This is a genomic window from Streptomyces sp. NPDC001858, from assembly GCF_053594615.1.
On record NZ_JBSFEV010000004.1, the window covers coordinates 1 to 56857 of the forward strand.

Sequence of the window (56857 nt, forward strand, 5' to 3'; positions counted from 1 at the left end):
TGCCCCAGCTCTTCGAGTCGGGCGTAAATGCCGCCGGGACCGGGGTTGGGTTCGGCGATCTGCGTACCGCGGGCGATGTCGAGCGGCAGGTAGGACGTGGCGAACTCGACCGGACGCCCGTCGAGGAGATAGCGGCGCCGACGTGCCAGGACCCGCCGCACGGACCCGAGGCGGGTGGAGATGTCCTGACTGGCTTTCTCCTCCTTGACCTCGAGGCTGTCGACCTTGGGGTGGCTGCCGACGGCATCGGCTTCGACGATGAACGCGGACTTCCCCTGCTCTCGGTGCCGCCGGGCGAACCGGTCCGACGCGAGCCGTCGCACGGGCGGGCGCGGTCGGACGAAGACGCCCTTGCCGTGCTCGGCGTGCACCAGGCCCTCGCCCTGGAGGATGGAGAAGGAGTTCCTGACCGTCATGCGGGAGACCCCGTAGTGGTCGACGAGCTCGGCCTCAGAGGGGAGCTTCTCCCCCTCCCGGAATCGCCCACGGTCGATGGCCTCACGCAGCTGGTCGGCGATCTGGCGAAAGACCGCACGATCGCTCGTGGGGTCGAGATCACCGAGCAGGCCCGAAGACAGAGGGCTCACGTGTACTCCTTTAGGTATCTAGACGAGTGGGCGAGTGTTGTTGCTACGGTGGAGAGCCTAGCCATCCGAGAGGGCCGAGGAACGTGAGCACAGAACGCCCGCACTCCGTGAGCGTGGCCGGGGTCGTCGTCGACGACCAGGGCCGGGCCCTCCTGATCCAGCGCCGCGACAACGGTCACTGGGAACCGCCGGGCGGAATCCTCGAACGTGAGGAGTCCATCCCCGAAGCCCTTCAGCGCGAGGTCCTCGAAGAGACCGGCGTCAAGATCACACTTCCCGCGACCCTCACGGGCGTCTACAAGAACATGACGGGCCTGATCGTCTCGCTGGTCTTCCGGTGCGAAGCGGCCGACGGCACGCCGACGACCGGCGACGAGACCCGCGCCCTGCGGTGGGTCACCCGTGAAGAAGTCTCCGAACTCGCCGACGAGGCGTACGCGATCCGCGTCATCGACGCATTGGACGCGGCATCCCCGCCGGCCATTCGCGCCCACGACGGCGTGAAACTCGTCTAGTCCGAACCCGCTGCACATGGCGGCCTACCAGCATGAAGGAACTTGTATGCACGAGTATACGAGTACTGCCCGGGTCTGGGGACTGTCTTGCCCAGGTTTCCCGGAAGAGGTCAGCCGGGCCCGGCGCTGGACGCGCGACATCCTGCGCGGCTCCCCTTTTGCCGAAGACGCCGAACTGATCGTGAGCGAGCTGAGCGCGAACGCGATCCTCCATACGGCCAGCGGCCTGGAGTCCGGAAGCTTCCACCTGGCCGTAGCCGTCTCGGCGCAGGTGGTCGCGGTCTCGGTGACGGACGACGGAGGCACCGGCACGGCACCCAAGGCCGAGCACCAGGACCAGGACGCCGAACACGGCCGGGGCCTCGGCATGGTCAGCGCGATCGCCCATCGGGTCGTGATCCACGACAGCGACGGCGGTCACACGGTCACCGCGGAGCTCTTCACGGACGTACGCCGAGGAGGCCACCCATGCTGAGGACGACGACCAGGAACGGGTTCTGGTGCGAGTGCTGGACGGAGAAGCTCGGCGGGCAGCATCCGCCGGCACTCTTCGGATCCTTCGACGCCTACTCGGCGGTCGAGGCGAACAACTGGGTGGCGACGATCCTGCGCACCATCTCACCGGCCCTCGACACGGCAGCCTCCCAAGAAGCGTGGACGCGGCTCCACGACGACCGCATCGACACGAGACGAGCCCTCTTGCGCCGGGAGCCCTGGACGGTATCCATCACCCACGTCAGCACCCGCATCACATGGACGGTCCGACCAGCGCTCTTCCTGCCGATGGCACACCGTCAGGGCAGGCAACTTCCGCCGTGCGCTCACGACTTCAAGCCTCACAGGCCCCGCGCGACCGTGTCTAGTCCCAGGTGATGGCTGACGTTTTGGTCCCAGGTGATGCTTGACGGTGGGCCTAGACAACATCGGAAACCTTGTAGGGCTTGTTCGCCTTCACGTGGCGGACGGGGATGTCGGTGGTGCGCCGGATAACCCGGACCTGGCCGTCCAGCTCGACGGTGATGGTCGTCTCAGACACGTGCACGGTCACCGTCTGGCCTGCATAGGGGCGGCCAAGGGAGACGCTCTGGCGGCAGACCATGATCGTGCCCACAGCGCTGACCCGCCGCTGCACCCGCACCGGCTCCACGCTCGGCCTGGGCGGCGGGCCTGCGGGCCGCAGACCGCGCAGACGCTGGATCGCGTCGGAGCTGAGCGGGTTGGGCCGCACCCGCAGCAGCTCCCGCGAGGACAGGTCGAAAAACGACAGCGTCTCACCCTCGATCCGGACGCCCACCTGGCGGCCGCCGAGAATCTCCGCCGCCAGCACCTGGTGCCCGCCCAGGCCCACCAGCCCGCTGTTGTTCACCACCCGGTCCACCTCGAACGCCGCCCCGTCACCGACAGGCAGCGGGGCCGGCCCCGCCGCACGTCCTCCCCGGGCCGCCAGCACCGCCAGATCAGAGACGGACAGGTGCGAGCGCACGGTCTTGATCCGCGTCCCCGCGACCAGCACATGGATCACCGCGGTGTCGGCCCAGAACGTAACCGTCAGCCCCGAGCGGGCCGGCCCGAGCCAGAACTGCTTGCCCGCAACCTGCAGATTCCCACTCGCCGGCACCACCCGCTCGAACTCCACCGACCCGCCCTCCTCCACCTGCGCCACCTCGGGCAGAGGGGCAGGCGCCGCATCGGCCGGATCCGGCACCGCGGCAGGAGCCGCCCGCTGCTGCGGCACCAGCGCAAGCACCCCAGGCACTCGCAGCCCCAGCACATCCCGCTCCGACTCAGGAACCGGGGCGAACCGGTCCGCGGGGGACTGCATGTCCAGCGCCTGATGCGGACGCACGGAGTTGTATTCCTGAACCCACGCGTCCAGCGCCGTCCGAGCCGCCTGGATGCTCTCGAACGCGCCGCAGTCGTCGAGGAGTTCACGCCGCAGCGTCTGATGGAACCGCTCCACCTTGCCCGTCGTGGTCGGCGACGCCGGCTGCGTCAGCCGGTGCGCGATCCCGTTCTCCCGGCAGATCCGGTCGAACAACACCTCACCACCGTGCCCGAACCGGTCGGTGAACTGCTTGCCGTTGTCGGTCAGCACCTCCTCCGGCACCCCGAACGCCTGCAAAGCCCCAGCGAACGCCGCACACACCGCCCGCCCGGTCGCCCGCTCGACCACCGACGCGATCACGCAGTACCGGGAATGATCATCCACACCCGTCACGACCTTGACCTCGGACAACTCACCCGTCACCGGGTCGACAAGCATCACCCCACCGACGATGTCCATCTGCCACAGCTGCATCGGCCTGTCCCGCTGCCAGCGCTTGTAATCCGACCGCTTCCGGCGCCGAACCCCCGACTCCACCAGCCCGTGACGGACCAAGATCCGATACACCGTCATCCGAGACGGCACCGGCGCCACCGCCCCGGAACGCTCCAGCACATGAGCGATCCGCCGCGGGCCCCACCGTGGATGCTCACGCCGCAGCTCACACACCGCCGCCTCCACCTCGGCAGAAGCCTGATGCGGACACGAAACCGGCCTGCGCGACCGGTCAGCCAGGCCGGCCAGACCCGAGACGGCATACCGCGACTTCCACCCACTGACCGTCTGCCGCGACACACCGAGCCGGGCGGCGACCTCCGTCACCGTCGCCCCCGCCAGGACCGCAAGCACAGCCCGGTATCTCTGCTCGACAACCGACAACTCCACCAGAGCCAATCCCGGCCTCCTGCCACACGCCGCAACGACGTGCACAGCAAAGCCGATCACGGCCACCGTCAACCATCAGCTGGGATCGAAGTGTCAAGCATCTCCCGGGACCGGACAGGCCCCGCGCGACCGACTGAGTTACAACTTTCTCTACTGGTTCAAGGCGGCTCGCTCCGCTCCCCGCGCGCGGCCCGACCCCCGGCCGGGCCTGCGCTCCTGTCTGCGCCCCGCTCCAGCCCTGCCGGCGCCCGTGCCGCGCACACAGCAAACAGCCAGCCTGACGTCAGAGAAACGGTATGTCACAACTGGGGCGGTCTCGTATGCTAGCGGTGCCATTGAGAGGCAAACTGGAGGGGCGCGAGTGAAAAGCGAAATCCGCAACAGTGACATTATGGCACTCTTCTCGCGAGTAAACAAGCGAGCATACGACAAATACCTCCGGCGTGTTCGCCTCGTGAAGCTCCGCGGATTCGAAAATCGCGAAATTAATTTCGACTTTCCGGTAACAGCTCTTGTGGGGCCAAATGGCTCCGGAAAGACCACAATTCTGGGGGCGGCAGCCTTGATTCATCAAGGCGTAGTCCCACGACGTTTCTTTGCCAAGAGTGGTAAGTACGACGAGAGCATGAAGAACTGGAAGGTTGAATACGAAATCCTTGACAAGCGCGAAATGAGCAGCACCACCATCAGTCGGACTGCAAGCTACCTCAAGGCGAAATGGAATCGCGATGCAGTCGATCGTGATGTTTTGATTTTCGGCGTAAGCAGGACCCTACCGGCTAGCGAACGAAAGGAACTTTCCCGATTCATCGGATCTGGCTTCCAGGGATTCTCCGAAGACCAACTGACAGCCCCGGTGATTCAGGCGGTGGAAGCAATCCTCGGCAAGGACGCCGCCGCGTATCTCCGCGTAAATTCAGGCGAAGGGGGTCTCTCCATCTTCGCCTCCCAGGCCACTGACGAAACCGCCGGATACTCCGAATTCCACTTCGGCGCGGGCGAGGCCAGCGTAATTCGAATCGTGTCCCAGATCGAAGCGGCACAGAATCACGCATTGATCCTCGTGGAAGAGATTGAAAACGGACTCCACCCTGTCGCGACGCGTCGACTTGTCGAATACTTTATTGGGGTCGCCAAGCGGAAGTCTATCCAGGTAATTTTTACTACCCATTCCAACGATGCTCTTATGCCTCTTCCAAACGAGGCCGTATGGGTCGCGTACAAAGGGGAAGTGAAGCAGGGAAAGCTGGACATTGCCTCGTTGCGGGCATTGACGGGGCAAATCAACGCCCGAGTTGCAGTATTCACCGAAGATCGATTCGACGAAATTGTCGCCGACATTACCTTGCGCGCTTACTGCCAGAAGCATGGCCTTGATCGCTCTGGGATTGAGATCCACAAGCTCGGTGGCGCTGCGCCTGCGAGAGATCACACCCGATTCCATAACGCTAGCCCGGCACGCAGGTTCTTTGCAGTTGCCCTACTGGACGGAGACAAGAGGAAAGAGGACGGATTCGCGCCGAAGCGAGTAACAATCTCTGCGCCAGAAAATGAACCCCAATTTTTTTCGGACTTGTCTTTCATTCCTGGGGAAAGTGACCCAGAAGAGCTGATTATCGATCGCATCTTGACGGGCCTAAAGGAGATTCCAACCCTTTTGGGCAAACTGACGATCTCATTGCATTTGGATAGCTTCATGCAAGAACAAGTGCGACAGTCGGTAGTGCAGAGGTCATACACTAACGGCGACCGTCACAATATTTTTCGCCAAATCGGAGAAGATTTGGACTTTCTAAGTGAAGAGCTGGTCCAGCGAGCATTCATCACAACGTGGGCCTATGCGTATGCCGACGATGTCAATGAAATGTGGGATCCGATCCGCCCGCTCCTGGCAAAACGGATTTAACCTGTCTCACTGATCGCAGCATTCTGCGGACCCTCCATCGTCGTCACGGGCCAGCCGCCACTACTTCCTCTGGTCGACGGCACAAGCCGGTAGCGTGGCCGAGGCCAGTGGGGGTGCAGCGAGGCATACGCGTGCGTGATTGGTCGACGCACCCGCCGTCGTAGCTGACTGTCGTCGGCCGAGGTTCGGCCACCGCCATGCCAGATGGGGGGCAGCCATGGTTAACGGGGTGTCGCGCGGTCGAGTTCTCGGCAGTCTGACCAGGTATCGAAGCTTCAGGTCAACGCCCGCACTCTCCAACCTCTCTCCTTAACGGGTGTGCAGTAACCCAGCCGTAAGTACATCTCGGTACACCCAGAAAGCTTTGCCCTCGGCGAGGGAGGCCCGCATTTCATTCCGGTTCCAACCAGGACTCACGGAGCTGTACCGCGGGTAGCCAGCCCGTCTTCATCCGTCTTCATGGCTTAGGTGAATCAGTCATTATTTGTGTCGGAGTCGCGGTTTCGCTAACGGAAGGTTCTGGCTGAGGCTGCCGAACCAAAGGACGGTTCGCTATGTAAAGCAATAGCACTGTCCCCCACAGCACAGCCAAGAGCACCGCAATCCAACAGCGCAACCGTCTCATGAGGGTAGCGCCTAGCTGTGACGACTCCTTAACCAGCAACAGGGACCCGGCAAATGTGGTTGGAAGCAACAAGAGCGAAAGATTGCCGGCCGTAAGCCAGTGGATCCAGTTAAATCCATATGCGACCACAGTCATCCAGGTGGCAAGGATGGAACCTAGAACTATCCGCTGAAGCAGGCGCACCAGATGAGTAGGGCGGAGCTTGACGCGGACCCGGATTCGCCTATCCCTCTTCGGATCAGCAGAGGCAAGTACCAACAATTCCTCACTCTTGAACAACTCTTCTGGGTAAGAGCTCAGCCTGCGGGAACCGTCTTCGCTCAAGAGGGCGAAGGACCGTTTATTAAATTCCACATTTTCGGTGGTGATTCGGCAGCTGATTTGGTTGACCTGCGCATCCTTGTACACAACCGGCTCATTAAGTATATTCCTCTTGCCGGATTCCACTTCTCGCTTTTCTTGCACCCTGATAGTGAATGGTTCCCCCAAGGGCACCCGGCAGTCACTCATGACAACCCAAAAATCACCATACTGAGCGTAGCGAAGCAGTATCTTGTAAGCCAATATTGATGTCTCCGGAGGCGCATGGACCGCCAGCCTTGAAACCTCTCCCAGGTAGTTTTTAAGTTTTCTCAAGTAGCCGAGAGCGATATCATTGAATTCTGTTACTTCATCGAGGTCGAAGTCGTGAATTTCCTTAAGGAGCGGTAGAGCGATCAATGGATTCTGGGACGGGTTATGCTTGTTGAAAGTGATGCCGACTAGTTGATTGAGCAGGCCCCTGATTGGCGAGTCCCGTCGCTCCCAGATCTCAGCCGTCGCAGGGATCCAACCGCCAACAATTCCAGCGGCCCGGAAGTAGTTCTTCAATACATCATGTTTGAAGAAGGAGTTGGCTTGGTACCACTGCTCGCGATCGACGGCAAATATGGCCATGAAGAATCGAACTAGCCTCCTGTCGACCAATAGGGCCGAGGCATTCATCGGGACTTTCTGAGCTAGGCCTTGCTGCAGTAGAAGTACCGTTAGGTGCGCCAAGTAGCGGGCTTGCAAATCAGAGCTCTTGTGTCGATGCACGCGATATGCGGGCTTATCCGCTATGGATAGTTCAAATCCGAGCGGCGGCCTGCGGGGCACGCTCCCGACTGGGAGTCGCAGCCACGCTTCAGCTTTGTGGTCGGCCCAGTGCACATTAAGTGCTGGATCGAAACGTAGGGCATTGCCTAGCGAGCTTACATGGATTGTTCGTGTCCGCTCAGAAAATAGGGTGCTCGGAAAGTCGATTTCCTCGACAGCTCGCAAGCGCCAGCGCGTCGGCTCATCCATCAAGCGGAACGTTATCTGCGTCGAAGTTCCAGACTCGAGTATTTCGTCCAGTTCGGGCATAATTCCTATTGATGGGCTCCGGACGCACTATCGCAAACGGTGGAAGCTGTTGGAGTGACAGCGGCCAACAGATGACAATCCAAGCCCGCTACGGTATAATGCTTGACTTTGCTCAGGCTGGGGCGTATCCTCCGGTTGCATGGTGAGGGATTACAGGCCAAAATGGCTGAGATGGGAAGGTCTCTTCAGCACCCGCCATCGGCTTTTCCACAGACTTGAACCGGCGGCGACCATGGCTACGACACACGCAAGTTCCCCTGAGGAAGTCTCCAAAATCCTCGAGGCAAACGAAAAATTGGCCGGCCTTCCGAGCGGCTACGCTCAGAGCGATTCAGCCCCCATTCCAGTTTTTTCTGAGTTCACAGAGAAAAAAGCTTGGGAGATCGCCACGCACAGCTACAAGGACAAGTTTTAATCACTTTGCACCATCTTGTCCTCCCGCCAGAAGACCACGGCCATGGCGGCGGATCTCGTCCCATTCAGGCCCGTCCTGACAGAGGTCACGAGGCTTCCTCACCGCCACCGCCGAGTCGATGCTCAGCATGGGCAGGATCTTGGAATACCGCCCCTCGCCGTCGCCCTTGACGGCACGCAATTAGACACTCACCGCTGGTCCCTGACATCCGGGGACCCGCAGGGCCGACAACCCCTTCGCCGTGAACGTCCCTTGGCGGAGCTGGGCCCGGGAGCGTCTGAGCCTCAACCGACGACAGTCAGCCACGATGGCGGATCAGCCGACCGTGCAGGCGCGCGTGTGCCTCGCTGTACCCCCGCCAGCCCGAGCCACGCTGTCCGGCCGTCGACCAGAGCAAGTCCCGCCGGAGGAAGCGCATGCGTGGCACCTTGCGCGATGGCCTCTTCGTCCCGTAGGAACTTGGGCGGAGACTCGCCCGCCGCTGTTCGTCGGCGTTGTGCCGTGCCATTCGCGTGCCACATCCTGCGGGGAACCACGGGGAACAGCGGGACCTTGCCCCGAATGCGACCAAGACTCCCACATCGCTCCGCCGCAGGTCACCGCTGCAACCGCGGCCAAGAGACCCGAGCTTCCCAAGCTGAGGGCTCATGCATCGTCGTCACGGATCGGTCGACGCGGCTTGCGCTGGTCGACGCATGGCAGCGTGGCTGAGGCCGGTGGGGGTGCATCGAGGCATACGCGTGCGTGGTCGGTCGGCGCACCCGCCGTCGTGGCTGACTGTCGTCGGCTGAGGTTCAGACGGGGTGTATCGGGGGTGCCGGCCGTCAGTCGAGTGGGGCGAAGCTGGGCCGTCCCTGGGCCGTCCGAGGTTGCTCGACAGCGCCCAAGGATAACCAATGACGACCACCAGGCGCGCGAGTCCACCGCCCCTGACCAGCAAAAACCCAGCTCACCAAGATCTCCGGCAAGACCCAGGGCAAGAAGAAGTAACGCGACGCTGATAAGCCCCCGACCTGCGGTTTCTTGGCAGGTCGGGGGCTTTTTGGTGGGGCTGGGTCGTCAGGTGTTGTTGGTTCGGCGCCACTCGTAGGCGCCGGGTGACGTTTCCACGACTTCGCGGGGGTAGACCTCCAACACCCGCGTGAGCAGGTCGCGCTGCTTGCCGACCCAGTCCGTCGGAAGTGCGAACAGCGGGACGGTGACAGTGACTCCTGAGGCGGGTCCGTCGTGGGCCGACACCGACATCCGGTCGTGGCCGTCGGGCTTGAACTTCAACGACGGTGTCCGCCCCGAATCGAGCCATATGGCGGATCGCCGGGTCTCCAGGGTCGCCAAGACCTCCGCCCAGTCCTCCAGATCTTCCGGGAGGAGGGTCACTGAGAACATGGCGTTGAGGGACTCCGCCGCGATGACGATCTCGCATTCGAGGAAGTCGTGGGCGAACAGGTTGCCGGGCTGGGAGCGTCCCAGAACGCGCACGGAGACGCTGTGCCCGCTGGTGCCCGGCCGGTCGGCCAGGTGGATCAAGTCGATGGCGTCGCCCGTCGAGTCCATGGGTTCCCTCCCCGATGACAAGTCCGTCCAGCACTGTGACGTGGAGGGACTCCCCAGTAGTTTCCGGAGGAAAGGTAGCTTGCCCACGTGCCGGAAGCCGTTGATCCTAGGAGGCCCACCCGTGGCGCAGAGCTTTGCAGGTCCGCCGGTCGATCTGGACGACCTGATACCCGAGCTTGCGGCTCTGGGACGACGGACGACGCTGCTGTTGCCGAAGAGCGGCTCTCCCGGTGTCCGGGAGAGTTCCCTGGGCGGCCCCATGCTCTGGCCCGCCGGCGAGCCCTGGCCCTACTGCGGGCAACCAGGGCACTGGGCCTGGCCCAACGAGAAGCGTCCGGCCGGGACGGCCCCGATGGTGCCGGTCGTCCAGCTGTTCGCGCGCGATGTGCCCCAGCTGCAGTTCCCACCGGGCACGGACGTGCTCCAGCTGGTGTGGTGTGCGTTGATCCACCCCCAGGACCCGGCGTGCGCCGCGTTGCCGCGGCTCTACTGGCGCAGCGAGGAGGTGGTTCTCGCCGGCGGAGTGCTGCGGGACATCCCCGCTCCGCGGCAGGGCGAGTACGACGAGGACTTCCTGCCCCACCCGTGCACCGTGTCCCCGACTCAGGTGGTGGAGTACCCGAACTGGGACTTCCCGGAGGAACTCCGGCAGGCATCGCGGCCTCGCATCGAGGAACTCGAAGAGCGCTTCGGGCTGGAGTACACACAGTGGGCATGCGCGCTGCAGAACAAGGTCGGTGGATACCCGGCCTGGAACCAGCCGCCCGACTGGCCGGTCTGCGGGCGCGGTCACCGCATGGAACACCTCCTCAGCATCACCGGAGAAGCAGACCTGGACATGGCCATGGGCGACCTGGGCGGCATCTACCTCTTCCTCTGCCGCCGGTGCCCCGAACTGCCCTACGCGCACCGCTATGACTGCTAGGTCACGGCCGAAGCGCAGTCTTCGGCGGGGACCACGTGGTCATGTAGTCGGAGACGGCACTCGTTGTGGCGGTGAGGGGGAAGCGGGACGCCAGGTGGCCGTCTGGGCGGAGGATGTAGCCGGTGGGGCCCTCGGGGCGGTAGAGGCGGGCGAATTCGGCTGCGGTGTCTCGGTAGGCGGGGACCGGCAGGGTGTCCGGGGCGGCGAGTGTCGGGGTGGATTCCCGGGCCAGGATGACGATCGTCTGCATACCGGGTGCCTGTGCCTGTGCCTGTGTTGCGGCCTTCGCCGCCTCCGTGGGGTCGGTCGCGTAGAGGAGGAGTACGTGGTCCGGGCGGTTGCGCAGGATGTCCAGCAGGCGCCAGGGGTACGCGGCCGCGGGGGTGGTCAGACCGGGGCAGTCGGGGGCGCGGTCGCCGGGTTGGGGGGCGTCGGGCGGGCCGTGCGGGGCGGTGGCCAGGGGGCCGTTCCGGTAGTCGATGAGGAGTTGGGCCTCGCGGAGCAGCAGGGTGCGCGGGTTGTCGGGGTCGGCTTCGATGCCCTGGGTGGCGTGCCGGACGGTACGGCCGACGACCTCCTCGCCGACCGGACGGCGCTCCGCGTCGTAGGTGGCGAGGAGAGCGGGCCCGGCCTCCCCCTTGACGACCAGCGCGAGCTTCCAGGCCAGGTTGCACGCGTCCTGGATCCCGGTGTTCATGCCCTGGGCGCCGGTGGGCGGATGGATGTGGGCGGCGTCGCCCGCGACGAAGACCCGTCCGTCGGAGTAGCGGTCCACGATGCGGTGGCTGATGCGGAAGACGGAGGACCAGCGGAGACGGGAGAGCAGCGCGGGCTTGGGGGCCAGGCGGTCCACGACCGTCTGGAGATGGTGGAGTTCCGGGGCGCGGTCGCCCTCCAGGCCGTGGGCCACGCCGTCGCCGTCACCGTCACCGTTGCCATCCCCCGCCCCCGCCCTCGCCCCCCTCGCCCTCGCTGTCGAGAGTTCCGGCGGGACCAGCATCGACATGCGGTAGCGGCCCGCGCCGGGCAGGGGGATGCAGACCAGGATGTCGTCGGTGGCGCCGTCGGCCGTGCGGTGCAGGGAGCGCAGGCCGTAGCCGTGGGGCAGGTCCCAGTCCGCCTCGACGTCGCCCAGCATGTACTCCTCGGCGAAGGCCGCCCCCTCGTAACTGAGGCCCAGCCCCTTGCGCACGGTGCTGTGCGCTCCGTCGCAGCCGATCAGATAGCCGGTCCGGAACTCCTCCTCCGCGCCGGAGGAGGTGCGCAGGCGCGCGGTGACGCCGTCGTCGTCCTGGGTGAACCCCAGGAGCTCGGTGCCGCGTTCGATGAAGGTGCCGAAGCCGGCGACGTACTCCTCCAGCAGGCGCTCGGTCTCGTACTGCGGCAGCGCGGCGAACTCGTAGGGCACCTCGGGCGGCAAGGTGAGATCGATGCGCGCCTGCTCCCGGCCGTTGACGTAGATCAGCTGGCCGCGCAGGACCGAGGCCGCCTCCAGGACCGACCGGGCCAGACCCATCCGGTCCCAGATCTCCAGCGTGCGCGGCTGGATGCCGACCGCCTTCGCGTACGGAAGCCGGGCCGGCAGGCGGTCGACGAGCCGGCAGCGCACCCCGTGCCGACGCAGCTCCGCTGCCGCACTCAGTCCGACCGGACCGGCCCCCACGATCAGTACGTCGGTCGCGCCTGTCACGTCGGTGCTCCGGTGTGCGCCACGGATGCCTCCCGATGCCGATGCCGGTGCTGATGGTGTGCCGATGGTGGTGCCGGTGCGCGTAGCCCGACGTCCATGGTCACCCTGCCCGGCACCTGCTGCGACCGGGGCGGCGGCGCCGCACGACGAAGGCCCCGGCGCCGTGACCGGCACCGGGGCCCTTCAGCCTCGTACGTTCGCTTCGCGCGGCCTCAGCCGCACTGGCAGGGACCGCCCGACTGACATCCGCAGCCGCACCCGGATCCGCAGCCGCACGCGGCGATCAGGGTCAGGCTCCTGATCTCGGCGGGCTGCTCGGTCGGGCGTTCCTGCGTGGGGTCGGGGGTGGGAGCGATGGGGGACTCGGCCATGGGTTCCTCCCGGAGGCGTAGGGCCTGTGCCCATTCCATGCCCGTTCCGCTGGGCGCATCAACGGCGCACAGTGGCTCGCGCACGCCCCCGGGAGACGGTTCGAGCCCTTTTCAGGCCCCCTCGGCCGCCGTCCCCGTCCCCGCCGACGTCTGGATGTCCGGCTGGATGTCGGGCTGGAGCTCGTCCGCGTGCTCGCCCGTGACCAGGAAGACCACGCGCTTGGCGACGGCCACCGCGTGGTCGGCGAACCGCTCGTAGTAGCGGCCCAGCAGGGTGACGTCGACGGCCGTCTCGATGCCGTGCTTCCAGCGGTCGTCGATCAGGTGCTGGAAGAGCGTGCGGTGCAGCAGGTCCATGGCGTCGTCGTCGGACTCCAGCTGGAGCGCCAGGTCGACGTCCTTGGTGATGATGCACTCCGCGGACTTCGCCATCAGGCGCTGCGCGAGCTGGCCCATCTCCAGGACCGTGGCGTGCAGGTCGTGCGGGACCGCGCGGTTCGGGAAGCGCAGCCGCGCCAGCTTCGCCACGTGCTGGGCGAGGTCGCCCGAGCGCTCCAGGTCGGCCGACATTCGCAGCGATGTGACGACTATCCGCAGGTCGGTCGCGACCGGCTGCTGCCGCGCGAGCAGCGCTATCGCCCGCGCCTCCAGGTCGTGCTGCAGCTCGTCGACCTTCTTGTCGGCCTCGATGACGCTCTCGGCCAGCTTCAGGTCGGCGTCGAGAATGGCCGTCGTGGCGCGTCCGATGGCCGACCCGACCAACCGGGCCATCTCCACCAGGCTGTCGCCGATCGAGTCCAGTTCCTCGTGGTACGCGTCCCGCATCAGGGTTCCCTCTCGTACGTCGTTCTTGGGGTCCGGCTATCGGCTTCGGGTTCGGCTTCTGGTTCGGGTTCGGGTTCGCTTCCGATGGCCGGAAACCGGCCATCGGAACCAGTCGGAACCAGGTCGGAACCAGGTCGAAAACAGGTCGGAACCGGCCGCCGGACCGGTGCTGACCGGCCTTGTCACCGGTGCTGCGAACCCCACAGTCCCACGCTCCGCCCCGTACGCGTCGATTTCCGTCACCTCAAATGAACCACCACTGGCTCCAAGGTGAACTCTGGGCGACGAGTGTTCGAGCTCGCACCTCGATGGCTGTGGCCAAGACGGATGCCATGCCTAACCTGGGTGCATGGACGTGAACGCGGCGGTCGCCGCAGCGGCAGCGATCGCCGGGGTGCTCACCGGCGTCATCGCCATGCTGGCGTTCCGCTGGAGCGAGCGGGAGCAGAAGCGCCCCACGCGCACCTCCCTGCACACGGACCCGGTGCTTCCGCCGGGTGTGGACACCGTCCTGTCCGTGCTTCGCTCCTCCGCCGTCGTGCTCGACGAGGTGGACGCCGTCGTCAAGGCAAGCTCCGCCGCGTACGCCCTCGGGCTGGTGCGCGGCGGCCGGCTCAGCGTCGAGCCCATGCTGAAGATGGCCCGGGACACCAGGCGCGACGGCGAGATACGCCAGGTCGAGCTGGATCTGCCCCGGCGCGGAACCGGGCGCGGCGAGGCCCTCGCCGTGTCCGCCAGAGTGGCCCCGCTGGGCTCCCGGCTCGTGCTGCTGCTCGTCGAGGACCTCACCGAGGCCCGACGGATCGAGGCGGTCCGGCGGGACTTCGTGGCGAACGTCAGCCATGAGCTGAAGACGCCGGTCGGCGCGCTCTCCCTCCTCTCCGAGGCCGTCATGGACGCCTCGGACGATCCGGAGGCGGTGGAGCGGTTCGCCGGCCGTATGCAGATCGAGGCCACCCGGCTGACCAGCCTGGTCCAGGAGCTCATCGACCTGTCGAGGGTCCAGAACGACGATCCCCTCGAGGACGCCGAACCGGTCGGCATCGACGAACTCGTCGCCGAGGCCGTCGACCGCTGCCGGCACCAGGCGGGGGCCAAGCAGATCACCATGGCCGCCGCCGGCACCGCCGACCTGCGGGTCTTCGGCAACCGGGGCCAGCTGGCCGCGGCCCTCGGCAACCTGGTCGAGAACGCCGTCAACTACTCGCCCGCCCGCACCCGCGTCGGGATAGCCGCCCGCCGGGTCACCGCGCCGGGCGGGGACCTGATCGAGATCGCCGTGACCGACCAGGGCATCGGCATCTCCGACAAGGACAAGGAGCGCATCTTCGAGCGCTTCTACCGCGTCGACCCGGCCCGCTCCCGGGCCACCGGAGGCACCGGCCTCGGGCTGGCGATCGTCAAGCACGTGGCCGCCTCGCACGGCGGGGAGGTCACGGTGTGGAGCGCCGAGAACCAGGGCTCCACGTTCACCCTGCGGCTGCCGGAGGCGGCCCCGGCCCGCGACCGCGCGCAGCAGCATCCGGACCCGGACGAGGTCGACGTCGAGGACGCCGACGACATCGACGAGGTCACCCACTCCTCTCCTCATCCCTCACCCCAGGCACCACCCCGCGCCTCTTCCCCCGATCCGACCGCGTACCAGACGCTTTCCGCCCCGGAGGTCCATCCGTGACCCGAGTGCTCGTCGTCGAGGACGAGGAGTCCTTCTCCGACGCCCTGTCCTACATGCTCCGCAAGGAGGGCTTCGAGGTCGCCGTCGCGACCACAGGGCCCGACGGACTGGACGAGTTCGAGCGCAACGGCGCCGATCTCGTCCTCCTCGACCTGATGCTGCCGGGTCTGCCCGGCACGGAGGTGTGCCGCCAGCTGCGCGGCCGCTCCAACGTTCCCGTGATCATGGTGACCGCCAAGGACAGCGAGATCGACAAGGTCGTCGGGCTGGAGATAGGAGCCGACGACTACGTCACCAAGCCCTTCTCCTCCCGCGAGCTGGTCGCCCGCATCCGGGCCGTCCTGCGCCGCCGCGGCGAGCCGGAGGAGGTGACTCCGGCCGCCCTGGAGGCGGGCCCGGTCCGCATGGACGTCGACCGGCACGTCGTCACCGTCTCCGGCTCCAAGGTCGACCTCCCCCTCAAGGAGTTCGACCTCCTGGAGATGCTGCTGCGCAACGCGGGCCGCGTGCTGACCCGGATGCAGCTCATCGACCGGGTCTGGGGCGCCGACTACGTGGGCGACACCAAGACCCTGGACGTCCACGTGAAGCGCCTCCGCGCCAAGATCGAGCCCGACCCGGGAGCCCCCCGCTACCTGGTCACGGTCCGCGGCTTGGGTTACAAGTTCGAGCCGTAGAAGTGGGGCGTGCTCGGGTCGGCGGACGGGGTCCGGCGCAGCACCCTGCGGCCCGCGTAGCGGTGCGAGGGGTGCGTCGGGGATGGGGCTCGAGCCCGACCCGGGAGCCCCGCGCTACCTGGTCACGGTCCGCGGCCTGGGCTACAAGTTCGAGCCGTAAGCCGTAAGCCGTAAGCCGTAAGCCGCAAAGCGTGGCTGTAGGCCGTAGCCGGAGCGGTTGGAGATGTGTGTGAGGGGCGGCACCCTGTGCAGGGTGCCGCCCCTCACACATACGGTCCTGCGGGCCTACGGCTCAGTGGCCGGCCGCCGCTGTGTCCGAGGAGGTCGGCGAGGCCGTGTCGGAGGGGGCGCCGCCCTCGGCGGCAGCGGTGTCGGAGGGCGAGGCCTCCCCGGACGGCGACTCCGAGGAGCCCGCGGCGCTCTCCGGCGCGCTCGGGCCCCACGACGAGAAGTAGCTCTCGGCGGGGACGACGAAGGCGCGCAGGTCGACCTCGCCGGTCTCGCTGAAGGTGAAGGTGACCTTCTGCGCGTCGCCGTTCTGAACGGCCTCGCTGCTGCTCTCCAGGACCGCGGACGCGTTGTTCGCGCCGCCGATGACGACCGAGCCGCCGGCCGGCACGGTCAGCTTGCCGCTGCCCGAGGCGGGCTTGAGCTCGGCGGGCTGGTCGATGCCGTCGACGGTGATGGAGTCCAGCGTCTGGGCGTGGTCGCCGCTGTTGAAGACGGTCGCCGAGATGACGGCGGGCCCGGTCGACTCCATGTCCGGCTGGGTGATGACGAGGACGTTCTGCAGCTTGATGTCGCCGACGCTGGTGGCGGCGTTGTCCGGCTTGATCTCCAGGGTCTGGGAGTCGTTGCCGGCCCCGCAGGCGGCGAGCGAGGCGATCGAGAACGCGATGGCGGAAGCGGCGAGGGCGCCGCGTCGAAGGCTGCTGCTCACGGCGGCGGCAACTCCTTGAACGCACGGGGCGGCTTTTCTCTGGATAAAGCCGCTCTAAGGGTCTGTCAGCGGCCTTAGGTTACCGAGCCGTTCCCGCGCCGCCGCACCCGACCCGCCTCTAGAGGGAACCGGGGCCCCGACGGACGCGTCGGCCGCTCTTCCGCGGCACCCGCCCCGACCACCGCAACCGACCCACGAGTCACTTTCGCTTCACCTGTCGTCTTCCCGCCGGTACGCCATTCACATAAGCGCGCTCGACGTCCGCTCAGGGTCAGCTCAGGGATTTTCGTGAAGGAATAAGAGATCGCCCGCGGAATTGATCACGGGCCTGGTCGAACAGTCGATGATCAATTCCGGAAACGACTCGTATCCGGCCACGCGCACCGAACGGAGTAGCGGAAGTCGCACGCGTGGAAGCGGACATATGTGGACGTTCGGCCGATCGGGCGGGGCTCCGGATGTGTGTAACGTACGCGTTTCACCCCCCTCGAAGAGCCGCTCCGACCTGCGAATACCTGCTTCCGCGGCCCCTGCGCAGCACGTTCCTGTTAGAGTTGTCAAGCCCCGAGATATGCCCTGACCTGCGAAAACGCCATTCAGAACCCGCAGTTTCCGTGTTACCCTGGATAGCCACGGAAGGGGTACCTGTCACATGACGTTCAAGGTTGGCGACACCGTGGTCTATCCCCATCACGGGGCCGCGCTGATCGAGGCCATCGAAACTCGCCAGATCAAAGGCGTGGACAAGACCTACTTGGTGCTGAAGGTCGCCCAGGGCGACCTGACGGTACGTGTGCCAGCGGACAATGCGGAGTTCGTCGGCGTGCGTGATGTGGTCGGTCAGGACGGGCTGGACCGGGTCTTCGAGGTGCTGCGCGCGCCGTACGCCGAGGAGCCCACGAACTGGTCGCGTCGTTACAAGGCAAATCTGGAGAAGCTCGCCTCCGGCGATGTCATCAAGGTCGCGGAAGTCGTGCGTGACCTGTGGCGTCGTGAGCGCGAGCGCGGACTCTCCGCCGGTGAGAAGCGCATGCTCGCCAAGGCCCGCCAGATCCTGGTGAGCGAGCTCGCTCTCGCGGAGAACACCAACGAGGACAAGGCAGAAGCCCTGCTCGACGAGGTTCTCGCGTCCTGAAGTCGGCCCTCTGCCCGAGACCGGCCTCAGCACACTGAGGAACGAAGAACACTGAAATGCCGCGGTGCCCGATGACGTATTTCCCGTCGCCGGGCGCTGCGGCATATTCATGCTCGCTGACCGCCGTGCGCCCTGCTGCGGCGAAGGGCGAAGGTGGCTCCCCCGATCGATACCGGTGATCCCGATACTGGCGATACTGGTCCCCGTACTGCTGTGCCGGGCCCGGCTGCTGCCTCGACCGGTGCGTCACGGAAGGGTCCGGTCAAGGCGTCGCGCCCGGCACTTCCCAGGCCATACCCACGTAGGCCGAGCACACAAACCTGACAGGAACCGATGTCTGACGATTCACGTCCTTCCCCGGCGTCCGCCCGCACGGCCGCGGTGATTCCGGCCGCCGGCCGGGGTGTCCGCCTCGGTCCGGGCGCCCCCAAAGCGCTCCGCGCGCTGAGCGGAACGCCCATGCTGATCCACGCGGTGCGCGCCCTCGCCGCCTCCCGCGCCGTATCCCTGGTGGTCGTCGTGGCCCCGCCGGACGGCACGGCCGAGGTGAAGTCGCTGCTGGACGCGCACGCGCTGCCCGACCGCACCGACTTCCTGGTCGTCCCCGGCGGCGACACCCGCCAGGAGTCCGTGAAGCTGGGCCTGGACGCGCTGCCGTCCGGCCACGACATCGTGCTGGTGCACGACGCCGCCCGGCCGCTCGTCCCGGTGGACACGGTGGACGCCGTCATCGAGGCCGTCCGCGACGGCGCCCCGGCCGTCGTCCCGGCGCTGCCGCTCGCGGACACCGTCAAGGAGGTCGAACCGGCCGCGACCGCCGGCGACCCCGAGCCGGTCGTGGCCACTCCCGAGCGGGCCCGGCTGCGGGCCGTGCAGACCCCGCAGGGCTTCGACCGGGCCACGCTGATCCGCGCCCACGAGACGGTCACGGACAACGTCACCGACGACGCCAGCATGGTGGAGCAGCTCGGTCTGACGGTCGTCGTCGTCCCCGGTCACGAGGAGGCCTTCAAGGTCACCCGCCCGCTGGACCTGGTCCTTGCGGAGGCGGTCCTGGCCCGCAGGAGGCTCAACGATGGCTTCTGAGCCGTACCCGCTGCCCCAGGTCGGCATCGGCACCGACATCCACGCCTTCGAGGAGGGCCGCGAGCTGTGGTGCGCGGGCCTGAAGTGGGAAGGGCAGGGCCCCGGCCTGGCCGGGCACTCCGACGCGGACGTCGTCGCGCACGCCGCCTGCAACGCGCTGTTCTCCGCCGCCGGACTCGGTGACCTGGGGCAGCACTTCGGCACCGGGCGCCCCGAGTGGTCCGGCGCGTCGGGCGTCACGCTGCTCACGGAGGCGGCCCGGATCGTGCGCGCGGCCGGCTTCGTCATCGGCAACATCGCCGTGCAGGTCGTCGGCCCCCGCCCCAAGATCGGCAAGCGCCGCGACGAGGCGCAGCAGATCCTGTCGGCGGCGGCGGGCGCCCCGGTGTCGGTCTCGGGCGCGACCACGGACGGGCTCGGCTTCCCGGGCCGGGACGAGGGACTGATGGCGATCGCCACGGCGTTGGTGGCCCGCACCGGCTGAGCACCCCTGTCCGGCGCGTCCGGCGCGTCCGGCGGCGCGTCCGTCCGGTCCGCGCGGGGGGCATGTCACGAATGTGTGGCCGTGGGGGGAAGGGGCTCGGGGCACTGTCCGACGCCCACTACCCTGGAGTGGTGACTATTCGCCTGTACGACACCAGTGCCCGGCAGATCCGTGACTTCGCCCCGCTTCTGCCGGGTTGTGTCTCGATCTACCTCTGTGGCGCCACCGTGCAGGCGGCCCCGCACATCGGGCACATCCGGTCGGGCCTGAACTTCGACATCATGCGCCGCTGGTTCGCCTACCGCGGCTACGACGTCACGTTCATCCGCAACGTCACCGACATCGACGACAAGATCATCACCAAGTCGCACGACCAGGGCCGCCCCTGGTGGTCCATCGGCTACGACAACGAGCGCGCGTTCAACGACGGCTACCAGGCCCTCGGTTGCCTCCCGCCGACCTACGAGCCGCGCGCCACCGGGCACGTCCCCGAGATGATCGAGATGATGCGCGGCCTGATCGAGCGCGGACACGCCTACGAGGCCGACGGCAGCGTCTACTTCGACGTGCGCTCCTTCCCGGGCTATCTCGAACTGTCCAACCAGGACCTGGACGACCTGCGCCAGCCGCCCGAGGAGGGCATCACCGGCAAGCGCGACCCGCGTGACTTCGCGATGTGGAAGGCGACCAAGCCGGGCGAGCCCGACTGGGAGACGCCGTGGGGCCGGGGGCGTCCGGGCTGGCACCTGGAGTGCTCGGCGATGGCGCACAAGTACCTGGGCTCCGTCTTCGACATCCACGGCGGCGGCCTCGACCTGATCTTCCCGCACCACGAGAACGAGATCGCCCAGGCCAAGGCCTACGGCGACGAGTTCGCGCGGTACTGGGTGCACAACGCCTGGGTCACCATGAGCGGCGAGAAGATGTCGAAGTCCCTCGGGAACTCGGTGCTGGTCTCCGAGATGGTCAAGCAGTGGCGCCCGATCGTGCTCCGCTACTACCTGGGCACCCCGCACTACCGCTCGATGATCGAGTACAGCGAGGAGTCGCTGCGCGAGGCCGAGTCGGCGTTCGCGCGGATCGAGGGCTTCGTGCAGCGCGTCGTCGAGAAGGCCGGGGGAGTCGTGGAGCCGGCCGCCGAGGTGCCGCCGGCCTTCGCCGAGGCGATGGACGACGACCTGGGCGTCCCGCAGGCCCTGGCCATCGTGCACACCACGGTCCGGCAGGGGAACTCGGCCCTCGCCGCCGACGACAAGGAAGCCGCCGTGGCCCGGCTCGCCGAGGTCCGCGCGATGCTCGGCGTCCTCGGTCTGGACCCGCTCGACGCGCACTGGGCCGGCGAGGAGAGCCGGGGCGAGGACCTGCACGGCGTGGTCGACAGCCTCGTCCGGCTCGTGCTCGACCAGCGCGAGTCGGCCCGCGGGCGCAAGGACTGGGCGACCGCGGACGCCATCCGCGACCAGCTCACCCAGTCCGGCCTGACCATCGAGGACGGCCCGCAGGGCCCGCGCTGGACGCTGGGTCCGCGGTAGTCCCGTCCTTGATCGACTGTGCCGCCCGGCCGTCCGGGCGGCACACTGCATAAGACGACAGCAGACGACAGCAGACGTCCGCACCACACACGTACGTACGCAGCTCACGGAGACGAGTCACTCATGGCAGCCAACAACCGCCGCATGTCCGGCAAGAAGGGCGCGCAGGTCGGCAGTGGCGGCCAGCGGCGCCGAGGCCTGGAGGGCAAGGGCCCGACCCCGCCCGCCGAGATGCGCAAGGGGCACAAGAAGAACCGCATCGCCGGCGCCAAGGCGAAGCAGGCCGTGCGCCGGCCCGTGCAGCGCGGGCGGGGCGGCAAGGGCACGTCCGAGATGGTCGTCGGCCGCAACCCGGTCGTCGAGGCGCTGCGCGGCGGCGTCCCCGCGACGATGCTCTACGTCCAGCAGTTCATCGACAACGACGAGCGGGTGCGCGAGGCGCTCCAGCTCGCCGGCGAGCGCGGCGGCATCCACCTCATGGAGGCCCCGCGTCCCGAGCTGGACCGGATGACCAACGGCCTCAACCACCAGGGCCTGGTCCTCCAGGTCCCGCCGTACGAGTACGCGCACCCCGAGGACCTGGCGGCGGCGGCCTACGACAACGGCGAGGACCCGCTGATCGTGGCCCTCGACGGGGTGACCGACCCGCGCAACCTGGGCGCCGTCGTCCGCTCCGTCTCCGCGTTCGGCGGCCACGGCGTCGTCGTCCCCGAGCGTCGTGCGGCCGGTATGACGGCCGGCGCGTGGAAGACGTCCGCCGGTACGGCCGCCCGTACCCCGGTCGCCCGCGCGACCAACCTGACCCGCGCCCTGGAGGCCTACAAGAAGGCCGGCATCGTGGTCGTCGGCCTGGCCGCCGACGGCGAGTCCGAGGTCGGCGAACTCGCGGCGCTGGACGGCCCGGTGGTCATCGTCGTGGGCAGCGAGGGCAAGGGCCTGTCCCGGCTGGTCGGCGAGACCTGCGACCACCGGGTGCGGATCCCGATGCCGGGTGGCGCGGAATCGCTCAACGCCGGTGTGGCGGCGGGGATCGTGCTCTACGAGGCGGCTCGACGGCGGGTCTGAGGGGCGGGGCGGGGCGGGGCGGCCACGGCGGGGGCGGGTGCTGCCGGCGGCTCCGCTCACGGTCTGAACGGGCATGCGGAAGTTAACCCGAATGGGTTAATCCGGGCGGGTAGTGCAACCTTGACGGAGTCCGGACAGATCTGGCGGGTCAAAGCAGTGTCCTAAACACACGTCACTCGGTTAGATGAGTGTGGACACCAGAACACCCCGCACACCCACGGGGGGCCGCTCGTCGGGATTCGATGCCGGATCCGGATTCGATGACGCTCCCGCGCTGAGCATGGTGAAGGTGCCGAGCGATCCGGCGCAGATCATCGTCAGTCACGCGAGCTTCCGCGTGCAGTTGAACGCGTCGGCGCGGCGTAACCAATCCCCGCGGATCGCCCGGCACGTGAGCGCCATCGAGGACACCGCGCGCATCCCCGTCGTCGGGGCGGCGGGCAGAGCGGGCGCGGCGGGCGCCGCATCGGGGGGCCGTCGGCGGGCCGTCGTCTGGAGCGGCAAGTCCGCCCCGGACGACACCGGCGCCCACCGGCTGCTCCAGGCCGTGCGGGCAGGCAGCGTCGGCCACGGCGAACCGCCCGCGGCCGACGCCGGAGCCACCCAGGTCATCCCCCGCGTCGGCGTCGGCGACCGGGGCTACGACGGCGACCTCGCCGCGCAGACCCTCGAAACCCCCATCGTCGGCGCACAGCGCGCCCCCGCCGCCGGCGAGAACCGCCTGCTGCCGCACATGCGCACCGTCGGCAGCGCCTACGACGAACCCGCCTACGACGACGCCCGGTTCGAGGACTTCGACGAGGCGGACGGCGGTGCGCACGACGGGGCGCACGACGGGGCGGACGGCACCCGGCGCAGCCGCCGGGCCGAGGACCCCGCCCGGCACGCCTACTATCCGGGCCGCCGGATGAACCTCGGCGTGGTCCTGCTCCCGCTGCGCATCTTCCTCGGCTTCATCTCCATCTACGCCGGCATGGGCAAGCTGTGCGACCCCGTCTACTTCGACGGCGGCAAGCGCGGCTCCATGGTGAAGTGGCTGAACACCCTGCACCCGTGGGAAGTCGCCGAGCCGCTGCGCCAGTTCGCGCTGCACCACCCGGTCGGCTCCGGCCTCGTCATCGCCTTCCTCCAGGTCGTCGTCGGCGTGCTCACGGTCCTGGGCTGCTGGCAGCGGGTCGCCGCGGTGGTCGGCGCCGGGCTCTCGGCCGCGCTCATCGTCACCGTCAGCTGGAAGACCGTCCCGGTCTACGACACCCCCGACATCATCTACCTCGCCGCCTGGTCGCCGCTGATCATCGCCGGCGCCCCCGTCTACTCGGTCGACGGCCGGCTCGCCGCCGGCGCCTGGCGCCGCCTCGGACCGCGCTCCGACCTGTGGGAGCTGCGCCGTTACGTGCTGCGCCGCGGCGCGCTCGTCACCGCGATCGTCGTCGGTCTGACGCTGCTGGTCGGCTCGCTGCTCGGCGGCGCCGTGCGCGACGCGGACCGGGTGGTCGTGCCCGGCCCGGGCGAGCCCCCGCGCAACGAACTGCCCGGCTCGCCGCTCCCGGAGAAGTCCGGCACGCACACGGCGTCCCGCAAGCCCGACGCCGTCACCTCGCCGACCCAGGGCGCCACCTCGGCGGCCCCGACGGCCGGCACGGACAGCGAGCCCGCCGAGGAGCGGGACTCCTCCGAGGACGCGGAGGGCGCCGGCGCGCCCAGCCAGACCCAGGGCACCGCGGGCGAGGCCCCGCCCGAGCAGTCCGCTCCGGTGGAGGAGGCCCCGGCGACCAGCTCCGGCCCCGCGTCGGGCGGTTCGTCGAGCAGCTCCGGTGGGGGCGGCTCGACCAGCGGTTCGGACGGCGGCGGATCGTCGTCGTCGTCGGGCCAGCCGGGACTGGTGGGCGGGTTGCTCGGGTAGGGCGTTCGGTCACCGACCCCGAGCACACGTCTCATGGGGGGCGCCGCGCGGATCAGCGCGCGGCGCCCCCATGTCGTGCCCCCTGGTCGTGCCCCATGGTCGTGTCGGTCAGCGGCCGAGGGCCGCCAGCTCCTTCGCGGCCTCGGTGAGGTCCTTCGCGGTGTCGATGGCGCGCCAGTACGCCCCCTGCGGGAGCGGATAGCCGGCCAGCCGCAGCTCACGGGCCAGCTGCGGGAACGTCGTCCGCTCGTGGTCGCCGCGGGCGGGCAGCAGCCCGGCGAACTGCGGCGAGAAGACGTACACGCCCGCGTTGATCTCGTAGGTGGTGGGCGGGGCCTCGATGAAGTCCGTGATGTGACCGAACCCGTCGGTCTGCACGGCCCCCCACGGGATGCGCGGACGCGCCAGCGCGAGCGTCGCTATGGCGTCGCGCTCGGTGTGGAAGTCGGCCATCTCGCGCAGCGAGAAGCGGGTCCAGATGTCGCCGTTGGTGGCGTACCAGGGCCGGTCGGGGTGGGGCAGATGGGCGGCCGCGTACTTCAGGCCGCCGCCGCGGCCCAGGGGCTCGCTCTCCACGACGGTGGTGACCTTGACCGGCAGCTCGGCCGACTTCAGCCAGTCCTGCAGCACCTCGGCGAGATGACCGCAGGAGACGACGACGTCGGTGACGCCCTCCTCGGCGAGCCAGCCGAGCTGATGGCCGATGATCGGCGTCCCCGTGCCGGGGATCTCGACCATCGGCTTGGGCCGGTCGTCGGTGTACGGACGCAGCCGTGATCCCTGGCCACCGGCCAGGATGACGGCTTGAGTGGGGCGGGACGCGGCGCGCGGATCGGTCATGCCCGCACTGTACGTGGCACGGGTTCCGAGCCGCGCGGGTCCCCCGACGCGGGGATCCCGGACGGGCCGACCGCCCGACGGCCGGCCCGTCCCGACGGTCGGCTGCCCTGGCGGTCGGCCCGTCCCGCTGCGCGGTGGCCCCGATGGGAGCTTCCGATGAGCGGCCCCCGGGGAAGGGGCCGCTCAGGGCAGTGTGGGCCTTTCAGGCCCGTTCTCGGGCTTGTGGGTCGTGGGGGACCGGGGTGGGTCAGCCCTGGGCGGCCAGGACGCCGGAGGCGAAGGCCGTGTCGCAGACCGGGCGGGAGTAGGACTGCGCGCGAGTGGGGCCGTACGCGCGGACCGCCGCGCGGCCGAGGGCGCGGGCGATGGAGGAACAGTGCCTGGCCAGCGACGGCTTGCCGTTGACCGCGGCCTGGAGGTGGGTCAGGGCGACGCCCGGGTCCTTCTCCTGGAGCTCGGTCAGCAGCTGGTCGCGCAGGACGTCCTGCGGGGCCTTGGCGGCGTTGTGCGAGGACTGGTGCGCGGCGGAGACGTCGGAGGCGGTGAGCACCGAATCCGAGGGGTCCCCCGACCAGTTGACCCGGGTGACCGCGAGGGTCCCGGAGAGCACCATGACGACGGGCAGGACGAGGGCGAGCGAGCGGCCGATCCGGCGGGCTGGGCCGCCCTGGCCGCGGCGCGTGCGCTGGGTGGTGGAGTGGTTCGCGGAGTGCTTCACGCGTGAGAGGGTAGCGCGCAGTAATGATTTGGCGACATTTAGTCACCCGGACGGGGGATGAAGGCGTGCTCCTTTTTGGGTAAGGGGTTGACGAGCGCCTGGCGAAATGTCCGCTGTGCGGGGATTCTGTGGGCATGGAAAAGGGCCTCGCATCAGGCTGCGGGGCCCTTTTCGTCAACCTGGGTGAATTACCCGGGTTTAATCCTTCGCTGCTGACCTCGTGGCTGACGTCGTCAGTCGGAGAGGCGCTCGCCCGTCGACGTCGAGAACACGTGGGTCTCGCCCGCGCGCGGGACGACGTGCAGCGTGCTGCCCTTCTCCGGGACGTCACGGCCGCCGACGCGGACCACGAGGTCCTTCGTCTCGCTGCCGACCTGGGCGGTGCCGTAGACGAAGGCGTCGGAGCCGAGCTCCTCGACGACGTTCACGACGACCGCGAGGCCCTTCTCCTCCTCGGTGGCCACGTCGAAGTGCTCGGGGCGGACGCCGACGGTGACCGTCTTGTCGCTGGCGGCGGAGAGCGCGTCACGCTGCACCGGCACCACCGCGTTGCCGAACTTCACGCCGCCGTCGGCGATCGGGACCTCGACGAGGTTCATCGCCGGGGAGCCGATGAAGCCGGCCACGAAGAGGTTGGCGGGCCGGTCGTACATGTTGCGCGGGGTGTCGACCTGCTGGAGCAGACCGTCCTTGAGGACCGCCACCCGGTCGCCCATGGTCAGGGCCTCGACCTGGTCGTGGGTCACGTACACGGTGGTGATGCCGAGACGGCGCTGCAGCGAGGCGATCTGCGTACGGGTCGACACACGGAGCTTGGCGTCCAGGTTGGACAGCGGCTCGTCCATGAGGAAGACCTGCGGCTCACGCACGATGGCGCGGCCCATCGCGACACGCTGGCGCTGACCGCCGGAGAGGGCCTTCGGCTTGCGGTCGAGGTACTCGGTGAGGTCGAGGATCTTCGCGGCCTCTTCGACCTTCTGCCGGATCTCCGCCTTGTTGACGCCGGCGATCTTGAGCGCGAAGCCCATGTTGTCGGCGACCGTCATGTGCGGGTAGAGCGCGTAGTTCTGGAACACCATGGCGATGTCCCGGTCCTTGGGCGGCAGGTGCGTGACGTCGCGGTCGCCGATGCGGATCGCACCGCCGTTGACGTCCTCGAGCCCCGCGAGCATCCGGAGCGAGGTGGACTTGCCGCAGCCGGACGGACCGACCAGGACGAGGAACTCGCCGTCCGCGATCTCGATGTCGAGTGCGTCGACGGCGGGCTTGGTGGAGCCCGGGTAGACCCGGGTCGCCTTGTCGAAAGTGACAGTGGCCATGGCTCGAAGGCCCCCTTCTACCGGCAGGAACGTGCCGGACGATCCGTTGTAGGAAGGTGGTGGTGTAGTCCACACGAGTGAACTGGCTCAGGACGCTACCTCGCGTTGGCCGGATCTGTCAGTACCTGGAGGCATGTGAACTTCGCGGAAATTTTCGCCGGGCCGTCCCGGTGACCTGGGTACACTGCACGGGCACGCACATGAAACACGCGCGCGCATGCCTCCTTAGCTCAGCTGGTAGAGCACCGCTCTTGTAAAGCGAAGGTCGTCGGTTCGAATCCGACAGGGGGCCCTGTGATCCACCAGCGTCAGCGCCCCCACGGTCTTGGACCGTGGGGGCGCTGACGGTAGTTCTGGACGGCAGTCCCGCTCGCCGGCCCCTCGCGGTCGTGTGCCCCACCCCGTTCGCTCGTCTGTGCGATGGGTGGGGCTGGGGCCGGGCAGGTGTTCGTCGGGGGTCGCCCGGAAGGTGGGTTTGTCGGGTGTGTCCCTGCTCTGGCGGGGTGAATGCCTTTGGCATACGTAAATCTCTCGTGCGCCATCCTCCCCTTTTGACCTGGAGCACCCGTATGTCCGACGGCATCTCCACCCGTTCCACCCGTTCCACCCGTTCCGCCCCGAAACAGATTTTCACCGACCTGTCCGCCGTCCTCACCGGCTTCGACCGGGTCGAGCTGGCCGGCACCGGCATGATCGACACGTACTACGACACGCTGCTGGGGATCATCGGCGAGCGCGAGGCGGGGCAGCTGTTCCGGTACGCGGCCGAGGCCCTCGCGGAGGACGAGAAGCACGGCGACCACGCCGCCGTCGAGGCGAAGGTGATCGAGAACAAGCGCTTCGCGCCGGTCGTCGTCAGTCTGATCAAGCTCTGGTACCTGGGCAGTTGGTACCCGCTCTCCGGCAGCTACCGGGACGAGAACGGCTCGACCGCGGACGACGTCGAGCACGTCGTCTCCGCCCAGGGCTACCGCGAGGGACTGGTCTGGGCCGCCGCCGGGACCCATCCGATGGGCGCCAAGGCGCCGGGCTTCGGCTCCTGGGCCGAGCCCCCGACCCTGATTTCCTGAGCCGAGGAAGACGTCATGACCGACGCAGACACCGACGCAGACACCGACACCACCGCAGCAGCCGGGAAGCCCGACTACGACCTCGTGCTCGTCGGCGGCGGCATCTCCGCGGCGACCGTCGCCAAGACGGTCATCGAACAGGCCGCGGCCCAGCAGCCGCCCAGGCATCCCCGCATCCTCATCCTGGAGGCCGGCCGGGCCACGGCGATGAGCGCCGACAAGTACGACACCTATGTGGAGGCGTTCCACGAGGCGCTGATCAAGGTCCCCAACGCCCCCTATCCCGCGAGCGGTTCGGCTCCGCAGCCGGACGTGCTGGACATCGCCCGCACGCCCGGCGACAAGGGGTGGTTCGTCCAGCAGGGCCCGCTGCCCTTCGGCAGCGACTACGCCCGCTCGCTCGGCGGCACCACCCTGCACTGGCTCGGCACCTGCCTGCGGATGCTCCCCAACGACTTCAGGCTGCGCTCGAAGTACGGCCGCGCGGTCGACTGGCCGATGTCGTACGAGGAACTGAAGCCGTACTACGAGCGGGCCGAGTGGAACATCATCGGCGTCTCGGCGAACGTCAAGGACCAGCACTACCCCGGGATCGGCGGCAAGCCCGAGGAGTACTTCAAGAGCAAGAACACCGCGAAGTTCCCGGGCGGCGCCTACCACTTCCCGATGGAGCGGATCCCGTCCAGCTATCTCGACGACTACCTGGCCAAGATGTGCGCCGGGCTGACGGTCGAGCTGAGCGACGACAGCGGCACGCTCCACCCCTTCCCGGTCAGGATCAGCAACACCCCCGCGGGCCGCAACTCCACCCCCGCGAAGCCGAAGGCCGGCACGGCGTACCAGGTCGTCGGCGCCGTCGGGAACGTCGACCGGGGCACCCGGTGCGAGGGCAACTCCAGCTGCATCCCGATCTGCCCGGCCCAGGCCAAGTACAACGCGCTCAAGACCCTGTACGACCTCATCGTCAACTACCCCGACCGGCCCGCGGAGAGCGGGAAGCCGGCCAGGGCGCGGGTCGCCGTGCGCAGCCAGTCCGTCGTCGTGCGCGTCGAGCACGACCAGGCGAAGGGCGGACGGGGGACGGTCACCGGCCTCACCTACAAGACGTACTTCGAGGACGGCAGCCCGCCGGTCGAGAAGACCGTGACCGCCGACTTCTACGTCCTGGCCGCCAACGCCATCGAGAACGCCACCCTGCTGCTCGGCTCCCAGGCCGCCAACAACAGCGGCCAGGGCGGCCGGAACCTGATGGACCATCCGCTGCTGCTCACCTGGGGCCTGCTCAAGGACGACGTCGGCGCCTACCGCGGCCCCGGCTCCACCTCCGGCATCCCCGCCTTCCGGGACGGAGACTTCCGCAAGGAGCGCAGCGCCTTCGTGGTCGAGATCGGCAACTGGGGCTGGAACTTCCCGGAGAACGCCCCGTACGACACCGTCCACGACCTGGTCGGCGGCGGCAAGGACGGCAAGGTGCTGCTCTACGGGAGCAGACTGCGCGAGCGGCTCGGCGAGATCCTGCCCCGCCAGTTCCGGATCGCCTGGGAGCTGGAGCAGGACCCCGAGGCGACCAACCGCGTCACCGTGGACGAGCGCTACAAGGGCCCGCTCGGCCAGTACCGTCCGGTCATCCACTACGACCTCTCCGAGTATGTGCGGGCCGCGCTGCCCTGGGCGGCGGAGGCGAGCAGGCAGCTGTTCGCGCACCTGGACATCGCCAACCCGGTCAGCCGTCCCGACTACGAGCCCGGCGACTACACCCACTACGACCCGAACGACGCCATGGCGGTCGAGTACGCCGGCGAAACCTACTGGGTGCGCGGCGCCGGGCATGTCGTGGGCACCCACCGGATGGGCCTCGACCCGGCGAAGTCCGTCGTCGACCCCGACCAGCGCAGCCACGACCTGTCGAACCTCTACATCGTCGGCTGCGGCAGCATGCCGACGCTCGGCACGTCCAACCCGACGCTCACCATGACCGCGCTGGCCATCCGCACGGGCGACCGGATCGCCGAGGAGCTGAAGAAGGTGAAGCACAAGTGAGCGAACCGAATGCGATCCAACCGAAAGCGATCGACAATCTTGACGACCTGAAGGCCGCCCTGCAGTTGGCCATCGGCGTGGAGCTCAGCACCATCCCCGTCTATCTCACCGCGCTCTACTCCATCAAGGAGGGCGCCAACGCCGACGCGGCGCAGACGATCCGCAGCGTGGTCATGGAGGAGATGCTCCACATGACCCTCGCGGCCAACGTCCTCAACGCCATCGGGGAGAAGCCGAGCGCCGAGCCCGTCACCTTCCAGCAGCGCGGGAACCTCGGTCCGATCCCGAGTTACCCGTTCCTGAGTCCGCTGATCTCCGGGATCGGGACGCTGAACCTGCTCCCGCTCACCCCGGAGGCCGTCGCGAGCTTCGTCAGGATCGAGCATCCGCTGCACGGCGCGGCCGGCCTGCGGACGATCGACGTCGGCGCGTGCAGCTACCGGACCATCGGCGAATTCTACGAAGCGATCGAGAATGCGCTCGAAGACCCGAGGATCTGCAAGGACGACAAGGCCTTCCGGCACGGCGGCCAGGTGCCGGGCGACCAGTACTACGGGGGCGCCGGCTCGGTCGTCGAGGTGACGGACCGGGCGTCCGCGCTGGCGGCGATCCGGAAGATCGTCGACGAGGGCGAGGGGCTGCCCGAGAAGCGGCTGGGGGAGAAGGCCAAGACGGTCACCGACAAGGACAAGCTCATCAACGGCTGGGAGATGTACTCCCACTACGCCCGCTTCCGTGAGCTCCAGACCGGGCGCCGCTTCCGCAGCACCCAGAAGGCCGCCGCCGAGCCCGAGGGCGCGTTGCTGCTCGTCGACTACGACTCCGTCCACCCGGCGCTGCACGTGCCGCGCAACGGCGACAGCGCGGGCGACGCCGAGGACATGGCGCTGATCGAGTTCGACCTGGCGTACTCGGCGCTGGTCGACGATCTCTACCTCGCGTTCTCGGGCGAGCCGAAGCAGGTCCGTGGCGGGCTCGGCGACGGCGTCGAGTCGTCCAGGCCCGCGCTGCCGCTGGCCGTGCACACCATGTTCGAGCTGAAGCGGAGCGCCGTCGCCCTGATGCGGACCCCGAACCCGGCCAAGCGGGGGTACACGCTGTGCCCCCGCTTCTCCTATGTGCCGGTCGACGAACGGCAGAAGCTGAGCGAGCACGCCCGGGAACTGAAGGAGCGCAGCCGGTGATCTCCCTCGCCTCGATCGACTCGAACGACTCGAACGACTCGATCGACCGGTCGGCGGAGCATCTCGACGCCCCGGACGATACTGGGCTGCGTGAAACGGCTCAGGGGTGTTTCCGGGGTCCGGCAGGTCCGGCGGGCGGTTTGGGCGTACGTCCGCAGCGCGCCCGGCACCTATGTGTGGCTGACGATCCTGTTCTTCACCACGGTCGCCCTGCACCACATGTCACCGGAGTTCGAACAGGAGTTCCTGCGGCAGCGGTCCACCAACATCCATGAGCTGTCCCGGCATCCGGTGCGGGTGCTGGTCGCGAGCGCGATGTGGATCGACGGCGGTCACTGGCTGCCGTACGTGGCGCTGTACTCCGTCTTCCACGCCCAGGTCGAGCGCTGGCTGGGGACCGCGCGCTGGCTGGCCGTGTGCGCCGCCGCGCATGTGCTGGCGACGCTGATCAGCGAGGGCGCGCTGGCGCGGGCGATCCACGAGGGACTCGCGCCGAAGTCCTCGGTCAACACCCTGGACGTGGGCGTGAGTTACGCGCTGGCCGGGGCGGTCGCGGTGCTCGTCCACCGCATCCGGCCGCCCTGGCGGTACGCGTATCTCGGGGTCGTCCTCGCCGTCTACACCGTCCCGCTGGCCATCGGGCCGACCCTCGCCGACTTCGGCCACTTCGTCGCCGTCCTCGTCGGGCTGGGCTGCTATCCCCTGGTCAGGGAGCGGGCTACCGTCCGTCCATGAACGGTTTCGTGAACGGCGGGGTCTCCTTCTGGTACGCCGACGACGGGCTGCCCGCGGTGCGGGAGCCGCTCGGCGGCGACGCCTCCGCCGACGTGGTGATCGTCGGCGGCGGGTACACGGGGCTGTGGACGGCGTACTACCTGAGGCGGGCGGATCCCGCGCTGCGGATCGTCGTCCTGGAGCAGCGGTTCTGCGGCTACGGCGCCTCCGGGCGCAACGGGGGCTGGCTCTACAACGGCATCGCGGGCCGCGACCGGTACGCGAGGCTGCACGGGCGGGAGGCCGCCGTACGGCTGCAGAAGGCCATGAACGAGACGGTGGACGAGGTCGTCCGGGCGGTGGCGGCGGAGGGCGTCGACGCGGACGTCCACCGGGGCGGGGTGCTGGAGGTCGCCCGGACGCCCGCGCAGCTGGCCCGGCTGAAGGACTTCCACGCGCACGAGCTGTCGTACGGGGAGGACGACCGCGAGCTGTACGGCGCCCGGGAGACCGCCGAGCGGGTGCGGATCGCGGGGGCCGTCGGGTCGAGCTGGACCCCGCACGGCGCGCGGGTGCATCCGGGGAAGCTGGTGAAGGGGCTGGCGGCGGCGGTCGAGGCGCTGGGGGTCGAGGTGTACGAGTCGACGCCGGTGACCGAGCTCCTCCCGGGGCGCGCCGTGACGCCGTACGGGACCGTGCGGGCGCGCTACCTGCTGCGCTGCACGGAGGGGTTCACGGCCGCACTGAAGGGCGAGAAGCGGACCTGGCTGCCCATGAACTCCTCGATGATCGCCACCGAGCCGCTGACCGAGGAGCAGTGGGCGGCCGTGGGGTGGACGGGGCGCGAGGCGCTCGGCGACATGGCGCACGCCTATATGTACGCGCAGCGCACGGCCGACGGCCGGATCGCGCTCGGCGGCCGCGGGGTGCCGTACCGCTTCGGCTCGCGCACCGACAACGACGGGCGGACGCAGCCGGCGACCGTGCGCGCGCTGCGCGAGATCCTGGTCGGCTTCTTCCCGGCGCTGGCCGGCGTGCGGATCGAACACGCCTGGTCGGGTGTGCTGGGCGTGCCCCGCGACTGGTGCGCGACCGTCACGCTGGACCGGGCCACCGGACTCGGCTGGGCGGGCGGTTACGTCGGCTCGGGGGTGGCCACGGCGAACCTCGCGGCGCGGACCCTGCGGGACCTGGTCCGGCAGGACGCCGGTGAGGGCGGGCGGACCGAACTGACCGAACTGCCGTGGGTCGGGCACCAGGTGCGGCGCTGGGAACCGGAGCCGTTCCGCTGGCTCGGCGTGCAGGGCATGTACGCGACCTACCGCGCGGCGGACCGACGCGAGACGGAACGGCATGCGACGGGCTCGTCGCGACTGGCGCGGATCGCGGACCGGGTGGCGGGACGGCACTGAGACGCCCGCTGAGGTACAGAGTCCCTGAGACGCTGGCGGTCCTCTGAGCGGCCCTGTTTCGCTGCTCGGCGCCCGGCCCGTGCCCGGCCCGTGCCCGGCCCGTGCCGGCCCGTGCCCGGCCCTGGAAACCCGTGGGTCCTGTGTCGTACCTGTGTGCGACCATCGGCTCGACGAGCGTTGACCCAGGGGGGATTCACATGACCGACGCGGACTCCTGTCCGCCTGCGAGACGGCGGCTGCGGGCAGCGGCGCTGCTCGCCGCCGTGCCGCTGCTCGCCTCGCTGCTGAGCCTCACGGCGGCGGGCACGGCGCAGGCCGACGACCCGGCGGACCCGGCGTGCGCGCCGCTCGCGACCGCTCCCTTCGGCGACCCGGGGGACGCCGTGGGGAAGGCGACCGTCGCGGGTTACGCGAACACCTGCTACACCGTCACGGCCGACGCGCCGGGCCTCTACCAGCTGTCGCTGAACAAGAGCAGCTACCTGGGCTACACGGAGCTCCACGCCGCCGACGGCACCCCGGTGGACTGCGACGGCGACCTCTGGACCACGTACGACATGTGCTCGGTCCCCGCGGCGGGCACCTACACGCTGCGCGTCCACAACGACGACTGGCAGCCCCGCGACACCGCCGTCACCTTCGTGTCGCTCGCCTCCGCCGAGGGCTGCGCGGACCCGGTGGGCACCCGCTGGGACCTGCCCGACCTCGCCCGTACGACGGTCAGCCCCGTGGAGGTCGACTGCCAGCCCTTCGAGGCGCGGCCCGGCGAGCGGATCAGGCTCACCGACGGTTCCAAGGTGTCCGGCGTGTCCATCGCGTGGATCACCGACGAGTCCGGCGCCCGGATCTGCCCGCACTTCCCGGAGAACGACGAGAACAGCTGCGCGCTGCCCGGCGACGGCCCCTACCGGGTCGTCTCGCGCGTCTCCTACACGGAGAACGGCTTCCCCGCCGAGTACGGCGTGAAGGTCCGTCGGCTCGACGACCCGCAGGGCTGCACCCCCGCGCCGGTCCGCCCCTTCGGGCCGCTCGCCGCCCAGGAGGGCACCGCCAACCCCTGCTTCGTCTTCACCGCCGAGCGGGCGGGCCCGCACTCCGTCGACTACCTGGACGAGTACCAGTACACCGGCCCGGTCCGCGTGTACGACTCCGCCGGGCTGACGGTGTGCCGGGCCAGCATCGAGACCTGTGTCCTCCCCGCCCCGGGCGCCTACGCGGCCGTGCTCGACGGCGAGTACCCCTTCCGTGACTTCCGGAGCGGCCTCGTCGTCCTCGACCACGGCTCGGACGCCGGTTGCGTGGCCCCGTCGACGGGCGTGTACCGGGGCGAGCTCACCACGGCGGGGCAGTACGACTGTCTGACGCTGCCGTATCCGCAGGGCGCGCGGATCGCCGCCCTCACCGCGCTCTCCGCGCCCGGCGTGGATGCCGAGCTGGAGGTCGTCGACCGCGACGGCGACTGGCAGTGCGGCTCGGACCGGCTCGCCGGCGGCGACTGCGCGCTCACCGGCACCGCCCCCTTCCGGGTGCTGGCGCACACCGAGGACGGCCTGGACGAGGCGACGGGCCGGTACGCCGTGGCCTTCCACCGCACCGACCTCCCCGACGACTGCCCCGTGCTGCCCGCCGGCAGCTTCGCCGCCGACGGCGCGAAGGCCACGTTCGGCACCGGCGCCGGCGTCTTCTCGCAGTGCCTGGTCATCCCGGCGGACGCCCACTCGGCCGCCGAGGCCGTCCAGCTGGTCGCCGCCTCCGGGACCGCGAGCGCCACGCTCTCGGTGCTGGACGCCACCGGCAAGAAGGTCTGCCGCATCGCCGCCACCACCAACGGCTGGGCGGTCTGCCCGCTGACCCCGGGCCAGGCCCACACCGTGCTGGTGACCGGCCGCGACCAGCCGGGCACGTACACCCTCGCCCGGCGCGACGTCACCGCCACCGCCTCCTCGGCGGGCTGCGCGAGGACTGCGGCGACCGAGGTCGGCGGCGCGTCCGTCAAGGGCGTCGCGGGCGTTCCGGGCACCCTGACCTGCCATCAGGTCACGACCGCCGCGGCCACCGACGTCCTGCACGTCAACGTGCGCGACGCGCTGGGCACCGCCAACTCCGCCGTCGTCGACGCCGACGGAGCCGCGGAGTGCGCCTGGCGCAACGTCTCCTGCGCGGTCACCGGCTCCACCAGCCACCAGGTGATCGTGCAGACCCCGGTCACGCTGAAGGCCGCGCCCGAGTACCGGCTGGACGCGCTGCGGGTGGCGACCGCGGACGGTCCGTCGCCCGAGTGCACCCGGGTCCCGTCGGTCTCCTACGGCTACGGCCCGATCACCGGCGCCCTCGACGAGACGCACAGCGCGGTGTGCGCGGTGCTGCCCACGGCCGGGTACGACCGCTTCGACGTGGCGGTCACGGACACCACCGGCGCGACGACCACGGCGGTGCCCGCGCTCTACAACGCCAAGTGGAGCAACGGCTGTCAGCTGTCCGCCTCCGGCGCCCAGTGCGCGGCGGGCGGCGCCACCAGCGGCTCCGCGCCCTCGCTGTTCCTGCTCGGCCTGCCCGAGAAGGCGTCCGGCACCTCCTACAGCGCCAAGCTGAGCTGTTCCTCGGCCCTCTGCGGCCCGGACAAGGTGACCGTCGCCTCGGTGAGCCCCCGGACCGGGGTCGGCGGCGGCAAGGTCACGCTCACGGTGACCGGCACCGCGCTGCCCGCGAACGCGACGGTACGGCTGAGCCAGGCCGGCCGGACCCTCACCGCCCCGGCGGACTCGGTCTCGGCCGACCACCGGACCCTCACCGCGACCCTGGATCTCACGGGCGAGCCGGCCGGCGTCTGGAACGTCAGCGTCGTCACGAAGTGCTGCGAGTACCTGCGCGGCACCTTCACCGTCACCCAGCCGGAACTGCGGAACACGGTCGTCCCCAAGGTGACCGGCGCCGCCAAGGTGGCCGCCAAGGTCACCGTCGCCCCGGGCAGTTGGTCGGCGGCCCCCACTTCCTACACGTACCAGTGGAACGCCGACGGCAAGGCGATCGCCGGGGCGACCGGCTCCTCGTACACGTTGCCCGCCGCGCTGCTCGGCAAGAAGCTCACCGTGACCGTCACCGCGAGCAAGAGCGGCTGGACGGGGGCGGTCGCGACCTCGGCCGCCGTGACCGTGGCCAAGGGGGACGCCCCCCGGGCGACCAAGGCGCCGGTGATCAGCGGCACCGCGAAGGTCGGGCGGACGCTGAAGACGACCAGCGGGACCTGGACTCCGGCGGCGACCTCGTACGCGTATCAGTGGTACGCGAACGGCAGGGCGATCAGCGGGGCGACGAAGTCGTCGCTCGTGCTGAAGGCCGCGCAGAAGGGCAAGAAGATCACCGTGAAGGTGACCGCCCGCCGTACCGGTCACCTCGACGGATCGGCGGTGAGCAAGGCGACGAAGGCGGTCGCCCGCTGACCTGAGGCGGAGGGGGAGGGGGCGGCCGCGCGGTCGTCCCCTCCGTGCTGTTCAGACCGGCCGCAGAGCCGTCGTCAGCACCACCTTGCCGGTCGTTGCGCGCGTCTCCAGCGCCCGGTGCGCGGCGGCGGCCTCGGCGAGCGGGAAGGTCTGCACGGCCGGGGTCAGCCGGCCCGCGGCGGCCTCGGCGAGGGCGCGCAGTTCGAGGGCGCGCAGGCCGCCCGCCCTCTCGGTCATCACCGGCCCGAGCACGGACTTCGACACGCCCTCGACGAAGTGGCCCCGTCCGTCGCGGATGCCTTCGGCGGACCAGCCGAAGACGAGATGACTCCCACCCGGGCCGAGGAGACCGACGGCCTCGCGGGCGACCTCCCCGCCCACCCCGTCGAAGACGACCGTTGCGGCCCGGCCGTCCAGGTGGGCGCGGAGCTTCGCGGGCCAGCCGGTGTCCGTGTAGTCGACGGCGAGATCGGCGCCGTTCGCCCGGACCCGCGCCGTCTTGGCAGGCCCCCCGGCCAGCCCGACGACCGTCGCGCCCGCGTTCCTGGCGTACTGCACGAGCAGCGTGCCGATACCGCCGGCGGCCGCGGGCACCACGGCGACGGAGTCGGGCCCGAGCTCGGCGAACTGCAGGATCCCCAGCGCCGTACGGCCGGTGCCGATCATCGCGACGGCCTGGGCGTCGTCCAGGTTCGCCGGGATCTCGTGCACGCGTTCGAGGTCGGTGACGGCGAGTTCGGCGTAGCCGCCCGGCACGAAACCGAGGTGGGCGACGACGCGCCTGCCGAGCCAGGCGGACGGGACGCCCTCGCCGAGCGCCTCGACGACCCCGGCGACCTCGCGGCCGGGGATCGTGGGCAGGGGCGTCGGGGTGGGGGCGGGCCCCTGGAAGCCCTCGCGCAGGGCGGCGTCCATGAGGTGGACGCCGGCGGCCCGGACGGCGACACGGACCTGGCCGGGGGCGGGGAGCGGGTCCTCGACCTCCTCGTAGCTGAGGTTCTCGGCGGGTCCGAAGGTGTGGAGGCGGATGGCGTACATGTGCACCAGCCTTCAACCTCAAGCTCGCTTGAGGTCAAGGTCGGGGTCAGGGTCGGGGTCAGGGGTCATGGTCGGCGGCATTGTCAGTGGTGGGGTGCAGGATGGGGGGCATGGCGAGGCGAGCGGGTGCGCGGGCGGGCGGACGGGGCAGTGGCAGCGGCGGCGGCGGAGGAGGGACGGGCGTGAAGGCGGCCCGGCGGCCGGAGATACGGCTTCCGGAGCCGGTGCCCTTCGAGGGAGGGGAGCTGGAGCCGGACGGGGACTACGACGGCCTGGAGTTCCGCGAACTGAACCTCACCGGGCAGGACGGCGTGGGAGCCCGCTTCATGGACTGCGCGCTGACGGACTGCGCGCTGGACGGCACGGGCCTCAAGAGCGCCCGCGTCCTCGACTCGGTGCTCACCGGCGTCCGGGGCGTCGGCACGGACCTGGCGGACGCGAGCCTGCGGGACGTCGAGATCGTCGACGCCCGTCTGGGCGGCACCCAGCTGCACGGGGCCGTGCTGGAGCGGGTGCTGATCCGTGGCGGCAAGATCGACTTCCTGAACCTGCGGCAGGCGCGGCTGCGGGACGTCGTGTTCCAGGGGTGCGTGCTCGTCGAGCCGGACTTCGGCGCGGCGCGGCTGGAGCGGGTCGAGTTCGTCGACTGCGCGGTCAAGGCGGCGGACTTCACCGCGGCGACCCTGATCGACGTCGACCTGCGCGGAGCCGTGGAACTCGGCATCGCGGCGGGCGTCGACCGGCTGGCGGGCGCGGTGATCAGCACGGCTCAACTGCTGGATCTGGCACCGGTGCTGGCGGCGCAGCTGGGGATCAGGGTGGAGGGGGGAGGTGACGGGGCGAGCGCTGAGGTGACAGGGCCAGGGGTTACGTGACGGTGGGGCTGAGCGGGTCGGGCGAAGTCGGCTGCGGTTCGGCAGCGCCCTGAAGGGGCGCGGGGAACTGCGCGACCAGCCACGATGGCGCCGCAGTGGAATGACGGCACATCGCGGCACGTCCAGCGGAGCGCCTAGCCGATCCTGGGGAAGCGGGCCTGGAGGGTCCAGATCGCCGGGTTCTCGGCCAGGTCTTCGTGGAGGTCGGTCAGGTCGGCCAGGAGGTCGTGGAGGAAGTCGCGGGCCTCGCGGCGGAGTTCGGCGTGGGAGAAGGTGAGCGCGGGCTCCTCCGGCGGCATCCAGTCGGCCTCGATGTCCACCCAGCCGAAGCGGCGCTCGAAGAGCATGCGGTCGGTGGACTCTGTGAAGTCCAGTTCCGCGTGCTGGGGGCGGGAGGCGCGGGAGCCCGCGGGATCCTGGTCGACCTGCTCCACGATGTCGCACAGCGCCCACGCGAAGTCCAGCACCGGCACCCATCCCCAGGCTGTGGACACCTCGCGGTCCGCCTTGGTGTCGGCGAGATAGACGTCGCCGCAGAACAGGTCGTGGCGCAGGGTGTGGACGTCCGCGCGCCGGTAGTCCATCTGCGGCGGGTCCGGGAAGCGGTTGGAGAGGGCGTAGCCGATGTCGAGCACGAGGTGATGGTGTCATGCCCTCGTAGGATCGCTGATGTGTCCCGATCCATGCGTTCCGTCCCGGCCGCTGTTGTCTGTGTGGCCCTTCTTTTCACGGCCTGCTCGGGTGGCGGCGATCATGCGGCCCCAGGGGCGTCGGGCGTCGGTGATCCGTACTTTCCCAAGGCGGGCAATGGTGGCTATGACGTCTCCCACTATGGCCTCACGCTTGCGTACGTCCCGGGCAGTGACTCGCCGGTGCTTACGGCCACGGCGGCGATCACCGCTCGCGCCGAGCAGGAGCTCTCCTCCTTTCAGCTCGACCTCGCCGGCCTGGACGTCACGGACGTCACCGTCGACGGCGACCGGGCCCGCTGGAGCCGCAGCGGTCAGGAGTTGGTCGTCCGCCCGGCCGACACGCTGCCCGAGGGCGAGACCTTCGAGGTGCGGGTCCGCTACTCCGGCAGCCCGGAGACGATCACCGACCCGGACGGCTCGAAGGAGGGCTGGCTGCGGACCGCGGACGGGGCGCTGGCGCTGGGCGAGCCGACCGGGTCCATGGCCTGGTTCCCCGGCAACCACCACCCCTCCGACAAGGCGTCGTACGACATCGCCGTCACCGTTCCGGAGGGTCTGACCGCCGTCTCCAACGGCGAGTTGAGGAGCGAGAAGGCCACGGACGACGGCCGCACGACCTTCACCTGGCACACCGCCGAGCCGATGGCGAGCTACGCGGCGACGGTCGCGATCGGTCGGTACACCGTCACCCGGTCCGTCATCGAGGAGGGCGGGCTGCCGGTGTACGTGGCGGTCGACCCGTCGCAGACGGCCGCGAGCCGGGCGGTGCTGGCTCGGCTGCCCGAGGCCATGGAGTGGGCGGTGTACAACTTCGGGCCGTACCCGTTCTCCTCCACCGGCGCGATCGTCGACCGGCCCGAGGACTTCGGCTATGCCCTGGAGACCCAGAGCCGCCCGGTCTACCCCGGCGCGCCCGACACGCTCACCCTCGTCCATGAAGTGGCCCACCAGTGGTTCGGGGATTCCGTCACGCCGAAGACCTGGCGGGACATGTGGCTCAATGAGGGCTTCGCGACCTACGCCGAGTGGTTGTGGACGGAGGACGAGGGCGGCGCCACTGCCGAGCAGACGTTCACCGGCCTTTACGAAGAGGGGGAGGAGACGTACGAGGATCTGTGGGAGTTTCCGCCGGGGCGGCCGACCACCGCCGCGCAGATCTCCGCCGCTCCCGTCTACCAGCGCGGCGCGATGGTGATCCACCGGATCCGGCAGACGGTCGGCGACGACGCCTTCTACGACCTCGTGCAGGGCTGGGCCGCCGCCCATCGCCATGGCAACGCGAGCACGGACGACTTCACGGCGTATGTGGAACGGGCGGTGCCGGAGCACGACTTCACGTCGATCTGGTCCGACTGGCTGTACGGGGCCGGGAAGCCGGACCTCAGTCGGCTTGAGCGGTGAAGTCGTCGAGCAGTTGCGCCAGTTCGGGGGGCCACACCGGTTCGGCGGGGCTGCGCAGCTCTTCGCGGCTCCACCAGCGCCAGTCGAGGATGCCGTCCGAGGTGTGGGAGGCGGCGAGATGCGGGCCGGTGGGCTCCCGGCGCGGACCGTGGGCGAGGTAGATGCGGTCGATCTGGTGGACGAGGATCCTGACGCGGGTGAAGTCGTGCTCCCACACGTGCAGCAGCGGGCCGAGCGTCAGATCCGTCCACCCTGTTTCCTCGCGCAGTTCGCGCAGGGCTCCCTCGGCCGGGGTCTCGCCCTCGTCCAGGCCGCCGCCGGGCAGCGCCCAGTGCACACCGGAGTCCTCGCTGTCGTAGCGGAAGAGGAAGACCGCGCCGTCGGGGTCCAGGACGACGACGCGTGCGGCGTGCCGGATCCTGCGGATCGGCTTGCGCAACACGGCGCAGGGGCGGCCGAGTTGAAGGTCGGCTCGGCGGTCGACGATCTCGTAGCCGAGGGCGGTCCAGAAGGCGAGCCCCTTGGGGTTGGCGTCCAGGACGGCGAGCCGTACGCCCATCCGGCCGTCGTCCCGGAACCGGTCCTCGATCTGTTCGACGATCCGGCGACCGTAGCCCTGGCCCTGGACACCCGCGTCGACCATCAGCAGGCCGATCCATGGATCGGGATCGGCGGGGTCGGGGTGCCGGGCGAGGAGGATCACCACTCCGACGAGCCGCCCCTGGCTGCGGGCCAGTAGCACCTCGATGTCCGGATTCGCCAACTCCTCGGCCAGCGCTGCCGCCACCTGCTCGGGGCGGATGTCGTCCGGATCGGGAAAGTCCCCGCTGAGCGCCTGGAAGTCACGGTCGGAGGCGTAGAGGGCGGTGAGCTCGGTGAGGAGCGGGCCGGGGATGTCGCGGTCGGGGGTGAGGGGGAGCGGCTCCAGAAGCATGGGCGCAGGTTGACATGCTCCTCACCCTGAAGGGTGAGGATTCGGCCTTCTCGACTGGTTGCTGTGCAGCTACGCGGCACGGGGTTCGGTCGGGAATCCATGGCTTCCTGTTTCTTCGCGCTGTGCCAGAACAGGTTCTGGTCTTACCGGCGCTCCGCAGGCCGATACCGCCAGTCCGGCGGCCGTCTTCACGTTGATCGCGGCGTTGGTGTCCCGGTCGTGTTTGATGCCGCAGGCGCTACAGGTCCATTCCCGCACATTTAGGGGTTTGGGTCCGTCCACGGCACCACAGGTGGAGCAGGTCTGGGAGGTCGGCGTGAACCGGCCGATCGTGACCAGGGTGCGGCCGTAACGTTCGGCCTTGTATTCCAGCATGCGGATGAACGACGCCCAGCCCGCGTCGTGCACGGACTTGGCCAGCCTCGTGCGGGCCAGTCCCGCCACCGACAGGTCCTCCACGGCAATCCCTTGGTTCTCGGAGATCAGCTTCGTGGAGAGCCTGTGGTGGAACTCGCGGCGGGCGTCGGCGACTTTGGCGTGGGCGCGGGCGAACTTCAGGCGGGCCTTGGCCCGGTTCTTCGATCCCTTCTGCTTGCGGGACACCTCCCGCTGGGCCTTCTTCAGTTTCTTCTCCGCGCGCCGCAGGAAGCGCGGGGAGTCGATCTTCGTGCCGTCGGACAGGACGGCGAAGTGGTTCAGGCCGAGGTCGATGCCGATGGTGCCGTCGGTCCGAGGCATGCGGGCCTGGTCGGCAGCAGGGTCGGTGTCGATGACGAAGGACGCGAAATACCTGCCGGCGGCGTCCTTGATGACGGTGACGGAGGTAGGGGTGGAAGGCAGGGTGCGGGACCACTTCACCTTCACCGCGCCGATCTTCGGCAGGCTCAGACGGTTGCCGCCGGTGATGTTCCAGCGGGCGTTGGCGGTGAACCGGACCGATTGCCGGGCGTCCTTGCGGGACTTGAAGCGGGGCGGGCCGAGCCTACGGCCCTTACGGGTGCCCTTGAGAGAGGCGAAGAAGTTGCGGTACGCGGTCTCGGCGTCCCGCAGGGACTGCTGGAGCACCACCGCGGAGACCTCGCCCAGCCAGGACCGCCCGGCTGTCCGTTTCGCCTCGGTGATCAGGCGCGTGGACAGTTCCCCGGCCGTCGGAAACGACTGTCCGGCCTTCCGGGCGTCTTCACGGGCGCGGACCGCGTCGTTGAACACGACACGGGCGCACCCGAACGCCCTGGCCAGCGCGGTCCGCTGGGGGGCATCGGGGTACAACCTGAAGGCGTACCGGAGCTGCATGACGATCACACTAGGCAAGTCGAACCCACGTCGTCACCGGGAACATGTGAGCGATCTGTCACCGTCGGGAGCAGGGTCCGGCTCCGCCGGAACGCCACCGCGACACTCCGCGTCGCGACCACAGGATTCGCTTCACCCCCGGCCTGAAGGCCGGAGCACTGCGAATGAATCCCGGTAGCGGGATACAGGGTGGCGGGGCGGGGGAGTCGGGCGACCCGGGCATTTAATCTGTTTGAAGTCTCCAGCAGTGTTCGGGATTCTGGGGTCTCCCCATGTCCGCCGAAGAGTGGGAGAGCCCAGCCCTGGCGTACAACCGAGACACCTTGCCGTTCCCGGAGAACCGCGTGTCGCGCGTCTTCGCGCGGTGGCTGACCTGGGATGAACTCGATCCGGCCCGTCACCCCTTTGCGTGGGACGAGGACGAGGAGGCCACGCTCAGCGCTCTGATCCGGGAGTGGGTTCCGCCCGTGCTCTCCGGGATGGCGGGCTGGTGGGAGGGCGAGCGCTGGTGTGAGTACCAGGTGGAAGCGATCATCCAGGAGCGCTACGGGAACTGGGCCACCGGTTGGAACTGGTGCTACCGGTACGGCGGGGTCATCGGCAGTTGGGTGACCGGGGAGACCTCGGTGACCACCCCTGACGCGACGGCGACCCGCGCCGTCGCCGCCCTGCTGGAATGGCGGGAGTGGCTGGAACGACTGGCCGAGATCTTCGAGGAGTTGGCCCCGTCCCCCGAGGCTTCCCCCGAGGAGCGCAGCTGGCATCTGGAACGGGCCTCGGTCCGGCTCGTGACACGCGTCCTGGACTCCGGCGCGGAGGGCGGCTGGCACGGGATGGCCGCGCTGACGATGACCTGGTTCCTCGTCAGCACCGGCATGGACCCTGGCGAGGCCGAGCGGGCGGTGCGGACCGCGATCGACGGCCGCTTCGAGAGCTGGACGTACCCCGGAAACACGCTGATCGATTCGGTGGGCGAGGATCTGGCGGTCGCCCTGACCGGCCGACTCCCGTATCAGGACCACCGCGAGCGGGCGGCACTCGAGGAGTTCCACGACCGGGCGTTCCCTGGCCGTGGGCTCTCCGGCCGGGGGTCCCATGACCGCCGCCGCTGACAGCCTGGCCGTCTGGCGACGGGTGCGCCGGGAAGTCGACTGGCGGCGCGCACCGACACTGGGCCGAGGGCTCCCCGGCCGCGACGGCTTCCGCGCCTGGTGCACGGGACCGGTCCGCCGACGGGACCCCGTCCGCGCCGAACGCCTCCTCCGCGCCCACGTCCTGGCCCTCGCCGACGCCGCAAGCCGCACCCCGCTCGACTTCGCGCTGCTGGCCGGCTGGCAGGGCGAGGTGCTGGGCGAGGCACCGGGAGCGGCGAGGCCCGGTTTCCGCACGGGCGACGCCTACGCCAAGGCCGGCCGTGAGCGCTACGCCCTGATCCCGCACACCCGGGCCGACTTCGCCGCCTGTCTGCGCGAGGCGATCGACCCGGGCCTCCCGCTTGCGGCACGCGCGGCCCGTGCATACCTTGACGTGGCCTTCTTCCACCCCTTCGAGGACGGCAACGCCCGAGCGGCCCTGCTCACCCTGGTTCACGTCCTGGCCCGCGAGGACGTCGTCCTCCCTGAGGTCGGCCCCCTCTGCATCACCCGCTACGCGGACGACCCGGCGGGCGCGGCGGACCTCGCCACCCTGATCGACGTGCTCAACCGCCGCCGCGGCAACTCCTCAGAGCTCGAACCAGACGTGTTTGCCGCCCCGGCCGGATGAATCCGAGGGGTGCGACGACCCGACGCCCCAGTCGTGCGCCATCGCCTCGACGAGGAGTAAGCCGCGTCCGTGCTCTCGTCCCGGATCGGCCGCGGGCTGCCGGGGAGACGCCGGTTCGTCGTCGTACACGCGGACGTGGACGCGGTTGTGGCGTACGACGGCTTCGAGACGGACGGCGAGGGACGTGGTGTGCAGGTTCACGTTGGTCACCAGCTCGGAGACCAATAGGCGTGCGGTATCGCTGAGTTCGGGGTGACCTGTGGCTTGGAGGAGAAGAGCGACGGTATCCCGGCAGATCTTGGGACTGGAGGGGGAGTTGGGGGCACGGAGGCGGTAGATCTGCGGAGGTGTGAACGGGGCGTTCATGTCTTCAACTCCATGACCTCGTTGGAATGTTGTACGGCGACGCCACCGTGGCCTGGTCGCCTCTCGGGCGGCTGCTCTGCGGGTTTACTGGCGTTTGGTATGCGATGAGAAGGACGGTACGGCACAGATATGTGACGTCGCATACCTGCGACGGATAATCCACTCGTGTGGGTGGACCGCCGACCAGAAAGGGAACGGATGCCTCCCAGGAGCAGTCCGACGGCTCGACAGGCGCGGTTGGGAGCAGAGCTGCGCAAGTTGCGTGAGGTGGCGGGGTTGTCCACGACGGAGGCGGGCGCGCTGCTCGGTGGCAACCAGGCGCAGATCAGCCATATTGAGGCGGGCCGCTGGGGTGTCAGTGCGGCGCGCGTACGGCAGTTGGCCGTGCACTACGGCGCGGCGAACCTTGAGCTGGTGGATGCGCTCTGCTCGATGGCCGAGGAGCGGGGCAGGGGGTGGTGGGACGAGTACCGGGAAGCTCTCGCTTCGGGATTTCTCGACGTCGCCGAGCTTGAGCATCGAGCCATGTTCCTGCGTTCGCTTCAGACGGTGACGCTGCCGGGACTTTTGCAGACCGCGGACTACGTACGGGCGATTCACGGCACCCGAATTCCCGCGCTCTCTGCTGAAGCCGTGGACCTGCGGGTCGAGTTCCGGGTGCGGCGAAGCCAGGTACTCGAACGTGACGATCCGCCTCCGTTCGAGGCGTTCGTTCACGAGGCCGCGCTGCGGATGCGGTACGGAGGCCGCGAGGTCACGCAGGCGCAACTCGGACACTTGCGCGCGGTCTCGGAGCGGTCCACCGTGACCGTGCGAGTAATCCCCTTCGCCTACGAGGGGTTCATCGAGGCGACTCAGCCGGTGCTGTACGTGGGTGGAGTGCTGAAGGAGTTGGACACGGTCCGCCTCGACAGTGCCCTGGGCGGCCGTATCGTGCACGCCGAAGCGGGACTCGACAAATACCGGGCACAGTTCGAACTGGCTGACCGTGCCGCGCTCGACGTCGAGGAGTCCCTTCGGCTGATCCGCGACATCGAGAGAGAGCTATGAGCGCTGCACCCATACCGATACGTCGGACTGCTCACTGGCAGAAGTCGTCCTTCTCCGGAGTCGACGGCGAAGACTGCGTCGAACTCGCCCACGCCGGCTCCCGTCTCCTTCTTCGGGAGAGTGACGCTCCCGGCATCGTGCTCGCGGTGTCTCCGATGAGCCTGCTGGCTCTGATACGGCAGGTCGGAACCGTTGGTTCCGATTCGAACGGTTCACGAGCCTCCGTATCCGAGGACCGGCTGGTGGACGTCCCGGCCTGTTAGAATGATGGTCATCACACAAGCCTTCTCGGTGCGGATTCAGATCCGCCGGGGAGGCTTTCGTCATGTCTGGGGCCCGGCTGTCGAGCGACCTGAACGCGCCGCGCCCATCGGTTCTTTGTTCCTTACCGCGAGAGGAGATTCATGTGATGAGTCCAGGGGCGGACACCGTGCCTGCCACGGGTGCTTGGCGACTTGGGGACCGGATCGTCAACCGCGTCGGGTTCGGCGCGATGCGTTTGACGGGTACCGCGCCCTTCGGCGGTGGCGTACTGCGTGATCGCGATCGGTCGATCCGCGTGCTCCGGCGGGCGATCGAGCTCGGTGTGAACCACATCGATACCGCCGCGTACTACTTCTCGGCGACGCGCTCCGCCAACGAGCTGATCAACCGGGCGCTGGGGCCGTACCCGGAGGACCTGGTCATTGCCACGAAGGTCTGGCCGGGACGTGATCCCTCGGGCGCCTGGTGGTGGGCCGCGCCGGCGCAGTTGCGCGGCCAGGTCGAGGAGAACCTGCGTCAACTCGGTCGCGATCACCTGGACGTGGTGAACCTGCGGGTGCCTCCGAGCCTGCGGAGCGGATCGATCGGCGAGCACTTCGGCGCCTTGGCCGAACTGCGCGATGCCGGGCTCGTCCGCCACCTCGGCGTCTCCAACGTCACGTCCGCGCAACTGGCCGAGGCCCGGGCCATCGCCCCGGTCGTCTGCGTGCAGAACCCCTACGGGATCGGGGCGTCGAGCGAGGACCGGGCGCTGCTGCGGCTCTGCGGTGAGCTCGGACTCGCCTTCGTCCCGTTCTTCGCCATCGCCGGAGCCGGGCGCGAGGCGGGTCCGGCTGCCGATGACCACGAGGCGGTGGGCGCCGTCGCCCGCGCGCACGGCGTGTCCGTCGCGCAGGTCCGGCTGGCCTGGACCTTGCAGCAGGGGCCGCACGTGCTGGCGATCCCGGGGACCGGCGATCCGGACCACCTCGCGCAGAACGTGGCGGCCGGCGCGCTGCGGCTCTCGGAGGATGAGATGGCACGCCTTGACTCGCTGCGGCCGGCCGGAGCCGCTTCGGCGAGTGTGCCGCCGAAGGCATGAGACGCGCCGAGGCCCGGCCGGGTGGGCCGGCCGGGCCTCGTTGCCTGTGGCGCGTGCGCCGGGGCGGGTCGGTCAGACGTTGACGCCGAAGTCCGTGGCGATGCCGACGAGGCCGGACGCGTAGCCCTGGCCGACCGCGCGGAACTTCCACTCCGCGCCGTTGCGGTACAGCTCGCCGAAGACCATCGCCGTCTCGGTCGCCGCGTCCTCCGAGAGGTCGTAGCGGGCGATCTCCGCGCCGCCGGCCTGGTTGACGATGCGGATGTAGGCGTTGCGGACCTGGCCGAAGTTCTGCGAGCGGTTCTCCGCGTCGTAGATCGAGACCGGGAAGACGATCTTCTCGATGTCGGCCGGGAGGCCGGCCAGGTTGACGTTGATCGCCTCGTCGTCGCCCGCGCCCTCGCCCGTGCGGTTGTCGCCGGTGTGGACGATGGTCTGGTCCGGCGTCTGCTTGTTGTTGAAGAAGATGAAGTGGGCGTCCGAGTACACCTTGCCCTCGGGGTTGACCGCGATCGCCGAGGCGTCGAGGTCGAAGTCCGTGCCGGTGGTGGTGCGAACGTCCCAGCCGAGGCCCACGGTGACGGCGGTCAGGCCCGGAGCCTCCTTGGTGAGCGAGACGTTGCCACCCTTGGACAGGCTTACAGCCATGGTTGGGAGTCCTTCCCTCGTTGTGTACGGCTTCGCGCGGGTACGAAGCTACAGCTATCCCTATGAACGCAGCGAAGGGTGCCCAAGGTTCCCCGCGACTCCCCGTTTCTTTACTTTCTTTACCAAGAGATATTCGCGTGACGCGGGGCCGGGCGGGCGGGAACATGGTGGACATGTCTGGTCCCTATGTCGTCCGCGGCTCCGTCTCCCTCCCCGAGGCCGAGCTCATGTGGCGTTTCTCGCGGTCTTCGGGGCCGGGCGGGCAGCACGTCAACACCAGCGACTCGCAGGTGGAGCTCCGTTTCGACCTCGCCCGCACCGAGGCGCTGCCCGAGGTGTGGAAGGCACGTGCGCTCCAGCGGCTGGCCGGGCGGCTCGTCGACGGCGTCGTCACCGTCCGCGCCTCCGAGCACCGGTCCCAGTGGCGCAACCGCGAGACCGCCGCCGTGCGCCTCGCCGCCCTCCTCGCCGAGGCCACCGCCCCGCCGCCCAAGCCGCGCCGGCCGACCCGGATCCCGCGCGGGATCAACGAGCGCCGGCTGCGGGAGAAGAAGCAGCGGTCGGAGACCAAGCGGGGGCGGGGGAGGAGCGGCGGCGGAGGCGGTGGCGGTGGTGGCGGCGACTGGGGGTGACCCCCCGTCGACCAGTCGGTCAGGGTGAGCCCCCCTCGGCCAGCCGGTCAGGAGGGGGTCAGGGTGAGGACTCCTACCGTTTCGCCCTCGCTCTTCTCGTCCGTCTTCCGGAACCCCAGCCCCAGGTAGAAGTCCGCCGGACCGTTCTCGCCCTCGTGCCAGGTCACGTACATCTCCCTGGTTCCCCGGCGGCGCAGTTCCGCCGCGACCGACTCCACGGCGAAGCGGCCGTACCCGCGGCCCTGTTCGTCCGCGGCGATGTTCAGCCGCCACAGTCCCGAGCGGATCAGGCGGTCCTCCCCGGCTCCGTTCCCGGATCCGTCCTCGTTCCCGTCGCCGGTCCAGTCGATGTCCAGGAACGCCATCAGGAAGCCCACGGGGCGGTCGCCGTCCATGATCAGGCGGGGCCAGGCGACGCCGGCCGGGTGGACGTATGCCTCGGCGAGGGACTGCATGACCGGTGAGACCGCGAACTCCTGGTCGGGGCGGACGCGAATGCCGGTCGCGGCCTCGAAATTCCGGGGGGTTATTTCCTCCAGGCGGAGCGTTGAACGCGTCATGCGGGCACCCTAGGCGCGCTGTCGGACGGGCGGCCACGGAATTTCCGGCGCCCCCTGGCTGTGCGCCCCCGATCGCGCGTCAGCCCAACTGCCGGTAACGGCCCCGGAAATAGACGAGCGGGCCGCCCTCCGCGCTCGGTACCGACGCGGTCAGCACGCGGCCGATGACGAGGGTGTGGTCGCCCGCCGGAACGGTCTGTTCCGTGCGGCACTCCAGGGTCGCCAGGGCCCCGCCGAGCAGGGGCGCGCCGGAGGCCTCGCCGCGGACGTACGGGAGGTCCTCGAAGAGGAGGCGGTCGCTGATGCGGCCCTTCATGGCGAAGCGGCCGGCGATGTGCCGCTGGCTCTCGGAGAGCACCGACACCGCCCATCGGGGCTGCTCGTCGAGCAGGTCGTCCATGCGGGAGCCCACCCGCAGGCTGACCAGGACCAGCGGCGGGTCCAGGGAGACCGACAGAAAGGCCGTCGCCGTCATGCCGACGTCCTCGCCGACGGGCGCGCGGGGGTCGTCCGGGTCCAGCGAGGGTTCCCGGGCGGTCACCAGGACCACGCCGTCGGCGAGCCGGGACATGGCGGCGCGGAACTCGTCGTTGCTCACTCCCTCAGCATGACTGGGGGGAGACTTCGGCACGGTCCCGGATACGGTCTTGAGGGCGTCTGAGGGCACGTCGGGAACGCTAGTGTCCGTCCGGGGCCGGCCGCATCGGACCGCAGCCCGACCTCCGGCCGAGATAAGGTCTTAGGACCGCGGACCGACCTTTCCCCGTGTGTCTTCCCGTTTTTCTGGGGCCCCACCAGAGCCCCCGCAAGAGCCCTGTTTTCATCTGTGACTTGAGTCACAAGGGGCACTAATTGTTGACCCTGTGTACCGAGTGGGCAGCGCGCTGTGATTCAGTTGCGGAGGCGTCACAAGGAGACACACACCGACAACAGAGCACCAGAAAAGACGTTACGCCGAAGACAACCCTTGATTCGCTGCGAAGTCTCGGGGGGAGGGCGAAACATATGGAGACCGAGTCGGAGCCGTACGTCCGTCTTGCGTCCCTGCGACAGCTGCACCAGACCATGGCCGACATGAACACGGCCCGCAGTCTGGCGGACACCTTGCAGACGGTCGCCGACGGCGTGGTCACGGCACTCGGGTTCGAACTGGCGTGCGTCAATCTCGTACGCCCCGACGGCGATCTCGTCGTCGCCGCCTTCGCCGGCAATCCGGCCGCCGAGGCGCTCATCACCGGCCGGGTGGGCTCGCGCGAGTCCTGGGACCGACGCCTGGGCATGGGCGAGACCTGGGGTGATCTGATCTTCATACCCCACAGCGAGGGCTGGATCCTCGACGACGACGACGTCCCGCAGTGGTACACCGACGGGCCCGCGCCGCGCTTCGAGGACGAGTGGCACCCCTCGGACCGGCTCTTCGCGCCCATGTACACGCCCGCGCCCCCCGGCAGCAGCGGCCCGTGCGGAGAGCTGATCGGCGTGCTGTCCGTGGACCGGCCGCGCAACGGCCGACGGCCCGGCGCGTGGGGCCGCGAGGCGCTGCAGATGTACACGTTCCAGGCCGCCATCGCCATCAGCAACGCACGTCTACGCGCGAATATGCAGCGGGCACTGGTCAGACTCGAACGCGAGCAGCAGGCCCTGCGCGCCAGTGAGGAAAGCTTCCGGCAGGCCTTCGAGTACGCCCCCTCCGGCATGGCGATAGCCGAGATGGGCGGTGACCAGCACGGACGGATACTCCGGACCAACGACGCCCTGTGCCGGCTGCTGGGCCGCCCCGCCTCCGCGATGCGCCGCTACGCGTTCTCCGACCTCGTCCACCCCGAGGACATAGGCACCCTGCTCCGCACCTCCGCGGAGGGCGGCCGCGCCGAACTGCGACTGGGCCGCCGGGACGGCACCTATGTCTGGGTCAGCCTGCGCAACTCCGTCGTCGCCGACGCGGCCGACGGGCCCCGCTTCCTCCTCACCCACGTCGAGGACATAGAGGACCGCAAGCGCCGCGAGCTCCAGCTCGCCCACCGCGCCTCGCACGACTCCCTCACCGGCCTGCCGAACTCCGCCGAACTGCGCTCGCGCCTGGCCGCCCGGCTCTGTCAGCGCCCGCAGTCCACCCACCCCGCGGCCGTCGACGCCATGGACACGGCCTACGGCCACGCCGCCTTCGACGCAGGCGGCCACGGCTTCGACTACCGCCCCGGCGGCCCCGAGTCCTTCGAGGGCTACGACCACCATGTGCACACCGCCGCCCCGGAAGACGGCGTCGACGACGGCGCGAAGGGGCTCGCGGTCCTCTTCTGCGACCTCGACGGCTTCAAGTCGATCAACGACCGGTTCGGGCACAACGCCGGCGACGCGGTCCTCATCGAGGTCGCCCGCCGGCTCTCCCGCCAGGTCCGCGACGGCGACACGGTCGCCCGGCTCGGCGGCGACGAGTTCGTGATCCTCGCCGACGGCCTCGGCCGCGCCGACGCCGCCGACCTCGCCGTACGGCTGCGCAACGAGATCATCCAGCCGATCCGCGCCGAGGGCCGGGCCGTGCGGGTGGGGGCCAGCTTCGGCATCGGCTGGGCGCATTGCGGGATGACCGCGGACGAAGTGCTGAAGTCTGCCGACGAGCGGATGTACGTCGAGAAACGATCTCGTCCCAAACAGCACAGACGCGCTGGATGAGTCCCAGGTCAGCCGCAGTGTGGGAGCCGAGTCACCTGTTTGGGGCAGTGAGAGCGGGTAGGCTCGCTGTTCTGAACCGCCATTCTGAACCTGCATTGCATCAGCCCCGCACCTGTTGAGGAGTACGAAGGGATGACGCCCGGCAACAACGGCGCGAGCACGCCCGAGGACGACGACCCGTTCGGCTACCTCTACGCCGACGGCCAGGCCAACGGCGCGCAGCCGCCCTCCGGCGGCGGCTACGGCTACCCGAACTCGGTCAGCCGGGTGCGCGCGGTCGGCGAGCGCAAGTACGGACAGCAGCAGCCGCAGCAGCAGACCGCGCAGTACGGGCAGTACGGACAGCCGCCGACGGTCCCGCAGCAGCAGGGCGCGTACGGGCAGCCGAACGCGAACTACGCGGCGCCCGAGAACTTCGGCGGGCCCCCCACCGGGCGGCAGCAGCCGATGCCGGGCGGCGGCGGTCGCGGCCGCGGCCCCAACACCAAGGGTCTGCTGATCGGCGCGGTCGCGGTGGTCGCGGCCGTCGTGATCGGCATCGCGGTGGCCATGGCCAACGGCGACTCCGACACGGGCGACAACGACCAGGCCGGCGGCCAGACCTCCACCGCCCCCTCCGCCTCCACGAGCGCCTCGCCCAGCGCGTCGTCCACCGGAGAAGAGGAGACGGCCGAACTGCCGACGGTCGACGCGAAGGCGCTCAACCTCGGCGGCACCGCCGCGCTGGCCTCGGACGTCGAGGGCGCGCAGGCGGACGGCGGCACCTACGTCGGCAACCTCAACCAGGTCGGCAACTCCGTCACCTGGACGGTCAACGGCATCCCGTCGGACGGCACTTACACCCTGTTCGCGCACTACAGCACGGCCGGCGAAGACCAGGCCATGACGCTCACGATCAACGGCAAGACCTTCGGCAGCAAGCTGAGCATGAAGAACTACGCGAAGGCCGCCGACGGCGACTTCGCCAAGGGGTGGACGACCACCTACGCCTGGCCCAGCTTCACCAAGGGCACCAACACGATCTCGCTGTCCTGCCAGAACGGCGACAAGTGCAACGTCCTGCTCGACCAGCTGTATCTGAAGGCGGGTCAGGTCAAGGAGTGAGCCGTCGGGTTCGGGTTCAGGCCGCCGTGGCCTCGCCCGTCACCCTGATCCGGCCGAGCAGTTCCTCGTAGCCCGCGCGGTCGAACTCGCCCGCCGCCGGGGCCAGTACGGTCGCGGCGGACAGGGCCAGCGCGCGGGCCAGGCGGTCCGGCCACGGCAGGCGTTCGACCAGGCCGGACAGCAGTCCGGCGGAGGCCGAGTCGCCCGCGCCCGTCGGGTTGCCGTGGATCCGGGCGGGCGGAACGGCCCGCCAGCGGCCCTCCGGAGTCGCCGCGACCAGTCCCTCGGCCCCGAAAGAGGCCACCACGGACTGCGCGCCGCGCCGCCGGGCGTCCTGAGCGGCGCGCAACGGCTCGTGCGAGCCGGTGAGTTCGGCCAGTTCGTCGGCGTTGGGCTTGACGATGTCGGGGCGGGCGGCGACCCCCCGGCGCAGCGGCTCCCCGCTCGCGTCCAGCAGGACGGGCGTCCCCGCGGCCCGTGCCGTGCGTATGAGCCCCGCGTACGCGCCCACCGGCACCCCCGGCGGCAGGCTGCCGCACAGGGCCACCGCGTCGGCGTCGGCGACCAGCACCTCGTACGCCTCCTGGAAGGCCGACCACTCGGCCGGTGCGATGACCGGGCCGGGTTCGTTGAGCTGGGTGGTGTCCCCGGTGCGGGCGTCGACGACGGCGACCGTGCGGCGGGTGGCCCCGGCGACCGGCACGAGCGCGTCCACCACCCCTGCCGTGCGGGTGAGTTGATCCTGCACCACCCGGCCGGTCGCGCCGCCCGCGAAACCGGTGACCGTGACCTCGTGGCCCAGGGCGGCGAGCACGCGGGCGACGTTCAGCCCCTTCCCGCCGGGCCGTTCCGTCACGTCCGTCACCCGATGCGAGACGTGGGGCCGTAGGGACGGCACCCGATAGGTGATGTCGAGAGCGGTGTTGAGCGTGACGGTGAGGATCACTGGGCCGACCTCCCTCGACCGGCGCAAGCGCGGGTGACTGATTCTGGAAGGCCTGATCATGCCAAAAGGACGGTGGCTGGCCCAGCCCTTGGGTCGGCCACCGTCCCTGTGCGGGCGGACGTTTCAGGCCAGTTGGGGATCCACCACCCAATTCCCCTTGCGCATCACGCCCTTGAGCTCGAAGTTCTCGTCCAGCAGGACCAGGTCCGCGTCCTTGCCGGGTTCCAGGGAGCCCACCCGGTCGTCCATGCCCAGCAGCCGGGCCGGGTTGGCGGACAGGGCCGCGACCACGTCCTCCACCGGGATCCGGTCGATCGTCACCGCCCGCTGGAAGGCGCGGTCCTGGGTGAGGGTGGAGCCCGCGATCGAGCCGCCCTCCACCAGCCGGGCCACGCCCCCGCTGACCTGGACCTCCAGCGGGCCGAGCAGATAGCGGCCGTCGCCGAAACCGGCCGCGTCCATCGCGTCGGTGATGAACGCGACCCGGGCCGCGCCCGCATGACGGAACGCCAGCTCCAGGGCCGCGGGGTGGACATGCGTGCCGTCGTTGATCAGCTCGACCGTCACCCGCTCGTCCTCCAGCAGGGCGACGATCGGGCCGGGGGCGCGGTGGCCGAGGGGCGGCATCGCGTTGAAGAGGTGGGTGGCGACGGTGGCTCCGGCCTCGATGGCCAGAACCGTCTGCTCGTACGTCGCGTCCGTGTGCCCGACGGCGGCGATCACGCCGTGCTCGGCGAGCAGCCGTACGGAGTCCAGGCCGCCGGGGAGCTCCGTCGCCAGGGTGACCATCTTCGCCCGGCCGCGCGCCGCGTCGATCAGCTTGCGCACCTCCGCCGGGTCCGGGTCGCGCAGCAGCGCCTCGGAGTGCGCGCCCTTGCGGCACGGCGAGATGAACGGGCCCTCGAAGTGGATGCCGGCCAGGTCGCCCTGCTCGGCCAGCTCGCTCAGCAGACCGGCCTGGCGGACGAGGACGTCCATGTCCTGGGTGACGGTCGAGGCGACGACGGTGGTGGTGCCGTGCAGGCGGTGGGTGTGGATGGCCTGCTGGACGTCCTCGGCCGTCCCGGAGAAGGAGGCTCCGCCGCCGCCGTGGTTGTGCAGGTCGATGAAGCCGGGGACCAGCCAGTGGCCGGACACGTCGAGTTCGTGTCCCCCGTGGGGGGCTTCGGAGGTGATCTTGGTGCCGTCGATCGTCACGCGGCCGTCGGGGATCGTGCCGGTGGGGAGTACCACCCTCGCGCCGGTGAGTACCTGCGGGTGCGTCGTGGTTTTCTGCGCAGTTCCCCGCGCCCCTGAGGGGGTGGCCATTAAGGGGTTACCTCCGTACCGTCGGTCGTCTTGAGGAGATCCCAGGCCAGGAGGCCCGCGCCCAGGCAGCCGGCGCTGTCGCCGAGGGCTGCCGGGACCGTCTCCGGGAGTTTTTGGAAGGTCACCCGGCGGCGGAGCGCTTCGCGTAGTGGTGTGAACAAGGTTTCCCCCGCCTCCGCCAGGCCGCCACCGATGACGAGGATGCGCGGGTCCAGCAGGGTGAGTGCGGTGACCAGGCCGTCGGCGAGGGCGTCCACGGCCCCCTGCCAGACCCGAACGGCGTTCGGGTCGCCGGACGTGACGGCCTTCGCGCAGTCCGCGGCGTCCGCCGCCGGGTCGCCGCAGGCCGCCGCCCATGCCTCGCTCACCGCGGCGGCCGACGCGAACCGCTCCAGACAGCCCTGCTGTCCGCACGGACACGGGATCCCGCCGGGCCGTACGACGATGTGGCCGATCTCGCCCGCGAAGCCGTGCGCCCCCGCCTCCACCCGGCCGTCGACGCCGATCGCGCCCGCGATGCCGGTGCCCAGCGCCACGAACAGGAAGCGGTCCGCGCCCCGGCCCGCGCCGATCCGGCCCTCGGCGAGGCCGCCGGTGCGCACATCGTGGCCGAGGGCGACCGGGACACCGAGCCGGGCGGCGAGCAGCTCGCGCAGCGGTACGTCCCGCCAGCCCAGGTTGGCCGCGTAGGCGGCGACGCCGTTCGCCTCGTCGACGATGCCGGGGACGGCGACGCCGGCGGCGGACGCGGGCTCGCCGAACTCCTCGACGCCGTGTTCGCGCAGGTCGGAGGCGAAGTCGAGGATGCCGGCGACCACCGCGTCGGGGCCGCGCTCACGGCCGGTGGCACGGCGGGCCCGGTGCAGCAGCGCGCCGTCCGCGCCGATCAGGGCGGCCTTCATCCCGGTGCCGCCCACGTCCAGGGCGATGACATGTCTCACCGGAACAGTGTGGACCCAGGACCCGCGAGAGGTCTAGTCCACTTACGGTCGTGGAGGTGATGTGCGCGGCGTGACCCTTGGGGGGTCCAGGCCGATTCCTTGGTGTAGACCTGACTCCGGATAACGAATCCATTGGTATGAACATTCAGTTTGGGATGAGTGGACAAGTCATGGAGAGCGGTAGCGGTTCGGTGCGGCGGGCACGAAAGTCAGGGACCATCGCGGCGGCGTCCGCCCTCGGCATGGCGGCCGTCCTGGCCGGCTGCGGGCTGTCCGGGGGCTCCGACCACGTCACCCTGAGACTCGTCGCCGCCGACTACGGCGACAGCAGCGCCAACAGCTCCAAGAAGTACTGGGACGAACTCGTCAAGGCGTACGAGAAGAAGCACCCCGGCGTCACCGTCGACGTCACCGTGTACTCCTGGAACGACGTCGACGCCAAGGTCGAGGCGATGGTCCAGGCGGGGAAGGCCCCCGACCTGGCCCAGATCGGCGCATATGCCGACTACGCGGCCGACGACCTGCTCTACAAGGCGGGCGACGT

The 56857-nt window shown here is 69.5% G+C and carries 51 protein-coding genes and 1 tRNA gene (1 of these 52 cut by a window edge); 31 read left to right on the plus strand and 21 right to left on the minus strand.

The window, feature by feature from the left end:
• A partial coding sequence (locus ACWCPF_RS06705) for a GntR family transcriptional regulator (protein WP_451043875.1) occupies positions 1-587 on the minus strand: 587 nt, incomplete at its 3' end.
• Positions 588-694: 107 nt separating this feature from the next.
• Between ACWCPF_RS06705 and ACWCPF_RS06710 the strand changes: the two genes are divergently transcribed.
• From ACWCPF_RS06710 to ACWCPF_RS06720, 3 genes are read left to right on the plus strand one after another with little or no spacing between them, the layout of a single operon-like run.
• Positions 695-1102 carry an NUDIX hydrolase gene (locus tag ACWCPF_RS06710; protein ID WP_451044223.1) on the plus strand — a complete coding sequence of 136 codons (408 nt, stop codon included), beginning with the start codon at positions 695-697 and terminating at the stop codon, positions 1100-1102.
• A gap of 46 nt (positions 1103-1148) precedes the next feature.
• Entirely contained in the window at positions 1149-1577 is a 429-nt protein-coding gene (locus tag ACWCPF_RS06715; protein WP_451043876.1) for an ATP-binding protein, read from the plus strand.
• Positions 1571-1975, plus strand: a complete 405-nt coding sequence (locus ACWCPF_RS06720) for a hypothetical protein (RefSeq protein ID WP_451043877.1) — start codon at positions 1571-1573, stop codon at positions 1973-1975. Before ACWCPF_RS06715 ends, ACWCPF_RS06720 begins: the two co-directional genes overlap by 7 nt.
• 40 nt (positions 1976-2015) lie before the next feature.
• Here the strand turns inward: ACWCPF_RS06720 and ACWCPF_RS06725 are convergent, their stop codons facing one another.
• The gene (locus ACWCPF_RS06725) at positions 2016-3821 is read right to left on the minus strand and encodes an IS481 family transposase (RefSeq protein WP_451043878.1); all 1806 of its coding nucleotides are present in this window, start codon (positions 3819-3821) and stop codon (positions 2016-2018) included.
• 352 nt (positions 3822-4173) lie between these two features.
• Here ACWCPF_RS06725 and ACWCPF_RS06730 point away from each other — a divergent pair, with 352 nt between their 5' ends.
• Positions 4174-5718 (plus strand): ATP-dependent nuclease, encoded by a 1545-nt coding sequence (locus ACWCPF_RS06730; protein WP_451043879.1) that lies wholly within the window; start codon positions 4174-4176, stop codon positions 5716-5718.
• Between the two features lie 457 nt (positions 5719-6175).
• On the opposite strand, the gene ACWCPF_RS06735 is transcribed toward ACWCPF_RS06730, so the two are convergent.
• Positions 6176-7729, minus strand: a complete 1554-nt coding sequence (locus tag ACWCPF_RS06735; protein ID WP_451043880.1) for a hypothetical protein — start codon at positions 7727-7729, stop codon at positions 6176-6178.
• A 1474-nt stretch (positions 7730-9203) separates the two neighbouring features.
• Entirely contained in the window at positions 9204-9698 is a 495-nt protein-coding gene (locus ACWCPF_RS06740) for a DUF5959 family protein (RefSeq protein WP_451043881.1), read from the minus strand.
• Between the two features lie 121 nt (positions 9699-9819).
• Here ACWCPF_RS06740 and ACWCPF_RS06745 point away from each other — a divergent pair, with 121 nt between their 5' ends.
• The gene (locus ACWCPF_RS06745) at positions 9820-10623 is read left to right on the plus strand and encodes a DUF1963 domain-containing protein (protein ID WP_451043882.1); all 804 of its coding nucleotides are present in this window, start codon (positions 9820-9822) and stop codon (positions 10621-10623) included.
• Position 10624: 1 nt separating this feature from the next.
• Here the strand turns inward: ACWCPF_RS06745 and ACWCPF_RS06750 are convergent, their stop codons facing one another.
• Both ACWCPF_RS06750 and phoU read right to left on the minus strand, forming a co-directional pair.
• Complete coding sequence (locus ACWCPF_RS06750) at positions 10625-12313, minus strand: FAD-dependent monooxygenase (protein ID WP_451043883.1); 1689 nt, start codon at positions 12311-12313, stop codon at positions 10625-10627.
• Between the two features lie 482 nt (positions 12314-12795).
• Positions 12796-13509 carry a phosphate signaling complex protein PhoU gene (gene phoU / locus ACWCPF_RS06755; RefSeq protein WP_451043884.1) on the minus strand — a complete coding sequence of 238 codons (714 nt, stop codon included), beginning with the start codon at positions 13507-13509 and terminating at the stop codon, positions 12796-12798.
• A 349-nt stretch (positions 13510-13858) separates the two neighbouring features.
• On the opposite strand from phoU, the gene ACWCPF_RS06760 reads away from it, so the two are divergent.
• Together ACWCPF_RS06760 and ACWCPF_RS06765 are read left to right on the plus strand one after the other, a co-directional pair.
• Positions 13859-15184, plus strand: a complete 1326-nt coding sequence (locus ACWCPF_RS06760; protein ID WP_451043885.1) for a sensor histidine kinase — start codon at positions 13859-13861, stop codon at positions 15182-15184.
• Positions 15181-15861, plus strand: coding sequence for a response regulator transcription factor (locus tag ACWCPF_RS06765; RefSeq protein WP_015659563.1), 681 nt, complete (start codon positions 15181-15183; stop codon positions 15859-15861). The genes ACWCPF_RS06760 and ACWCPF_RS06765 overlap by 4 nt, the downstream gene beginning before the upstream one ends.
• 292 nt (positions 15862-16153) lie before the next feature.
• Here ACWCPF_RS06765 and ACWCPF_RS06770 read toward each other — a convergent pair whose 3' ends face one another.
• Positions 16154-16801: a DUF461 domain-containing protein gene (locus tag ACWCPF_RS06770; protein WP_451043886.1), complete on the minus strand. Its 648-nt coding sequence runs from the start codon at positions 16799-16801 to the stop codon at positions 16154-16156.
• 652 nt (positions 16802-17453) lie between these two features.
• On the opposite strand from ACWCPF_RS06770, the gene ACWCPF_RS06775 reads away from it, so the two are divergent.
• From ACWCPF_RS06775 to ACWCPF_RS06800, 6 genes are all read left to right on the plus strand, one after another.
• The gene (locus ACWCPF_RS06775; protein WP_003953493.1) at positions 17454-17936 is read left to right on the plus strand and encodes a CarD family transcriptional regulator; all 483 of its coding nucleotides are present in this window, start codon (positions 17454-17456) and stop codon (positions 17934-17936) included.
• A gap of 333 nt (positions 17937-18269) precedes the next feature.
• Complete coding sequence (gene ispD, locus ACWCPF_RS06780; RefSeq protein ID WP_451043887.1) at positions 18270-19022, plus strand: 2-C-methyl-D-erythritol 4-phosphate cytidylyltransferase; 753 nt, start codon at positions 18270-18272, stop codon at positions 19020-19022.
• Positions 19012-19506: a 2-C-methyl-D-erythritol 2,4-cyclodiphosphate synthase gene (gene ispF / locus ACWCPF_RS06785; protein WP_451043888.1), complete on the plus strand. Its 495-nt coding sequence runs from the start codon at positions 19012-19014 to the stop codon at positions 19504-19506. The genes ispD and ispF overlap by 11 nt, the downstream gene beginning before the upstream one ends.
• Before the next feature lie 131 nt (positions 19507-19637).
• Positions 19638-21038: a cysteine--tRNA ligase gene (cysS, locus tag ACWCPF_RS06790; protein WP_451043889.1), complete on the plus strand. Its 1401-nt coding sequence runs from the start codon at positions 19638-19640 to the stop codon at positions 21036-21038.
• A gap of 123 nt (positions 21039-21161) precedes the next feature.
• A complete protein-coding gene (gene rlmB, locus ACWCPF_RS06795; protein ID WP_451043890.1) occupies positions 21162-22103 on the plus strand; it encodes a 23S rRNA (guanosine(2251)-2'-O)-methyltransferase RlmB in 942 nt (313 codons plus the stop codon).
• A 184-nt stretch (positions 22104-22287) separates the two neighbouring features.
• Positions 22288-24006, plus strand: a complete 1719-nt coding sequence (locus ACWCPF_RS06800) for a DoxX family membrane protein (RefSeq protein ID WP_451043891.1) — start codon at positions 22288-22290, stop codon at positions 24004-24006.
• 108 nt (positions 24007-24114) lie between these two features.
• On the opposite strand, the gene ACWCPF_RS06805 is transcribed toward ACWCPF_RS06800, so the two are convergent.
• The 3 genes from ACWCPF_RS06805 to ACWCPF_RS06815 all read right to left on the minus strand — a co-directional run bounded on the left by ACWCPF_RS06805 (position 24115) and on the right by ACWCPF_RS06815 (position 26883).
• On the minus strand, positions 24115-24846 hold the full coding sequence (locus ACWCPF_RS06805; RefSeq protein WP_451043892.1) for a nucleotidyltransferase family protein: 732 nt from the start codon (positions 24844-24846) through the stop codon (positions 24115-24117).
• 247 nt (positions 24847-25093) lie between these two features.
• A complete protein-coding gene (locus ACWCPF_RS06810; RefSeq protein ID WP_451043893.1) occupies positions 25094-25564 on the minus strand; it encodes a hypothetical protein in 471 nt (156 codons plus the stop codon).
• Positions 25565-25797: 233 nt separating this feature from the next.
• Entirely contained in the window at positions 25798-26883 is a 1086-nt protein-coding gene (locus ACWCPF_RS06815; protein ID WP_451043894.1) for an ABC transporter ATP-binding protein, read from the minus strand.
• Positions 26884-27102: 219 nt separating this feature from the next.
• On the opposite strand from ACWCPF_RS06815, the gene ACWCPF_RS06820 reads away from it, so the two are divergent.
• The 7 genes from ACWCPF_RS06820 (at position 27103) to ACWCPF_RS06850 (ending at position 36743) form a co-directional block, all read left to right on the plus strand.
• Positions 27103-27175: transfer RNA gene (locus ACWCPF_RS06820), tRNA-Thr, on the plus strand.
• A 277-nt stretch (positions 27176-27452) separates the two neighbouring features.
• Positions 27453-27953 (plus strand): hypothetical protein, encoded by a 501-nt coding sequence (locus ACWCPF_RS06825; protein WP_451043895.1) that lies wholly within the window; start codon positions 27453-27455, stop codon positions 27951-27953.
• A 15-nt stretch (positions 27954-27968) separates the two neighbouring features.
• Entirely contained in the window at positions 27969-29993 is a 2025-nt protein-coding gene (locus tag ACWCPF_RS06830) for a GMC oxidoreductase (RefSeq protein ID WP_451043896.1), read from the plus strand.
• Positions 29990-31177, plus strand: coding sequence for a ferritin-like domain-containing protein (locus ACWCPF_RS06835; protein ID WP_451043897.1), 1188 nt, complete (start codon positions 29990-29992; stop codon positions 31175-31177). The genes ACWCPF_RS06830 and ACWCPF_RS06835 overlap by 4 nt, the downstream gene beginning before the upstream one ends.
• 90 nt (positions 31178-31267) lie before the next feature.
• A complete protein-coding gene (locus tag ACWCPF_RS06840) occupies positions 31268-31912 on the plus strand; it encodes a rhomboid-like protein (protein ID WP_451043898.1) in 645 nt (214 codons plus the stop codon).
• Entirely contained in the window at positions 31909-33303 is a 1395-nt protein-coding gene (locus ACWCPF_RS06845) for an NAD(P)/FAD-dependent oxidoreductase (RefSeq protein ID WP_451043899.1), read from the plus strand. Before ACWCPF_RS06840 ends, ACWCPF_RS06845 begins: the two co-directional genes overlap by 4 nt.
• Positions 33304-33500: 197 nt before the next feature.
• Positions 33501-36743, plus strand: a complete 3243-nt coding sequence (locus tag ACWCPF_RS06850) for a Tat pathway signal protein (protein ID WP_451043900.1) — start codon at positions 33501-33503, stop codon at positions 36741-36743.
• A 51-nt stretch (positions 36744-36794) separates the two neighbouring features.
• Here ACWCPF_RS06850 and ACWCPF_RS06855 read toward each other — a convergent pair whose 3' ends face one another.
• Positions 36795-37781 carry a zinc-binding dehydrogenase gene (locus ACWCPF_RS06855; RefSeq protein ID WP_451043901.1) on the minus strand — a complete coding sequence of 329 codons (987 nt, stop codon included), beginning with the start codon at positions 37779-37781 and terminating at the stop codon, positions 36795-36797.
• Between the two features lie 110 nt (positions 37782-37891).
• Here ACWCPF_RS06855 and ACWCPF_RS06860 point away from each other — a divergent pair, with 110 nt between their 5' ends.
• Positions 37892-38656 carry a pentapeptide repeat-containing protein gene (locus ACWCPF_RS06860; RefSeq protein WP_451043902.1) on the plus strand — a complete coding sequence of 255 codons (765 nt, stop codon included), beginning with the start codon at positions 37892-37894 and terminating at the stop codon, positions 38654-38656.
• A 134-nt stretch (positions 38657-38790) separates the two neighbouring features.
• Here the strand turns inward: ACWCPF_RS06860 and ACWCPF_RS06865 are convergent, their stop codons facing one another.
• A complete protein-coding gene (locus ACWCPF_RS06865; protein WP_451043903.1) occupies positions 38791-39291 on the minus strand; it encodes a hypothetical protein in 501 nt (166 codons plus the stop codon).
• A 6-nt stretch (positions 39292-39297) separates the two neighbouring features.
• Here ACWCPF_RS06865 and ACWCPF_RS06870 point away from each other — a divergent pair, with 6 nt between their 5' ends.
• Entirely contained in the window at positions 39298-40749 is a 1452-nt protein-coding gene (locus ACWCPF_RS06870) for a M1 family metallopeptidase (RefSeq protein ID WP_451043904.1), read from the plus strand.
• Here ACWCPF_RS06870 and ACWCPF_RS06875 read toward each other — a convergent pair.
• The gene (locus ACWCPF_RS06875; protein WP_451043905.1) at positions 40730-41683 is read right to left on the minus strand and encodes a GNAT family N-acetyltransferase; all 954 of its coding nucleotides are present in this window, start codon (positions 41681-41683) and stop codon (positions 40730-40732) included. The genes ACWCPF_RS06870 and ACWCPF_RS06875 overlap by 20 nt on opposite strands.
• A 69-nt stretch (positions 41684-41752) precedes the next feature.
• Entirely contained in the window at positions 41753-42976 is a 1224-nt protein-coding gene (locus ACWCPF_RS06880; RefSeq protein ID WP_451043906.1) for an RNA-guided endonuclease InsQ/TnpB family protein, read from the minus strand.
• A gap of 272 nt (positions 42977-43248) precedes the next feature.
• Between ACWCPF_RS06880 and ACWCPF_RS06885 the strand changes: the two genes are divergently transcribed.
• Together ACWCPF_RS06885 and ACWCPF_RS06890 are read left to right on the plus strand one after the other, a co-directional pair.
• Positions 43249-44088, plus strand: a complete 840-nt coding sequence (locus tag ACWCPF_RS06885) for a hypothetical protein (RefSeq protein ID WP_451043907.1) — start codon at positions 43249-43251, stop codon at positions 44086-44088.
• Positions 44072-44740, plus strand: a complete 669-nt coding sequence (locus tag ACWCPF_RS06890) for a Fic family protein (protein ID WP_451043908.1) — start codon at positions 44072-44074, stop codon at positions 44738-44740. Before ACWCPF_RS06885 ends, ACWCPF_RS06890 begins: the two co-directional genes overlap by 17 nt.
• On the opposite strand, the gene ACWCPF_RS06895 is transcribed toward ACWCPF_RS06890, so the two are convergent.
• Complete coding sequence (locus ACWCPF_RS06895) at positions 44699-45106, minus strand: ATP-binding protein (RefSeq protein ID WP_451043909.1); 408 nt, start codon at positions 45104-45106, stop codon at positions 44699-44701. The two genes, ACWCPF_RS06890 and ACWCPF_RS06895, sit on opposite strands and share 42 nt — an antisense overlap.
• A gap of 198 nt (positions 45107-45304) precedes the next feature.
• Here ACWCPF_RS06895 and ACWCPF_RS06900 point away from each other — a divergent pair, with 198 nt between their 5' ends.
• The 3 genes from ACWCPF_RS06900 to ACWCPF_RS06910 all read left to right on the plus strand — a co-directional run bounded on the left by ACWCPF_RS06900 (position 45305) and on the right by ACWCPF_RS06910 (position 47501).
• Positions 45305-46156: a helix-turn-helix domain-containing protein gene (locus ACWCPF_RS06900; protein ID WP_451044224.1), complete on the plus strand. Its 852-nt coding sequence runs from the start codon at positions 45305-45307 to the stop codon at positions 46154-46156.
• The gene (locus ACWCPF_RS06905; protein WP_451043910.1) at positions 46153-46419 is read left to right on the plus strand and encodes a DUF397 domain-containing protein; all 267 of its coding nucleotides are present in this window, start codon (positions 46153-46155) and stop codon (positions 46417-46419) included. Before ACWCPF_RS06900 ends, ACWCPF_RS06905 begins: the two co-directional genes overlap by 4 nt.
• A 146-nt stretch (positions 46420-46565) precedes the next feature.
• Positions 46566-47501 (plus strand): aldo/keto reductase, encoded by a 936-nt coding sequence (locus tag ACWCPF_RS06910; protein WP_451044225.1) that lies wholly within the window; start codon positions 46566-46568, stop codon positions 47499-47501.
• A gap of 72 nt (positions 47502-47573) precedes the next feature.
• Here ACWCPF_RS06910 and ACWCPF_RS06915 read toward each other — a convergent pair whose 3' ends face one another.
• Positions 47574-48149 (minus strand): TerD family protein, encoded by a 576-nt coding sequence (locus tag ACWCPF_RS06915; RefSeq protein ID WP_451043911.1) that lies wholly within the window; start codon positions 48147-48149, stop codon positions 47574-47576.
• A 164-nt stretch (positions 48150-48313) separates the two neighbouring features.
• Here ACWCPF_RS06915 and arfB point away from each other — a divergent pair, with 164 nt between their 5' ends.
• Positions 48314-48781, plus strand: coding sequence for an alternative ribosome rescue aminoacyl-tRNA hydrolase ArfB (gene arfB, locus ACWCPF_RS06920; RefSeq protein ID WP_451043912.1), 468 nt, complete (start codon positions 48314-48316; stop codon positions 48779-48781).
• Between the two features lie 47 nt (positions 48782-48828).
• Here the strand turns inward: arfB and ACWCPF_RS06925 are convergent, their stop codons facing one another.
• Positions 48829-49341: a GNAT family N-acetyltransferase gene (locus ACWCPF_RS06925; RefSeq protein ID WP_451043913.1), complete on the minus strand. Its 513-nt coding sequence runs from the start codon at positions 49339-49341 to the stop codon at positions 48829-48831.
• Between the two features lie 79 nt (positions 49342-49420).
• The gene (locus ACWCPF_RS06930; RefSeq protein ID WP_451043914.1) at positions 49421-49939 is read right to left on the minus strand and encodes a flavin reductase family protein; all 519 of its coding nucleotides are present in this window, start codon (positions 49937-49939) and stop codon (positions 49421-49423) included.
• 407 nt (positions 49940-50346) lie between these two features.
• Here ACWCPF_RS06930 and cdgB point away from each other — a divergent pair, with 407 nt between their 5' ends.
• Positions 50347-52014, plus strand: coding sequence for a diguanylate cyclase CdgB (cdgB, locus tag ACWCPF_RS06935; protein ID WP_451043915.1), 1668 nt, complete (start codon positions 50347-50349; stop codon positions 52012-52014).
• A gap of 132 nt (positions 52015-52146) precedes the next feature.
• Positions 52147-53118, plus strand: coding sequence for a carbohydrate-binding protein (locus ACWCPF_RS06940; RefSeq protein WP_451043916.1), 972 nt, complete (start codon positions 52147-52149; stop codon positions 53116-53118).
• 16 nt (positions 53119-53134) lie between these two features.
• Here ACWCPF_RS06940 and ACWCPF_RS06945 read toward each other — a convergent pair whose 3' ends face one another.
• The 3 genes from ACWCPF_RS06945 to ACWCPF_RS06955 form a co-directional block, all read right to left on the minus strand.
• Positions 53135-54064 carry a 1-phosphofructokinase family hexose kinase gene (locus ACWCPF_RS06945; protein ID WP_451043917.1) on the minus strand — a complete coding sequence of 310 codons (930 nt, stop codon included), beginning with the start codon at positions 54062-54064 and terminating at the stop codon, positions 53135-53137.
• A gap of 123 nt (positions 54065-54187) precedes the next feature.
• Positions 54188-55372, minus strand: a complete 1185-nt coding sequence (gene nagA, locus ACWCPF_RS06950) for an N-acetylglucosamine-6-phosphate deacetylase (protein ID WP_451043918.1) — start codon at positions 55370-55372, stop codon at positions 54188-54190.
• Positions 55372-56313, minus strand: a complete 942-nt coding sequence (locus ACWCPF_RS06955; protein WP_451043919.1) for an ROK family protein — start codon at positions 56311-56313, stop codon at positions 55372-55374. Before ACWCPF_RS06955 ends, nagA begins: the two co-directional genes overlap by 1 nt.
• Before the next feature lie 170 nt (positions 56314-56483).
• Here ACWCPF_RS06955 and ACWCPF_RS06960 point away from each other — a divergent pair, with 170 nt between their 5' ends.
• Positions 56484-56857, plus strand: partial view of an extracellular solute-binding protein gene (locus tag ACWCPF_RS06960; RefSeq protein WP_451043920.1) — the 5' end (the start) only. Its footprint extends 922 nt past the window's final position; the window shows 374 of its 1296 coding nt (coding positions 1-374); the start codon lies at positions 56484-56486; its stop codon lies beyond the right edge, outside the window.

What these genes read in the sequence shown, in the direction of transcription:
- ACWCPF_RS06715 (WP_451043876.1), top strand. Translation starts at nt 1,149, where the DNA reads ATGCACGAGTATACGAGTACTGCCCGGGTCTGGGGACTGTCTTGCCCA.
- ACWCPF_RS06720 (WP_451043877.1), top strand. Translation starts at nt 1,571, where the DNA reads ATGCTGAGGACGACGACCAGGAACGGGTTCTGGTGCGAGTGCTGGACG.
- ACWCPF_RS06735 (WP_451043880.1), bottom strand. Translation starts at nt 7,729, where the DNA reads ATGCCCGAACTGGACGAAATACTCGAGTCTGGAACTTCGACGCAGATA.
- ACWCPF_RS06740 (WP_451043881.1), bottom strand. Translation starts at nt 9,698, where the DNA reads ATGGACTCGACGGGCGACGCCATCGACTTGATCCACCTGGCCGACCGG.
- phoU (WP_451043884.1), bottom strand. Translation starts at nt 13,509, where the DNA reads ATGCGGGACGCGTACCACGAGGAACTGGACTCGATCGGCGACAGCCTG.
- ACWCPF_RS06760 (WP_451043885.1), top strand. Translation starts at nt 13,859, where the DNA reads ATGGACGTGAACGCGGCGGTCGCCGCAGCGGCAGCGATCGCCGGGGTG.
- ACWCPF_RS06775 (WP_003953493.1), top strand. Translation starts at nt 17,454, where the DNA reads ATGACGTTCAAGGTTGGCGACACCGTGGTCTATCCCCATCACGGGGCC.
- ispD (WP_451043887.1), top strand. Translation starts at nt 18,270, where the DNA reads ATGTCTGACGATTCACGTCCTTCCCCGGCGTCCGCCCGCACGGCCGCG.
- ispF (WP_451043888.1), top strand. Translation starts at nt 19,012, where the DNA reads ATGGCTTCTGAGCCGTACCCGCTGCCCCAGGTCGGCATCGGCACCGAC.
- rlmB (WP_451043890.1), top strand. Translation starts at nt 21,162, where the DNA reads ATGGCAGCCAACAACCGCCGCATGTCCGGCAAGAAGGGCGCGCAGGTC.
- ACWCPF_RS06800 (WP_451043891.1), top strand. Translation starts at nt 22,288, where the DNA reads ATGAGTGTGGACACCAGAACACCCCGCACACCCACGGGGGGCCGCTCG.
- ACWCPF_RS06805 (WP_451043892.1), bottom strand. Translation starts at nt 24,846, where the DNA reads ATGACCGATCCGCGCGCCGCGTCCCGCCCCACTCAAGCCGTCATCCTG.
- ACWCPF_RS06815 (WP_451043894.1), bottom strand. Translation starts at nt 26,883, where the DNA reads ATGGCCACTGTCACTTTCGACAAGGCGACCCGGGTCTACCCGGGCTCC.
- ACWCPF_RS06825 (WP_451043895.1), top strand. Translation starts at nt 27,453, where the DNA reads ATGTCCGACGGCATCTCCACCCGTTCCACCCGTTCCACCCGTTCCGCC.
- ACWCPF_RS06830 (WP_451043896.1), top strand. Translation starts at nt 27,969, where the DNA reads ATGACCGACGCAGACACCGACGCAGACACCGACACCACCGCAGCAGCC.
- ACWCPF_RS06845 (WP_451043899.1), top strand. Translation starts at nt 31,909, where the DNA reads ATGAACGGTTTCGTGAACGGCGGGGTCTCCTTCTGGTACGCCGACGAC.
- ACWCPF_RS06850 (WP_451043900.1), top strand. Translation starts at nt 33,501, where the DNA reads ATGACCGACGCGGACTCCTGTCCGCCTGCGAGACGGCGGCTGCGGGCA.
- ACWCPF_RS06855 (WP_451043901.1), bottom strand. Translation starts at nt 37,781, where the DNA reads ATGTACGCCATCCGCCTCCACACCTTCGGACCCGCCGAGAACCTCAGC.
- ACWCPF_RS06860 (WP_451043902.1), top strand. Translation starts at nt 37,892, where the DNA reads ATGGCGAGGCGAGCGGGTGCGCGGGCGGGCGGACGGGGCAGTGGCAGC.
- ACWCPF_RS06870 (WP_451043904.1), top strand. Translation starts at nt 39,298, where the DNA reads ATGGTGTCATGCCCTCGTAGGATCGCTGATGTGTCCCGATCCATGCGT.
- ACWCPF_RS06875 (WP_451043905.1), bottom strand. Translation starts at nt 41,683, where the DNA reads ATGCTTCTGGAGCCGCTCCCCCTCACCCCCGACCGCGACATCCCCGGC.
- ACWCPF_RS06880 (WP_451043906.1), bottom strand. Translation starts at nt 42,976, where the DNA reads ATGCAGCTCCGGTACGCCTTCAGGTTGTACCCCGATGCCCCCCAGCGG.
- ACWCPF_RS06885 (WP_451043907.1), top strand. Translation starts at nt 43,249, where the DNA reads ATGTCCGCCGAAGAGTGGGAGAGCCCAGCCCTGGCGTACAACCGAGAC.
- ACWCPF_RS06890 (WP_451043908.1), top strand. Translation starts at nt 44,072, where the DNA reads ATGACCGCCGCCGCTGACAGCCTGGCCGTCTGGCGACGGGTGCGCCGG.
- ACWCPF_RS06895 (WP_451043909.1), bottom strand. Translation starts at nt 45,106, where the DNA reads ATGAACGCCCCGTTCACACCTCCGCAGATCTACCGCCTCCGTGCCCCC.
- ACWCPF_RS06900 (WP_451044224.1), top strand. Translation starts at nt 45,305, where the DNA reads ATGCCTCCCAGGAGCAGTCCGACGGCTCGACAGGCGCGGTTGGGAGCA.
- ACWCPF_RS06905 (WP_451043910.1), top strand. Translation starts at nt 46,153, where the DNA reads ATGAGCGCTGCACCCATACCGATACGTCGGACTGCTCACTGGCAGAAG.
- ACWCPF_RS06910 (WP_451044225.1), top strand. Translation starts at nt 46,566, where the DNA reads ATGAGTCCAGGGGCGGACACCGTGCCTGCCACGGGTGCTTGGCGACTT.
- ACWCPF_RS06915 (WP_451043911.1), bottom strand. Translation starts at nt 48,149, where the DNA reads ATGGCTGTAAGCCTGTCCAAGGGTGGCAACGTCTCGCTCACCAAGGAG.
- arfB (WP_451043912.1), top strand. Translation starts at nt 48,314, where the DNA reads ATGGTGGACATGTCTGGTCCCTATGTCGTCCGCGGCTCCGTCTCCCTC.
- ACWCPF_RS06925 (WP_451043913.1), bottom strand. Translation starts at nt 49,341, where the DNA reads ATGACGCGTTCAACGCTCCGCCTGGAGGAAATAACCCCCCGGAATTTC.
- cdgB (WP_451043915.1), top strand. Translation starts at nt 50,347, where the DNA reads ATGGAGACCGAGTCGGAGCCGTACGTCCGTCTTGCGTCCCTGCGACAG.
- ACWCPF_RS06940 (WP_451043916.1), top strand. Translation starts at nt 52,147, where the DNA reads ATGACGCCCGGCAACAACGGCGCGAGCACGCCCGAGGACGACGACCCG.
- nagA (WP_451043918.1), bottom strand. Translation starts at nt 55,372, where the DNA reads ATGGCCACCCCCTCAGGGGCGCGGGGAACTGCGCAGAAAACCACGACG.